The 57671-nt window shown below is 61.0% G+C and carries 48 protein-coding genes and 4 tRNA genes (2 of these 52 cut by a window edge); 17 read left to right on the top strand and 35 right to left on the bottom strand.

The features are described from left to right. Window positions 1-1527 carry the 3' portion of an alpha,alpha-phosphotrehalase gene (treC, locus tag ACZ9IL_RS20365; RefSeq protein WP_476005073.1) on the top strand. 135 nt of this gene lie to the left of the window's left edge, so the window shows 1527 of its 1662 coding nt (coding positions 136-1662); its start codon lies beyond the left edge, outside the window; its stop codon occupies window positions 1525-1527. Between the two features lie 18 nt (window positions 1528-1545). After that, complete coding sequence (locus ACZ9IL_RS20360; RefSeq protein WP_476005072.1) at window positions 1546-2181, top strand: sugar O-acetyltransferase; 636 nt, start codon at window positions 1546-1548, stop codon at window positions 2179-2181. A gap of 92 nt (window positions 2182-2273) precedes the next feature. On the opposite strand, the gene ACZ9IL_RS20355 is transcribed toward ACZ9IL_RS20360, so the two are convergent. Continuing rightward, a complete protein-coding gene (locus ACZ9IL_RS20355) occupies window positions 2274-2870 on the bottom strand; it encodes a Yip1 family protein (protein WP_476005071.1) in 597 nt (198 codons plus the stop codon). Window positions 2871-3277: 407 nt separating this feature from the next. Between ACZ9IL_RS20355 and ACZ9IL_RS20350 the strand changes: the two genes are divergently transcribed. Further along, window positions 3278-3610 carry a hypothetical protein gene (locus ACZ9IL_RS20350; protein ID WP_476005070.1) on the top strand — a complete coding sequence of 111 codons (333 nt, stop codon included), beginning with the start codon at window positions 3278-3280 and terminating at the stop codon, window positions 3608-3610. Window positions 3611-3636: 26 nt separating this feature from the next. Here the strand turns inward: ACZ9IL_RS20350 and ACZ9IL_RS20345 are convergent, their stop codons facing one another. The 8 genes from ACZ9IL_RS20345 to plsY all read right to left on the bottom strand — a co-directional run bounded on the left by ACZ9IL_RS20345 (window position 3637) and on the right by plsY (window position 8246). Then, on the bottom strand, window positions 3637-4980 hold the full coding sequence (locus ACZ9IL_RS20345) for a potassium channel family protein (protein WP_476005069.1): 1344 nt from the start codon (window positions 4978-4980) through the stop codon (window positions 3637-3639). Between the two features lie 371 nt (window positions 4981-5351). Further along, window positions 5352-6374 carry a porin OmpA gene (gene ompA / locus ACZ9IL_RS20340; protein WP_476005068.1) on the bottom strand — a complete coding sequence of 341 codons (1023 nt, stop codon included), beginning with the start codon at window positions 6372-6374 and terminating at the stop codon, window positions 5352-5354. Window positions 6375-6679: 305 nt separating this feature from the next. Next, window positions 6680-7012 (bottom strand): YegP family protein, encoded by a 333-nt coding sequence (locus ACZ9IL_RS20335; protein ID WP_476005067.1) that lies wholly within the window; start codon window positions 7010-7012, stop codon window positions 6680-6682. A gap of 120 nt (window positions 7013-7132) precedes the next feature. Continuing rightward, window positions 7133-7208 (bottom strand) — tRNA-Asn (locus ACZ9IL_RS20330). 45 nt (window positions 7209-7253) lie between these two features. After that, window positions 7254-7329: transfer RNA gene (locus ACZ9IL_RS20325), tRNA-Phe, on the bottom strand. Window positions 7330-7332: 3 nt separating this feature from the next. Next, window positions 7333-7408 (bottom strand) — tRNA-Thr (locus ACZ9IL_RS20320). A gap of 52 nt (window positions 7409-7460) precedes the next feature. Further along, window positions 7461-7536: transfer RNA gene (locus ACZ9IL_RS20315), tRNA-Phe, on the bottom strand. 47 nt (window positions 7537-7583) lie between these two features. After that, window positions 7584-8246, bottom strand: a complete 663-nt coding sequence (plsY, locus tag ACZ9IL_RS20310; protein WP_476005066.1) for a glycerol-3-phosphate 1-O-acyltransferase PlsY — start codon at window positions 8244-8246, stop codon at window positions 7584-7586. Between the two features lie 171 nt (window positions 8247-8417). On the opposite strand from plsY, the gene folB reads away from it, so the two are divergent. From folB to ACZ9IL_RS20295, 3 genes are all read left to right on the top strand, one after another. Beyond that, complete coding sequence (gene folB / locus ACZ9IL_RS20305; protein WP_476005065.1) at window positions 8418-8789, top strand: dihydroneopterin aldolase; 372 nt, start codon at window positions 8418-8420, stop codon at window positions 8787-8789. Window positions 8790-8832: 43 nt separating this feature from the next. Then, window positions 8833-9342, top strand: a complete 510-nt coding sequence (gene folK, locus ACZ9IL_RS20300; RefSeq protein ID WP_476005064.1) for a 2-amino-4-hydroxy-6-hydroxymethyldihydropteridine diphosphokinase — start codon at window positions 8833-8835, stop codon at window positions 9340-9342. Window positions 9343-9460: 118 nt separating this feature from the next. Then, entirely contained in the window at window positions 9461-9949 is a 489-nt protein-coding gene (locus ACZ9IL_RS20295) for a YbaK/EbsC family protein (RefSeq protein WP_476005063.1), read from the top strand. Window positions 9950-9989: 40 nt separating this feature from the next. Here ACZ9IL_RS20295 and mdtD read toward each other — a convergent pair whose 3' ends face one another. The 4 genes from mdtD to ACZ9IL_RS20275 form a co-directional block, all read right to left on the bottom strand. Further along, window positions 9990-11390, bottom strand: coding sequence for a multidrug transporter subunit MdtD (gene mdtD / locus ACZ9IL_RS20290; protein ID WP_476005062.1), 1401 nt, complete (start codon window positions 11388-11390; stop codon window positions 9990-9992). 75 nt (window positions 11391-11465) lie between these two features. After that, window positions 11466-12593: a CobW family GTP-binding protein gene (locus tag ACZ9IL_RS20285; RefSeq protein WP_476005061.1), complete on the bottom strand. Its 1128-nt coding sequence runs from the start codon at window positions 12591-12593 to the stop codon at window positions 11466-11468. 69 nt (window positions 12594-12662) lie between these two features. Further along, window positions 12663-14057, bottom strand: coding sequence for a D-arabinono-1,4-lactone oxidase (locus ACZ9IL_RS20280; RefSeq protein ID WP_476005060.1), 1395 nt, complete (start codon window positions 14055-14057; stop codon window positions 12663-12665). Window positions 14058-14174: 117 nt separating this feature from the next. Further along, a complete protein-coding gene (locus ACZ9IL_RS20275; protein WP_476005059.1) occupies window positions 14175-14792 on the bottom strand; it encodes a LysE family translocator in 618 nt (205 codons plus the stop codon). Window positions 14793-14869: 77 nt separating this feature from the next. Between ACZ9IL_RS20275 and ACZ9IL_RS20270 the strand changes: the two genes are divergently transcribed. Continuing rightward, window positions 14870-15781: a LysR family transcriptional regulator gene (locus ACZ9IL_RS20270; RefSeq protein ID WP_476005058.1), complete on the top strand. Its 912-nt coding sequence runs from the start codon at window positions 14870-14872 to the stop codon at window positions 15779-15781. Between the two features lie 106 nt (window positions 15782-15887). Here ACZ9IL_RS20270 and acnB read toward each other — a convergent pair whose 3' ends face one another. Together acnB and ACZ9IL_RS20260 are read right to left on the bottom strand one after the other, a co-directional pair. After that, on the bottom strand, window positions 15888-18485 hold the full coding sequence (gene acnB, locus ACZ9IL_RS20265) for a bifunctional aconitate hydratase 2/2-methylisocitrate dehydratase (RefSeq protein ID WP_476005057.1): 2598 nt from the start codon (window positions 18483-18485) through the stop codon (window positions 15888-15890). Window positions 18486-18713: 228 nt separating this feature from the next. Next, complete coding sequence (locus ACZ9IL_RS20260) at window positions 18714-21011, bottom strand: patatin-like phospholipase family protein (protein WP_476005056.1); 2298 nt, start codon at window positions 21009-21011, stop codon at window positions 18714-18716. A gap of 276 nt (window positions 21012-21287) precedes the next feature. Between ACZ9IL_RS20260 and ACZ9IL_RS20255 the strand changes: the two genes are divergently transcribed. Then, window positions 21288-23198, top strand: coding sequence for a methyl-accepting chemotaxis protein (locus tag ACZ9IL_RS20255; protein ID WP_476005055.1), 1911 nt, complete (start codon window positions 21288-21290; stop codon window positions 23196-23198). Window positions 23199-23273: 75 nt separating this feature from the next. Here the strand turns inward: ACZ9IL_RS20255 and ACZ9IL_RS20250 are convergent, their stop codons facing one another. The 6 genes from ACZ9IL_RS20250 to ampD all read right to left on the bottom strand — a co-directional run bounded on the left by ACZ9IL_RS20250 (window position 23274) and on the right by ampD (window position 32409). After that, complete coding sequence (locus ACZ9IL_RS20250; RefSeq protein WP_476005054.1) at window positions 23274-24230, bottom strand: GGDEF domain-containing protein; 957 nt, start codon at window positions 24228-24230, stop codon at window positions 23274-23276. Between the two features lie 128 nt (window positions 24231-24358). Continuing rightward, on the bottom strand, window positions 24359-25786 hold the full coding sequence (gene lpdA / locus ACZ9IL_RS20245; RefSeq protein WP_476005053.1) for a dihydrolipoyl dehydrogenase: 1428 nt from the start codon (window positions 25784-25786) through the stop codon (window positions 24359-24361). A gap of 154 nt (window positions 25787-25940) precedes the next feature. Then, window positions 25941-27830, bottom strand: a complete 1890-nt coding sequence (gene aceF, locus ACZ9IL_RS20240; protein ID WP_476005052.1) for a pyruvate dehydrogenase complex dihydrolipoyllysine-residue acetyltransferase — start codon at window positions 27828-27830, stop codon at window positions 25941-25943. 235 nt (window positions 27831-28065) lie between these two features. Then, window positions 28066-30726: a pyruvate dehydrogenase (acetyl-transferring), homodimeric type gene (aceE, locus tag ACZ9IL_RS20235; protein WP_476005051.1), complete on the bottom strand. Its 2661-nt coding sequence runs from the start codon at window positions 30724-30726 to the stop codon at window positions 28066-28068. 70 nt (window positions 30727-30796) lie between these two features. Next, entirely contained in the window at window positions 30797-31561 is a 765-nt protein-coding gene (pdhR, locus tag ACZ9IL_RS20230) for a pyruvate dehydrogenase complex transcriptional repressor PdhR (RefSeq protein WP_042641246.1), read from the bottom strand. Window positions 31562-31836: 275 nt separating this feature from the next. Continuing rightward, the gene (ampD, locus tag ACZ9IL_RS20225) at window positions 31837-32409 is read right to left on the bottom strand and encodes a 1,6-anhydro-N-acetylmuramyl-L-alanine amidase AmpD (RefSeq protein WP_476005050.1); all 573 of its coding nucleotides are present in this window, start codon (window positions 32407-32409) and stop codon (window positions 31837-31839) included. 135 nt (window positions 32410-32544) lie between these two features. Here ampD and ACZ9IL_RS20220 point away from each other — a divergent pair, with 135 nt between their 5' ends. The 9 genes from ACZ9IL_RS20220 to yacG all read left to right on the top strand — a co-directional run bounded on the left by ACZ9IL_RS20220 (window position 32545) and on the right by yacG (window position 40276). Then, complete coding sequence (locus ACZ9IL_RS20220) at window positions 32545-33015, top strand: retropepsin-like aspartic protease family protein (protein ID WP_476005049.1); 471 nt, start codon at window positions 32545-32547, stop codon at window positions 33013-33015. A 3-nt stretch (window positions 33016-33018) separates the two neighbouring features. After that, window positions 33019-33876, top strand: coding sequence for a carboxylating nicotinate-nucleotide diphosphorylase (gene nadC, locus ACZ9IL_RS20215; RefSeq protein ID WP_476005048.1), 858 nt, complete (start codon window positions 33019-33021; stop codon window positions 33874-33876). A 317-nt stretch (window positions 33877-34193) separates the two neighbouring features. Further along, entirely contained in the window at window positions 34194-34634 is a 441-nt protein-coding gene (locus ACZ9IL_RS20210; RefSeq protein ID WP_476005047.1) for a pilin, read from the top strand. A 3-nt stretch (window positions 34635-34637) separates the two neighbouring features. Beyond that, a complete protein-coding gene (gene tapB / locus ACZ9IL_RS20205) occupies window positions 34638-36344 on the top strand; it encodes a PilB family type IVa pilus assembly ATPase TapB (RefSeq protein ID WP_476005046.1) in 1707 nt (568 codons plus the stop codon). A 130-nt stretch (window positions 36345-36474) separates the two neighbouring features. Then, complete coding sequence (locus ACZ9IL_RS20200) at window positions 36475-37716, top strand: type II secretion system F family protein (protein ID WP_476005045.1); 1242 nt, start codon at window positions 36475-36477, stop codon at window positions 37714-37716. Window positions 37717-37804: 88 nt separating this feature from the next. Beyond that, complete coding sequence (locus tag ACZ9IL_RS20195) at window positions 37805-38677, top strand: prepilin peptidase (protein ID WP_476005044.1); 873 nt, start codon at window positions 37805-37807, stop codon at window positions 38675-38677. Window positions 38678-38695: 18 nt separating this feature from the next. Then, complete coding sequence (gene coaE / locus ACZ9IL_RS20190) at window positions 38696-39310, top strand: dephospho-CoA kinase (protein ID WP_476005043.1); 615 nt, start codon at window positions 38696-38698, stop codon at window positions 39308-39310. A gap of 37 nt (window positions 39311-39347) precedes the next feature. Further along, window positions 39348-40070, top strand: a complete 723-nt coding sequence (zapD, locus tag ACZ9IL_RS20185) for a cell division protein ZapD (protein WP_476005042.1) — start codon at window positions 39348-39350, stop codon at window positions 40068-40070. 11 nt (window positions 40071-40081) lie between these two features. Beyond that, window positions 40082-40276 (top strand): DNA gyrase inhibitor YacG, encoded by a 195-nt coding sequence (gene yacG / locus ACZ9IL_RS20180; RefSeq protein ID WP_476005041.1) that lies wholly within the window; start codon window positions 40082-40084, stop codon window positions 40274-40276. A gap of 110 nt (window positions 40277-40386) precedes the next feature. On the opposite strand, the gene mutT is transcribed toward yacG, so the two are convergent. The 14 genes from mutT to murE form a co-directional block, all read right to left on the bottom strand. After that, on the bottom strand, window positions 40387-40794 hold the full coding sequence (mutT, locus tag ACZ9IL_RS20175) for an 8-oxo-dGTP diphosphatase MutT (protein ID WP_476005040.1): 408 nt from the start codon (window positions 40792-40794) through the stop codon (window positions 40387-40389). 105 nt (window positions 40795-40899) lie between these two features. Continuing rightward, complete coding sequence (secA, locus tag ACZ9IL_RS20170; RefSeq protein ID WP_476005039.1) at window positions 40900-43620, bottom strand: preprotein translocase subunit SecA; 2721 nt, start codon at window positions 43618-43620, stop codon at window positions 40900-40902. Window positions 43621-43679: 59 nt separating this feature from the next. After that, window positions 43680-44585, bottom strand: a complete 906-nt coding sequence (locus ACZ9IL_RS20165; RefSeq protein ID WP_476005038.1) for a M23 family metallopeptidase — start codon at window positions 44583-44585, stop codon at window positions 43680-43682. A 140-nt stretch (window positions 44586-44725) separates the two neighbouring features. Continuing rightward, window positions 44726-45649 (bottom strand): UDP-3-O-acyl-N-acetylglucosamine deacetylase, encoded by a 924-nt coding sequence (lpxC, locus tag ACZ9IL_RS20160; RefSeq protein WP_033132332.1) that lies wholly within the window; start codon window positions 45647-45649, stop codon window positions 44726-44728. Window positions 45650-45750: 101 nt separating this feature from the next. Further along, complete coding sequence (ftsZ, locus tag ACZ9IL_RS20155) at window positions 45751-46902, bottom strand: cell division protein FtsZ (protein ID WP_033132331.1); 1152 nt, start codon at window positions 46900-46902, stop codon at window positions 45751-45753. Window positions 46903-46942: 40 nt separating this feature from the next. Beyond that, complete coding sequence (gene ftsA, locus ACZ9IL_RS20150) at window positions 46943-48202, bottom strand: cell division protein FtsA (protein ID WP_033132330.1); 1260 nt, start codon at window positions 48200-48202, stop codon at window positions 46943-46945. Beyond that, on the bottom strand, window positions 48183-48935 hold the full coding sequence (locus ACZ9IL_RS20145) for a cell division protein FtsQ/DivIB (protein WP_476005037.1): 753 nt from the start codon (window positions 48933-48935) through the stop codon (window positions 48183-48185). The genes ftsA and ACZ9IL_RS20145 overlap by 20 nt, the downstream gene beginning before the upstream one ends. A 97-nt stretch (window positions 48936-49032) precedes the next feature. Beyond that, window positions 49033-50487: a UDP-N-acetylmuramate--L-alanine ligase gene (murC, locus tag ACZ9IL_RS20140; RefSeq protein ID WP_476005036.1), complete on the bottom strand. Its 1455-nt coding sequence runs from the start codon at window positions 50485-50487 to the stop codon at window positions 49033-49035. After that, on the bottom strand, window positions 50484-51569 hold the full coding sequence (murG, locus tag ACZ9IL_RS20135) for an undecaprenyldiphospho-muramoylpentapeptide beta-N-acetylglucosaminyltransferase (RefSeq protein WP_476005035.1): 1086 nt from the start codon (window positions 51567-51569) through the stop codon (window positions 50484-50486). Before murG ends, murC begins: the two co-directional genes overlap by 4 nt. Further along, entirely contained in the window at window positions 51566-52750 is a 1185-nt protein-coding gene (gene ftsW, locus ACZ9IL_RS20130) for a cell division protein FtsW (protein ID WP_476005034.1), read from the bottom strand. The genes murG and ftsW overlap by 4 nt, the downstream gene beginning before the upstream one ends. Beyond that, on the bottom strand, window positions 52747-54030 hold the full coding sequence (gene murD / locus ACZ9IL_RS20125; protein WP_476005033.1) for a UDP-N-acetylmuramoyl-L-alanine--D-glutamate ligase: 1284 nt from the start codon (window positions 54028-54030) through the stop codon (window positions 52747-52749). Before murD ends, ftsW begins: the two co-directional genes overlap by 4 nt. Before the next feature lie 3 nt (window positions 54031-54033). Continuing rightward, window positions 54034-55116 carry a phospho-N-acetylmuramoyl-pentapeptide-transferase gene (mraY, locus tag ACZ9IL_RS20120; protein WP_476005032.1) on the bottom strand — a complete coding sequence of 361 codons (1083 nt, stop codon included), beginning with the start codon at window positions 55114-55116 and terminating at the stop codon, window positions 54034-54036. Next, entirely contained in the window at window positions 55110-56465 is a 1356-nt protein-coding gene (locus tag ACZ9IL_RS20115) for a UDP-N-acetylmuramoyl-tripeptide--D-alanyl-D-alanine ligase (protein WP_476005031.1), read from the bottom strand. Before ACZ9IL_RS20115 ends, mraY begins: the two co-directional genes overlap by 7 nt. Then, window positions 56462-57671: the 3' portion of a UDP-N-acetylmuramoyl-L-alanyl-D-glutamate--2,6-diaminopimelate ligase gene (murE, locus tag ACZ9IL_RS20110; RefSeq protein WP_476005030.1), read on the bottom strand. Its footprint extends 275 nt past the window's final position; 1210 of the gene's 1485 nt are visible here — the last part of the coding sequence; its start codon lies off the right edge, out of view; the stop codon is at window positions 56462-56464. Before murE ends, ACZ9IL_RS20115 begins: the two co-directional genes overlap by 4 nt.

Below are 57671 nucleotides of genomic sequence, written 5' to 3'. Positions count from 1 at the left end.
GTCGATGCCCTCTGGCTGACCCCCGTCTACGTCTCCCCTCAAGTGGACAACGGCTATGACATCGCCGACTACCTGAATATCGACCCCGCCTACGGCACCATGGCGGACTTCGAGGCCCTGCTGGCGGCGGCCCACGAGCGCGGTATCCGCATCGTGATGGACATCGTCGTCAACCACACCTCCACCGAGCACGCCTGGTTCAAGTCCGCCCTCGGGAATAAAAACAGCCCCTACCGCGACTACTACATCTGGAAAGATCCGGTGGATGGCGGCGTGCCAAACAACTGGATCTCCAAGTTTGGCGGCAGCGCCTGGGAACTGGATGCAGCGACCGGCCAGTACTACCTGCACCTGTTCGCCCGCGAGCAGGCGGATCTGAACTGGGAAAACCCGGCGGTGCGGGCGGAAGTGAAGAAGGTGATCCACTTCTGGGCCGACAAGGGAGTCGACGGCTTCCGCCTCGACGTCATCAATCTTATCTCCAAGGATCAGGCCTTCCCGAACGACGACAGGGGCGATGGTCGCCGCTTCTACACCGACGGGCCTCGCATCCACGAGTTCCTGCAGGACATCAGCCGCGACGTGTTCGCCCCGGTGGGCGCCATGACGGTCGGCGAGATGTCCTCCACCTCGCTGGAAAACTGCCAGCGCTATGGTGCCCTCGATGGCTCCGAGCTCTCCATGGTGTTCAACTTCCATCACCTCAAGGTCGACTACCCGAACGGTGACAAGTGGACCAAGGCACCGTTCGACTTCCTCGAACTCAAGCGCATCTTCAACCACTGGCAGAGCGGCATGCACGGCAAGGCCTGGTCGGCGCTGTTCTGGTGCAACCACGATCAGCCGCGCATCGTCTCCCGCTTCGGCGACGAGGGCGAGCACAGGGTCGTGGCCGCCAAGATGCTGGCCAGCACCCTGCACGGCCTGCAAGGCACTCCCTATATCTATCAGGGGGAGGAGATCGGCATGACCAATCCTGGCTATGCCAGCATCGACGACTACCAGGATGTGGAGAGCCGCAACATCTTCGCCATCAAGCAGCGCGATGGCATGAGCGAGGCCGAGATCCTCGCCATCCTGGCCGCCAAGTCACGGGACAACTCCCGCACCCCCATGCAGTGGAGTGCGGCCCCCAACGCCGGTTTCACCACCGGCACCCCCTGGCTCCAGCCTGCCGCCAACTTCCCGGCCATCAACGCCGAGGCGGCGCTGGCAGAGCCGACCTCGGTGTTCTGGCACTACCACGCACTGATCGCGCTGCGCAAGGCGCATCCCGTCTTCATCCAGGGAGATTATCGGGAGCTGCAGCCGGGTCATCGGAGCCTCTGGGTCTATGCCCGTCACTGGCAGGGCCAGACCCTGCTGGTGGTCAGCAACTTCTACGGCGATACGGTGGACTTCGCCTTGCCTGCCGGCATCCAGCAAGGCAAGGGGCGTCTGCTGCTCGGCAACTACCCGGACAGCCCGGTGCAGCCACAGTCCTGCACGCTGCGTCCCTACGAATCCCTGCTCTGGTTGGTGGAATAGATGACTGAAGCAACGACAATGACGACGGCCCGGCCGGACTCCCCGGCACCGCAGAAAGCGCGCGGCTCCGAGTGGCAAAAAATGGTGGCGGGTCAGCCCTATGATGCCGGCGATCCCGAGCTGAAAGCGGCGCGGGAGCGCTGCCGCGCCCTCTATCACCACTTCAACACCCAGTGGCAGGAGAAGCCCGAGCGGGATGCTCTGCTGCAGGATCTGCTCGGCAGCCGTGGCCGCTCCTGCGCCATCAATCCGCCCTTCTTCTGCGACTACGGCGCCAACATCCATATCGGCGAGAACTTCTACGCCAACGTCAACTGCACCATCCTCGATGTGTGCGAGGTGCATATCGGTGACAACGTGCTGCTGGCGCCCGGGGTGCAGATCTACACCGCCGCCCACCCGGTGGCGGTGGTGCCACGGGTAGCCGGGGTCGAGTTCGGCAAGCCGGTACGCATCGGCAACAACGTCTGGCTTGGCGGCAGCACCGTCATCTGCCCGGGCGTCACCATAGGGGACAATAGCGTGATCGGCGCAGGCTCGGTGGTGACCAGGGACATTCCGGCCAACGTGGTCGCCGTCGGCAATCCCTGCAAGGTATTGCGACCGATGACGGCCGAGGAACTGGCGGGCGCACAGCAGATGAATAAACCATAAATCCGCAAAATAAAAGTATAAGAAAGAGGCGCCACGTAGGCGCCTTTATTGTTTCCGCTGACGAGTCCGAATGGACCAGAAGTCTCTGTGGTCTAGGTAAATACCGGGCCAAAGCCGGAGCCCCACAGGATGGCCGTGGTCGCCAGCACGCAGACCAGCAACACTAGGCCGACCGTGACCACAGAGCTCGCATAGATGAAGCCCTGCTCCTTGGGGATATGCATCAGGATAGGCACCCCGATGTAGAGCAGATAGACCGAGTAGCTGAGCCCGATGAGGCCGACGATCATGACGAACCAGAGGTGCGGGAAGAAGGCGGAGAAGCCGACCATGAACAGCGGGGTCGAGGTATAGGCCGCGAGCTCCAACGCCGTCGTGTAGCTGGGGTCCGAGCCGAAGGTATGACCCATCCAGTGCACCAGATAAGAGAGGGCGAATACGCCGACGACGAGGGCGAGATACATGGCCACCGACAACACGAAGGCGCTGTTGGCGGTCAGGGTGATGGGCTCTCCGACGCCTATGCTCCAGCCGATATGCACGGCGGAGTAGTAGGCGCAGACGGATGGGATAAGGGCCACGATCAGGATATGAGTCAGACTGTTTCTAAAACTGTCGTGTCTCTCGTCTATGGTATGCCATTCGGTGTGAGGATGGGCATACAATCCCCATAAGTGATTTAATATCATAGCGTTATTCCTTCTCAGCTTGAATTGTGGATCTTCCTGTACCGCTCTCGCTCCTCTACAGTGTTATCGCCTGTGTCCCTCATTCGGCCATGATGAACCGCCACGGCCACGCGCTTTAAATAAAGTCGCTCCAGACCCCAGGCGTCAAGCCAATCAGCTGGAACCCCAAAAATGACAAAACCCGGAGCTATGGCCGGGCTTGTGAACTCGCGGGAGGCGTCTCTGTCATTCAGGGGCAAACCATTCAACATTCTTTTGCTACATCAAGGCAATACCAGTCGAGCTCTAGTGGATCCAGCATCGGTCTTCTCCACACTTGATAATTGCTGCCATCGGCGCCACGCGTTAGACTCGCAGCCTCACCGGCTCACCTCCAGACGCCAGCCCCATCCCAAACAAGGACGGCGATGAATCAGCTCACTACCTATCTCAAGGCTATCCATCAGCGATCGGGACCAGCCACCATCACACGCCAAAAGAGCGAGCGTCATAGCGAGCAGGACGAAGATGGCACCCTGATCCACCACCAGCAAACCCACTACTGGTTCGCCAATGGGGTCGTCATCTGCCATCAGCAGGAACAAGACGATGTCCCCTGCCAGCAGCTCTGCGCCGAATGCTGGATAAGCTACAGGGTGATCGCCAGCCCTACTCCCATCTATCCCTCACAAAAACTGTTTCACAACCCCTGTCAGGAAGCATTCTGGTTGAAGATGCAGGGCATCACACCGGTGAAGTGATCATGCCGGAAAGCCCGGCACAACCATCAATACTGCTTGGTCTTTGAGGCAAACCCCGCCAGGAAGAGACCGGTCAGGAACATGCCGCTAAACGCCTCTATGGCAGACAACAGCTGCAGCGGCGAGGAGGTCTGGGAGATATCCCCATAACCGAGGGTCACGAAGGTCACGATGCTGAAGTAGAGGGAGCGGCCGAGATGACCATGGGTGACCGACTCCGGCGCCAGAAAATAGGTCAGGGTCGCCAGCAGGATCACCAGCATCGACAACAGCAGGCTTCTGATCGGTCGCTCGCCAAAACCCCAGGTGATGAAGCTGATGAACTTGGCGCCACATCGGAGGTAACACAGCAGGGAGAGCACGGCTTTTCGCAGGATGCCGCCCCGCAGCCAACGCTCCTTGAACAGCTCCCGTGGGCTCGCCAGCGACTTCATCTCGTGCACTTTCTCCTGGTAATAGCACTCGCCGGCATCGACGGTATCCCCCACGCTGGAGAAGAGTCGCTTGGCATTGCGGTACAGCTTGCTGGCCTCGCTGTGATCGATGCGGCCATTCTCGTTATAGACGACCTGCACCTTGTCCAGATTGGTGTGCTCCATGGTGGCATCGAAGCTTTTGGCACTCACGCTGAAGTTCTGCAGCACGGCCCGGGAGGAGTGAAACCGTATCTCCTCGCACTCGATGGTGAAGTCCTGGAACACCCCGTCCTCCAGCGCCAGCTCCCGCTTCTTGGCCCAGGCCCGGTGATCCCACAGCAGGGAATCAAACAGATCGAGGCCAATGACCCCGCCGTTTATCCGCACCCCCTTGGCCGAGCAGTGCCACAGATAGACCTTGGAGTTGTTGATGGCGCCGTCCAGGGAGAGCTCGTCGAGGCAGGTGAAATCCAGCAGGCGACCGGAGATGATGGGGCTCTTCAACTCGACGCCACCGATGTTGAGCAGGCGGTGCTTGCCCAGCACCTGTGCCTCCCCCTTGTTGTTCTCGGAGACGGACAGCAGGCTCTGCACCCGCTTGGTCTCGGCGTTGCCGTGCTTGTTGGCCAACCACATGAGGTAGGGCTCGAAGCGTGACTCGGAACGGATGAGGCCGCTCTTGCGCAGGGACTCCAGCGCACTTGAGGCGGTCTCATAGAGCCTGATCTTGTCGTCGCTCATGTAGACGCAGAGGCTGAGTACGCAGCGCGAGCTGATGAATCTGGCGATCCCAATCTGGAAGATCACCTGTTTGTCGACCTGCTGCTCGGCCATCCAGTCGTCGAAATGGGGCAACGATGCCACCAGCAGATCCCAAATCAGCGGATAGTCATTCTCCCGGCGCCACGCATTGAACTGCTCGGGGGAAAGCTGCCAAAGCTCCATCGCATTCATACATTACCTCGATAGCAAAGATGTCCTGCCAGGCATCGTCAGGAAGAGTCATGGTTCTGAAGGCCTTGGCCTGCTGCAGGGGAAACGGCATTGTGGACGTGCGTCACGCCGCCATACCAGGCGAGCAGCATAAGCCAAGTCACTGATAGGGAACATAGAAAAGGAAAAATGGCGACAGCCTGGTGCGAAACGAGCAGAAAAAATGAACCGCTGAGGCAATGTCGGGAGGCCACGAGCGCAACCGCTCGTTTGGGCAAACCCGTCCGGGCAAGCGCCATTGCGGCTCCTGCATCCGTTCCCGGATCTGGCAGACGAAAAAGCAAGAGGGGATGCCGTGGCATCCCCTCTTCGCATCCTCTGACCGGGTCAGATTACTGCTGCACTTCCTGTACGCCGGAGACGCGGACTTCGACGCGACGATCCGGTGCCAGACAGGTGATCAACTCGTTCTTGCCCTTGACGCCGTCACACTGGGTGCCGGTGACCGGGTCGGCTTCGCCGCGACCTTCGATGGCAATCTTGCTGGTGGCCAGACCCTTGCTGACCAGGAAGTCGGCAACGGTGCGGGCACGGGCTTCGGACAGCTTCTGGTTGTAAGCCTCGGAACCGATGCGGTCGCTGTAACCCACCACGACGGCGCTGCCATCTTTGGGCTGGAATTCAACGATTTGCTTGTACAGACCATCCAGAGCCTCGACACCTTCTGCCTTCAGATCGGCTTTGCCAAAGGCAAACAGCACGTCGGAATTCAGGGTGAAGTTCTTCTCCACGATCACGGGAGCCGGGGCTTCTTCAACAACCGGAGCGGCAACCGGGGCCACGTAGGAAGTGCGGAACGGGTGGTATACCGCTTCCAGGGTCGCAACGCTCTGATTGCTTTCGTACTGCATACCGGTGTCGCTGGTCAGATCAGCCACGTCCCACATGTAGCGATAGCGTGCCTGCAGATCCCAGGCATCATTCAGCTTGTAGGTCAGACCCACACCGGCCATTGGAGATACTTTGCTGTCGCTCACACCCAGACCGTGGGTATGACCCCAGTAGGCACCGGCTTCACCAAACAGGGAGAAATCTTCGCCCAGCGGCAGACGGGCGATACCGGACAGGGTGCCACCCTGGCTTTCGTAGGCGTTGTCGTTGATGCCGCTACTGGTGTTGCCACGACCGGCATACTGGTAGCCCAGCTCGGCCGCGAAGATCTCGTTGAAGTTGTAACCAACGAAGGCATTACCGGCAAACGCGTCTTCGGTACCGCTCTCTACGCCTTCGATCTTGTTCAGGCCGTTGAAGTGGGCAGCACCGATACCGGCACCAAAGTAGACATCATCGCTGGCTTGCGCCGTCGTGGCCGCCAATGCCAATGCAATCCATACAGGTTTCAGTTTTACGTTCATCGTATAGCCTCGTAAATGCTAGTTGTGGGCAAGCGTTGCCCTTGTTATGTATGAGGCCATTGTACGGATGAAAACATGTACAGGAGCTTAAGCGAGGGGGCGATTTACTGACTGTTTTTAATATACTTTCTACCCGATCCGGCACCTTCCTGACGGCCTCCCCATTGTTGCGCCATCCTCCTGGTGTCTGGCCACGGACCTAGCTTCGCCGGGCAGACCGGGGCTGATGATGAGTTGGCGGGTGGGATACTCAAATGAAAAAGAGCGCCAACGCGCCCTTGATGTTTCTCTGACAGGCAAGTCGATCAGCCGGTCAGATCCTTGATGGTCTGGGTCGGACCGTTGGCCTGCACCGACTGGATGCCGCTCTGGGCCGACGCCTTGCTGGCGTACATCTGGCTGGAACCGATGATCTGATGGTTCCTGGCTCTCAGCGTGAAGTGATACTGGCCGTTGGTCCCCTCTTTCAGATCGTATTGCCCCGCCTCGGGAGAATTCGTCTGCACCGACTGGATACCGTTCTGGGCCGCCGCCTTGCTGGTATACATCTCACTATTGAGGATCACCTGATCGTTGCCGGCCTTGAGGACAAAATAGAACTGGTCGTTCCTGGCCAGTTTCAGTTCATAACTTCCCATCGCTCTCTCCTTGTCGTCAGTGGTTACGCCTATCAGGCTAGCCCGCTTTTCATGGGCGGCGACGACGGGGAATGAGAAACATAAAAAAAGACCCTTGTCTTGCGACAAGGGTCTCTTGAATGGCTCCTCCTACTGGACTTGAACCAGTGACATACGGATTAACAGTCCGCCGTTCTACCGACTGAACTAAGGAGGAATTGTACTTTGGAGACCAGATATCGCTATCTCATCATCCTTTATTTGGTGCCCAGAGACGGAATCGAACCGCCGACACGGGGATTTTCAATCCCCTGCTCTACCGACTGAGCTATCTGGGCAAATGGTGCCGGCTACCGGAATCGAACTGGTGACCTACTGATTACAAGTCAGTTGCTCTACCTACTGAGCTAAGCCGGCACACTTTAACCTACTGTGCATGAACACATTTTTATTTCATGGCACCAAAACTTGGTGCCCAGAGACGGAATCGAACCGCCGACACGGGGATTTTCAATCCCCTGCTCTACCGACTGAGCTATCTGGGCGTGGGCGCTATTAAACGGATTTTAAGGCAGGTGGTCAACGGGAAATTTTACTTTTCGTCTCGTTCGTCTCTTTTTTGCGCAGCATCACTCATTTTGGGCACTTCTGCCGCCGAAGCCGCACCCCGTCGGCCCCAGACACGGGACTCCTCCCCCTTCAGCAGGCGGGTAATGTTCTCGTGATGACGGATCAGGATGAGGCAGGAGAGCAGCGACACCGGCAGGGTGTATTCCGGCTTGAGCAGATAGGTAAAGAGTGGCGTCAGCAGCACGGTAACAATGGAGGCCAGCGACGAATAGCCGCTCACCAGCAGCACCAGCAGCCAGGTGACGACTGCGGCGCCCCCCATGGCGAAGCCGATGGGCAGCATGGTGCCCAGCGCCGTGGCGACACCTTTGCCGCCCCGGAAGTGGAAGAAGAGGGGATACATGTGACCGAGGCAGGCAGCCACCCCGATGAAACCGAGATAGACGGGTTTGATCTGCAAAAACCAGGCGAGATAGACGGGAGCCATGCCCTTGAGCATATCGAGCAGCAGCACGATCAGCGCCGCCAGCCGGCCACCGAGGCGCAGCACATTGGTCGCCCCCGGGTTGTGGGAGCCGTGGTCACGGGGATCCGGCAGACCCGTGATGCGGGAAACCAGCACGGCACTGGACAGCGAGCCGCCCAGATAGGCCAGAATAATCATCAAAATCGTCAGGGCCGTCATCTTGGTCGTTTTTACCACGATATGAATGGGGTATGATGCGGGCCACATTCTCCGGCTTGGGATTGCCCGAAAGCGTGTCACCCAACCCGGTTGCCAGCGGCAATCTGCTTGCCAGACCTGCATCCCTGCGCTGTGTAAACAGCCCATCAAGAGTAAAGAAGAAGTACTGTCATGGACAAGGTGTTTATTCGCGGACTCGAGGTTTTGACCACCATAGGGGTATATGAGTGGGAGAAAGGCATACGCCAGAAGCTCTGTTTCGATCTCGAGATGGGTTTTGACAACCACCCAGCCGCCGCAACCGACGATATCAATCTGGCACTGGATTACGCCACCCTCTCACGCAAGATCTGTGATCACGCAGCCGGTACCATAGTCGAACTGGTCGAGACCATGGCCGAGCAGGTCGCCGCTCTGGTGCTGGTCGACGAGCGGGTGCAATGGGTCAAGGTGGTGCTGACCAAGCCGGGTGCCGTGCCCAACGCCGCCGGCGTCGGCGTCGAGATCCTGCGTCATCGCACCCCGGCCTCGAGTGCCCAGTGATGCTCATCTACATCGAGGGTGGCAGGATCCGGGAGGTGATGGCATGACCCGCATCTACATCAGTCTGGGCTCCAATATCGAGCGTAATCGCCACATCCGGGCCGGGCTCGACGCCCTGCAGGCCGAATTTGGCGAGCTTGCCGTGTCGCGGGTATTCGAGAGCGCGGCGGTGGGCTTTGCCGGCCGCCCCTTCTACAACCTGGTGGTGGGGGCAGACACGGTGTTGCCGCTGGCAACCCTGTGCCAACGGCTGCGAGCCATGGAGTTCGCCCACGGCCGCGAGCCGAACGCCAAGAAGTTCGCCCCGCGTACCCTGGACCTGGACCTGCTGCTCTACGGGGATCTCGTCTGCGAGAGCCCGGTCGCGCTGCCCCGTGGCGAGATCCTCACCAACGCCTTCGTGCTCTGGCCGCTGGCCGAGCTGGCGCCGGCGCTGCGCCATCCCACCGATGGCCGCACTCTGGGCGAGCTGTGGCAGGGCTACGACAAGGCCTCCCAGCAGCTGTGCCCCATTCCCTTCCTGTGGGAAGCGTGCGAGTTGCAGCATCATTGATCGACGAGGGCCCCAGGGGCCCTCGTTGTTTATCTGCCGTCCGCTTATCCGTCATCAGCAATGGTGATTGGGCCCAAGCCGGGATGGCTGGCAGTATGGCCTGACACAGGAGATCACCATGCCACTCGATACGATCCACGACTTCAACTGCCGGCTGCTGGCCGAGCTGCCCCACCAGCGTTATCAGCACGAACCCATCCTGGATTACGCCACCGACGAGCGGGTCAAGGCTCGCCTCGGCTGGCAGGCCGAATTCAGCAAGACCCTGTTTCTCAAGTTCAAGGATGGCCGCTTCGCCCTGCTGCTGACCCACAGGGACGGGCGGCTGGACAACAAGGCGGTCAAGGCGAGTCTCGGCGCCAAACCCTCCATCTGCACCCCCGAGGAGATGCAGGCCGAGATTGGCTGCCTGCCGGGGGCCGTCTGCCCCTTCCTTCCCCGCGCCGACATCCCCCTGCTGGTGGACTCCGCCCTGCTGGACCACGCCGCCTTCACCTGGACGCCGGGCCACCCGGAGCAGACCTTCCTGCTGAGCACCGAGCACCTGGCCAGCGTGCTGGCACAACTGCCTTGCCCGGTCAGCTACCTGCCAAACGCGCAGGCCTGATAGCCTCTTCCCGCATCCCGCCAGACCCGCACCGAGGAGCCTAGGCGCTCCTCTTGTCCTGCTTGGCCAGCTGGGCGAAGATCAGCGCCGCCAGCATGGACATCAGCCCGATGCACAGATAGGTGAGCTGGAAGCCCGCGAGCCAGCGTTCGCTGCCCCCGCCCGGCTGGCCGACGGAGAAGAGTCCGAGCAGGCTGGCGGCGATGGCCACCCCCAGGCTCATGGAGAGCTGCATCACCACCGACAGCAGACCGTTGCCGCTGCTGGCATGCTCCGAGCTCAGATCCTGTAGCGTGAGGGTGTTCATGGCGGAGAACTGCAAGGAGTTGATGGCGCCAAACACCGCCAGCCACACCAGCAGCACCCCATGGGGCACCTGATTGTCGATGAAATAGAAGCTGGCGATCATGACCCCCAGCGCCAGGGTGTTGCCGATCAGGATGCGGCGATAACCGATGCGGGGAATGAGCTTGTTCACCAGCGTCTTGGTCAGCATGGCGCCGATCACGGTCGGGATCATGGTCATCCCCGCCTTGCTCGGCGAGAAGCCCAGCCCCAGTTGCAGGAACAGTGGGGTCAGGAAGGGCATGGCGCCACTGCCGAGGCGAGCAAACAGGTTGCCCCAGATGCCGATGGCAAAGGTCGAAGTCTTGAACAGGGCCAGACTGAACAAGGGTTGCTCGGCATTGGCGGCATAGAGCCAGTAGCTCGCCATGGCGGCGAGGCCGAACAAGACCGCAAACAGCGCCCAACCGGTAGAGATATTATGCTCTCCAAGCCCCTGCAAACCGACGGATACCAATACCATACCGACGCTGAATAGCACGAAACCCTGCCAGTCAAACTTGGCCGTGTGCTGGCGCAGATCGGGCATGAAGCTCCAGCTGGCGATGAAACCTATCAGCCCCACCGGCAGGTTGATGAGAAACACCCAGTGCCAGCTTGCCACTTCCACCAGCCAGCCCCCCAGCGCAGGGCCGATGAGCGGCCCCAGCAGACCCGGGATGGTGACAAACGACATCACCCGCAGCAGATCATGCTTGCTGTAGACCCGCAACACGGCGAGCCGTCCGACCGGCATCAGCAGCGCCCCGCCCACCCCTTGCAGCACCCGGGCCGCCACCAGCATGGGCAGGGTGTTGGCGGCGGCGCAAGCCAGGGAGCCCAGGGTGAACAGCAAGATGGCGGCCAGGTAGACCCGGCGGGTACCGAATCTGTCCGCCAGCCAGCCGGAGGCGGGAATGAGCAGCGCCACCGTCAGCATGTAGGCGATGACCACCGACTGCATCTGCAGTGGGCTCTCCCCCAGCGCCGCCGCCATGCTGGGCAGCGCGGTGTTGAGTATGGTGCCATCGAGGGTCTGCATGAAGAAGCCGACCGCGGTCAGCAGGGGCAGCCACTTGCGCTGGGCCGGGGTAACCATCGGTGAACTGTCGGACATAAGCAACCACCTCCTCTTGACCTAAAAAGAGACCCGCGCTCGCTGTTGAAAACGGGGGCGGGTCACATCAGGATATCAGGCATCCGGCTGGCCAAGCATGGCTCTGAGCCGTTCTTCCAGACTGGGCTCGGGGGCCTTGAGAGTCTCGAGGAACAGGGTCTCGATCCCGCTTCGGTCCCGGCTCTTGACGATAAACACCAGCCTGGACTGGGCGCGCCCTTCCGGCCAATCCCCCAGGGTCTGCAGCGGATAGAGCTGACCGTGAACGCCGTGGATCACCACCGGCTGACTCTCCCCCTCCAGGGACAAGATCCCCTTGAGCCGCAGCAGAGCATCCCCGTACTGCGCCTGCACCGCATCGATGGCGGCCAGCAGCCGGGACGGCTTGAGCGGCTCACCGATGCGCAGGGAGAAACTCTCGATGTTGCCGTGCTCGAAGTGGGTCGGCGCCGCGGTGCCCACCTTGGCAGTCAGCGGCGTCAGCCTCGGTTGCAGCGGTGAGGCCAGCCCCTGTTTGGGGGACTCGGTACGCAACCAGGCCAGCAGCTGGCGCACGTCACGCCCCGCCGCCTCGTTGTAGGCGCCGAGCTTTTCCAGCACCGTCGGCGACAGCTCGCCATTGCATGCCCGCTGGATCGGCGCCGCCGGATTCAGGCTGGCAAGCTGGGACTCGACCCGTGCCAGGGTCTCCTCATCCACCAGATCGCCCTTGCTCAGCACCAGCAAGTCCGCCAGCGCCACCTGCTTGACCGCCTCGTACTGGGCCGCCAACTGCTGCTCGATATGGCCGGCATCCACCACGGTCACTGTGCCATCGAACCGATAACGCTGGGCGATGAAGCCCTCTTCCTTCAAGGTAAACAACACGGGAGCGGGATCCGCGAGGCCGGTGGTCTCGATGATGAGCCGCTTGAACGGTTTGATTTTGCGCTGGATGGCCTTCATGAAGAGCCCCTGCAGTGCCTCCACCAGGGAGCCCTGTACCGAGCAGCAGATGCAGCCGGAATCGAGCAGTATCACCTGCTCGTCCACCTGCTGCACCAGATGATGATCCAGCCCCACAGAGCCGAATTCATTGATCAGCACGGCGCACTCACCGAGTTCCGGCTGCTTGACCCAGTGGTTGAGCAAGGTTGTCTTGCCGCTGCCGAGGAAGCCGGTCAGCAGGGTCACGGGAATGCGGGTGTCTTGCATATCGGTCATATCGGGTATTCACCTTGAGTCGGCAGGCTGATGCGCGCGGATGCCTTGCATGTCAGTCATGGAAAAATCTTAGCGGTTGGCAAATAGATCGCCGAGCCAGCGGTTCTCGAAGCGGCCATGGGGGTCCAGCTCGGCCTTGAGGGCCAGGAAGTCGTGCCAACGCGGCAGCAGGGCCGGGAAGTCGTAGAGATCCATCGCCAGGTGCTTGCCGAAGTGGGGAATGCCGCCGAGCGGTACCAGCAACTGCTGCAACTCGCGCATCTGCTCCATGGAGCCCCCCACAAAGGTGCCGTCCGCCGCCAGATAGACCAGAAAGCCAATCCAGCACACCGGCTTGCCATAGGCGGCGCTGAGCCAGGCCTCTGACGCGCCTGTACACCGCAGGATAAAGGGGTAGTGCAACACGCCGGGGTTGGCCTCCTGCCAGGCTTGCAGTATGGCCAACGCCTCGCCCATGCGCGCCAGGGGCACCGCCACCTCGCAGTTGATCTGGGGCGCCGGTATCCCCTTGCAGAGGATCTGGTAGACGTTGCCCACCAGATCCGAGGCATCCTTGAAGCGGCGCACCGTCTCGAAGTGCTCCCCTGCCCGCGCCTCATCCTTGGTGTCTTTTGCCATCTTCTGCAGGGTGGCGTCTATGGTGGCATTCATGGATGCGTCGCCATTGCCCTCCAGCAGCAGCGGCTCGCTGCCGGCGGCGCGATAACGGGCCACCTCCTCGTCGGAGGCGGGATCCACCAGCCAGATATGGCTCTCACCGGTCCAGGCAAACCACCAGCTCTTCACGAAACTGTGCTCGCGGTTGAGCCGCTCGTTGTGCTCGAGCAGGAAGCCATAGTCGGTACTGAATTTGGTGCAACGCATGATGCGGTTTGGCACGGTTCGCAGGGTGACGTCCAGCAGGATGCCCAGCATGCCCATGCCCATCACGAAGGCCCCGAAGCGCGGATCCGTGCGATCGACCCGCAGGATATCGCCATTGGCCAGCATGATGGTCAAGGCCTCCACCGCATCGCACAGGGAGGACTGGTGCAGCCCCTGGCCGTGGGTGCCGGTGCTGAGGGCCCCGCCCAGCGTCTGGATGCCGATGACGCCGGGGGACGCGGGCAGCATCCGCTCCATGGCGATGAGATCGGCATAGATGGTATCGAGTGGCGTGCCCGCCTGATAAGTGACGCTGTGGTCATCCCTGGCAAGCGGCCCGCGCAGGTGATGCAGATCCACCAGCAGCGCCTGATGGCCTTCGGCATAGACGCTGTGGATGGGCTCAAAGGAGAGGCCCGAGCCTATCAGCCGCAACTTGCGGGCCGGGTGCTCGCGCAGCAGCGCTTGCAGCTCGTCGCGATTCTTGGGGCGCCACACCTGATCCAGCGCACCGAGCGGGTTGGTTCTGGACCAGTTGAACAGCACCTCCCGATTGTTGATCGCCTTGATGCTGTGGAATGCCTGGAACCTGACCGTCATGCTGCGCCTCATCGAACCTCAATGTGAGCGCCAATTCTACCGAAAAGTCGCCCGCAAGGCATGGAAAACAAGCCCCTACCGTCGGGGTTGGATAAGGGGGATGACTCCCCCACTCCCTCAGCGCGATTGCTGGGTCAGTGCCAGCAGCATGCCGAATCCCACCAGCAGGCCGCCAAACACCCGGTCGATCCAATGGCGCACCGCCAGCAGACGGGCCCGTACCGACGCGGTGGAGAAGAAGAGTGCCACAGCACTGAACCAGGCCCCGTGGGCCAGCACTATGAAGGCGCCATAGCCGAGCTGGACCGCCAGCGGCGTCTGCGGCTGCACCACCTGCATGAACAGGCTGACGATGAAGATGGTGGTCTTGGGATTGAGCACATTGGTCAGAAACCCGGTGCGCAGTGCCCCCAGGCTGGAGAGGGTTGGCTGGCTGACCACCTCCTCATGGGTCACAGGCCTGGCGCGCAGCATCTTGATGCCGAGGAAGATGAGGTAGGCGGCCCCTGCCAGCTTGATGAGGTTGAATAGCCAGAGCGACTGCTGGATCAGCAGGCCGACCCCCAGCAGGGTATAGGTGACGTGCACGCAGACCCCGGCCGCTATGCCGAGCGCCGTCAGCACGCCGGTGCGACGGGAGAGCAGCAGGCTGTTGCGCGACACCATGGCAAAATCGGGCCCCGGGCTGATGACGGCAAAGAAGGTAATGGCCACTACGGCTAACAGTTCGGTCATGAAAAAGAGTCCTGACGTAGAGAGATATCGGCTATTTTATTTGGCATCAACACCAATAACGAACGATAACTTCTGACATGAATGGTGATAATAACTCACAGAAAGACCTCTCCCTCCCCTCCCTGACGGCACTGCGCTGTTTCGAGGTGGCGGCCCGCACCGAAAACTTCAGCCGCGCCGCCGATGAGCTGCACCTCACCCATGGCGCCATCAGCCGGGCGGTGCGCCTGCTGGAGGAGGATCTGGGGATCCGGCTGTTCGAACGCCGCCAGCGCCGGGTCTTTCTGACCGAGGCGGGTGAGCGGCTCTATCAGGCGGTCAAGGAAGGGCTGGGCAGGATCCGGCAGACGGCGCAGGCGCTGCGCCAGCAGAGCCAGCCCCAGTCGCTGGTCATCTCCTGCGAGCCCACCCTGCTGATGCGCTGGCTGATCCCGCGCTGGCCCGCCTTTCAAGCCCTGCACCCCGAGCTGGACGTACACCTGATGGCGGGCGGCGGCGCCCTCAGCTTTGGCAACGGCATAGATCTCGCCATTCGGCGCAACGACTTTCACTGGCCTGATGACCTTTACAGCCAGCAACTGTTCGAGGAGCGGACCGGGCCCGTCTGTCAGCCGGGCAAGGTGACGCAGTTTTTCGAGCCAGGAGGGGAGCTGCCGGCTCTGCGCGCCTCGGCCCCCCGCCTGCACACCAAGACCCGTCCCGCCGCCTGGCAAAGCTGGCAGGCGCAGGCCGGACAGAGTGCGAGCGACGAAGCGCCGACCCAGACCTTCGAGCACTTCTACTTCAGCCTGCAGGCCGCCGTGGCGGGCCTTGGCGTCGCCATAGGCCCCTATCGGCTGGTGTGTGACGATGTCGCCGCCGGCCTGCTGGTCGCCCCGCTCGGATTCATCCCGGATGGCACCGGCTATCACCTGCTCGCCCCCGCGCCACCGATTCCCGGCAGCCCCCATGAGAAGCTGGCGAACTGGCTGCAATCCCTGAGTACCTGAGCCCTGGCAGGCAAGACAGCACCAGAGGTGGCTGTCGGCCAAACAAAAGCCCCGGCATGAGCCGGGGCTTTTTAGTGGACTGTCTGCGCCATACCGGCGCCAATCCTTATACCGCTTGCTGCAGGATCACCGCATCAGCCTTCTGGGTGTAGGAGGCGATCTCGTTGAAGTTCAGATAGCGATAGGTATCGGCTGCGGTCGCATCCAGCGTCTTGGCGTACTGCAGGTACTCCGCCACGGTCGGGATCTTGCCGATGATGGCCGCCACTGCCGCCAGCTCGGCCGAGGCCAGGTAGACGTTGGCACCCTTGCCCAGACGGTTCGGGAAGTTGCGGGTGGAGGTGGAGACCACGGAGGCGCCTTCCGCGACCCGCGCCTGGTTGCCCATGCACAGGGAGCAGCCCGGGATCTCGATGCGGGCACCGACCCGGCCGAAGATGCCGTAGTAGCCCTCTTCGGTCAGCTGATCCTTGTCCATCTTGGTCGGCGGGGCAATCCACATGCGGGTCGGCAGCTCGCCCTGGTACTTCTCGAGCAGTTTGCCGGCGGCGCGGAAGTGACCGATGTTGGTCATGCAGGAACCGATGAACACCTCGTCGATCTTGCTGCCAGCCACTTCGGAGAGCAGACGGGCATCGTCCGGATCGTTCGGCGCACACAGAATGGGCTCCTTGATGTCGGCCAGATCGATCTCGATGATTTCGCTGTACTCGGCATCCTTGTCCGCTTCCATCAGCACCGGCTTCGCCAGCCACTCTTCCATGGCCTTGATGCGGCGGGTGATGGTGCGCACGTCGCCGTAGCCTTCGGACAGCATCCACTTCAGCATGACGATGTTGGACTTCAGGTACTCGGTGATCGGCGCCTGATCCAGCTTGATGGTGCAACCGGCGGCACTGCGCTCGGCGCTGGCATCGGCCAGCTCGAATGCCTGCTCTACCTTCAGGGTCGGCAGACCTTCGATCTCGAGGATACGGCCGGAGAAGATGTTCTTCTTGCCTGCCTTCTCGACGGTCAGCAGCCCTTTCTGGATGGCGGCATGGGGGATGGCATGGACCAGGTCACGCAGGGTGATACCCGGTTGCAGCTCGCCCTTGAAGCGCACCAGCACGGATTCCGGCATGTCCAGCGGCATCACGCCGGTGGCGGCGGCGAAGGCCACCAGACCGGAGCCCGCCGGGAAGGAGATCCCGATGGGGAAACGGGTGTGGGAGTCACCACCGGTACCCACGGTATCCGGCAGCAGCATACGGTTCAGCCAGGAGTGGATGACGCCGTCACCCGGACGCAGGGAGACGCCGCCGCGGTTCATGATGAAGTCCGGCAGGGTATGGTGGGTCTGCACGTCGATGGGCTTCGGATAGGCGGCGGTGTGGCAGAAGGACTGCATGGTCAGATCGGCGGAGAAGCCGAGGCAGGCCAGGTCTTTCAGCTCGTCGCGAGTCATCGGGCCCGTGGTGTCCTGGGAGCCAACCGTGGTCATGCGGGGCTCGCAGTAGGTGCCTGGGCGAATGCCCTGCACGCCGCACGCCTTGCCCACCATCTTCTGGGCCAGGGTGTAACCCTTGCCGGTATCGGCCACTGGCTGCGGGCGACGGAACACGGTGGAGAACGGCAGACCCAGCGCCTCGCGCGCCTTGTCAGTCAGGCCGCGGCCGATGATCAGCGGAATACGGCCACCGGCACGCACCTCGTCGATCAGCACCTCGGTCTTGAGTGCAAATTCGGCCAGTACTTCGCCCGTGCCGTGACGGGTGATCTTGCCCTCATAGGGGAAGATGTCGATCACATCGCCCATCTCCAGCCGGGAGACATCCACCTCGATGGGCAGGGCGCCGGCATCTTCCATGGTGTTGAAGAAGATCGGGGCAATCTTGCCACCCAGACAGACACCACCGGCGCGCTTGTTCGGCACGAACGGGATGTCGTCACCCATGAACCAGAGCACCGAGTTGGTGGCGGATTTGCGGGAAGAACCGGTACCGACCACGTCACCGACGTAGGCCAGCGGGAAGCCGGTCTGCTTGAGCTCTTCGATGGCCTTGATGGGGCCGATCACGCCATCCTGATCCGGGGTGATGCCGGGGCGAGCGTTTTTCAGCATGGCCAGGGCGTGCAGCGGGATGTCGGGGCGGGACCAGGCATCCGGCGCGGGTGACAGGTCATCGGTGTTGGTCTCACCGGTCACCTTGAACACGGTGACGGTGATCTTCTCGGCAAGGGCCGGGCGGTTCAGGAACCACTCGGCATCGGCCCAGGATTGCATTACCTGCTTGGCGTGGGCATTGCCCGCCTTGGCCTTCTCTTCCACGTCGTGGAAGGAGTCGAACATCAGCAGAGTGTGGGAGAGGCCCTTGGCAGCAAGAGGGGCCAGGGTCGCGTGATCCAGCAAGTCGATCAGCGGTTGGATGTTGTAGCCACCCTGCATGGTGCCGAGCAGCTCGACGGCTTCGGCCGCACTCAGGATGGGCGAGTGAGCCTCACCCTTGGCGATGGCGGTGAGGAAGCCGGCCTTCACGTAGGCCGCTTCATCCACTCCGGGAGGCACACGGGAAGAGAGCAGTTCTTTCAGGAAATCTTGTTCACCGGCGGGCGGGTTCTTGATCAGTTCAACCAGGGCGGCGACTTGCTCTGCATCCAGAGGTTTGGCAACTACGCCCTCGGCAGCACGTTCTGCGACGTGTTTACGGTAGGTTTCAAGCACGACTAATTCCTCTTTGGTCTTTTTTTTGGGTTCGCCCAAGCTCGCGGCGATCGTCCTTGCGGGACACCCGTAGGGTGCCCCCCACTATATAAGTTTTAACGACTAATTAAAATCCAAAGCCTGTACGCTTATCCGCCAAACCATGGTAAGCGATTAAGATCATTGATTTTTTTGCAATGAACAAAAAACACACCATTGATGAGTTAACAAAAAATCAGCATTTTAGCCTTATTCGAAGGTGGTGCCCAATTGCAGATAGAACATGTCGTGCCCCCCCTCCGCCATGCCGTAACCGAGGAAGATGGGGCCGAGGAAGCTCTCCACCCCCACGTAGACGGAGCCCGCGGTGTAGGAGGTCTCCAGGCTGATGTCCTCTCCCTTGTCCCAGACCCCGCCTTGCTCGAGGGAACCGCCGAGGAACAGCGGCGCCTTGAAGGCCCCGAAGTCATTGTCCGCCACCCGGTAGATGTAGCGCAGGCCGCTGAACAGGCTGTAGCGTCCGCTCAGCTGATAATGCTGGAAGCCGGACAAGCGGAACAGGCCGCCGAGATCCTGCACGAACAGCGGCACGTCCTCCTGAGAGGTGGAGCCGCCCCCCTCCAGCATCAGGTTGACGCTGTGGCGTCCCCATGACCAGGGCTTGACCATCGCCAGGTGATAGTTCAGCCCCTCGGTGTTCTCAGCCGGCTCACCCGCCGGCTCGAGCCTGATGTGGGAGTAGCCGCCCTTGATGTCCCAGTAGATCCCCTGATAGGGGAAGTAGCTGCTGTCGAGGGTGTCGTGCTCGAAGCGAACATAGGGACCCCAGGCGGTCGCATCCGCATCCGCATCGGACAGGTTCTGGATGTCGACGCTGCCCACCTTGCCTTCCAGGCCAAGGGAGAGTCGGCTCCAGGGCTGGCGGTTCCAGCCGATGGCGAGATCCACGCTGGTGAAGCTGTACTCCGAATCCAGATAGCGCACGTTCGTGGAGAGCACATCCTCTTCCGGGAAGAAGACCCGGCGCTGGGTCTTGTCATAGGCCAGGCTCGCCTCGCCGAAGTAGGTCTGGGAAGGCTCCAGCGGCGTGTAGAAGTCGGTCTTGAGGTGCTTGGCGGTGCCAAGTGATGCCTCGGTCAGCCACTCCCCGCCCCAGTCATTGACGTTGGTGAGCGTATAGGACATGCCGACGTTGTAGTTGGAGCTGTTCTCGAAGTCATCGGAGAAGCCGAGCTGGAAATTGAGGTAGCCCGGCCCCCAGTTCTTCTCGCTGGCATCGACCACCAGCACGTTCTCGCCGTCACGCTCCACCACCTCGTAGGTGATGCGATCGAAGGACTCCAGCGCGTAGAGGCGGCGGATACCCGCCTCCAGGCTCTCGTAGGTCTGCACCTTGTCGGGCCGCACCTTGAGCATGGCGCGCACTGTGTCATCGGAGAGGCGGGACTTGTTGATGATCTCCACCTTGTCGATGTAATAGGCCGGCTGGCCGCCGCGCTCGGCACGACGGCTCAGCTTCTGGTTGCGGTAGTCGGCATAGGCGGCAGGAGAGAGAGACAGCGCATCCAGCTGGCTGGAGGCCCGCATGGCCACCTGCTCCCCTATCTTGATCCCCTCCGGCATCAGCGTGAAGTCGGCTATCCCCATGCTGCCAAACTCCGGGCTGAGCAGCACGTCCTTGGGCTCCATCAGGGCCTTCTGCTTCTCGGTGCCGACCTGGGTCATGTAAGTGGTGAGCTGGTCTATCATCGCCAGCCCCGACTTGAGGGATTCCCGGGTACGCAGCTTGGCGCCGATGTCCACCGCGATGACGATGTCGGCGCCCATCGCCTTGGCCACGTCCACCGGCATGTTGTTGACCGTGCCGCCGTCGGCCAGAATGTGTCCCTCCCAATCCACCGGCTTGAGGGCGCCGGGGATGGACATGGAGGCCTGCATCGCCTTGGCGAGGCTGCCGTGATCCAGCACGAAGGGAGTCACCGTCTCCATGTCGGTGGCCATGGCGCGGTAAGGAATGGGCAGATTGTCGAAGCTCTTTTGCACCGGCAGGTTGGAGGTGGCATGACGCAGCAGGCTGGCCATGGACTGGCCCTGGAAGAAGCCATCCGGCAACTGGGTCGAATCGCCGTTGATGCCGATGTCGGTGCGCAGCTGGTACTTCTCGCTCTGCTGCTTCTTGCGCAGGGAGAGCTCGTCACGGCCGACCTTGTCCTGATAGCCCTTGTTCCAGTCGATGGAGAGCGTCATGCGTTCCACCTCCTCGGCGCTGAGCCCCATGGCATACATGCCCGCCACGTAGGAGCCCATGCTGGTGCCGACCACGATGTCGACCGGGATCCGCTTCTCCTCCAGCACCTTGAGCACCCCGATGTGGGCTGCGCCCTTGGCGCCGCCGCCGCTCAGCACCAGCGCAATCTTGGGCCTGTCTCCTCTGACGTCCCCTCCCTTCCCCTTGGCAGCGTCGGGACTCTGGGCCGCCGCCATCAATGGCAAGGCTGCCAGCAGGAGCATTAGCAGGTGGGTCCATCCCCGATGAAAGATGCGCATATGAGTGTCCATTGATCCGGTGCGAGCCGGGTGAGCGATGCCGCCGGCCAAGTGTTACCTACTATAAGTTGAGGAACTGTAACCGCAACTCCTTGTGCTGGCGAGATTTCATCGCCATTCGGCTGGCCACCGGCCCGAGCCGACACGGCGCCAATCCAGTCCCTGCCTGATGTGAGCGCAAACGTTAATCGACAATAAACGCCATCCTCACCTCAAGAGAGCCATCCGGCAGCCGCTAATATGAGCTCAACTTTAGGCCCACACCCGAGTCACCCTATGTTCGCAAGCCTGACACTCAAACAGAAAATTCTGGCCACCGTCATCCTGGCCGTGGCGCTATCCTGTCTGCTGGTGGGCTACTTCAGCCAGCGCTCGGCCCAGCAGTTGATCGAGACCCGCATGTTCGAGCAGGAGCTGCCGAACCTGACCCAGCGCATCGGCAAGGAGATCGAGAAGGATCTCACCTCGGTCGCCGGCGCCGCCAAACAGCTGGCCAATGATCGCTTCGTGCTGGACTGGGTCGCCCGTGGCATGCCCAAGGAGCAGGAGTCCATCCTCATCGATCAGCTCAAGGACATGACGGCCCAGTACGGCCTGGTCACCGCCTCCTTTGCCGATCGGCAGAGCGCCGCCTACTACAACCAGGATGGTTTCCTGCGCGTCCTGAATCATGACCAGGACAACTGGTTCTACGACTACACCAAGAGCCAGCAGGATCTGATGCTCAGCATCTTCCGCGAAACCAACGGCGAGGTGAAGCTGTTCGTCAACTTCCAGCAGCTCAACGGTCGCGGCCTGGCCGGGCTCGCCAAGTCCCTCGACAGTATGGTCAGCATGCTCGCCAACTTCCGCATCGGTGACAGCGGCTTCGTGTTCATGACTGACGGCAGCGGCAAGGTGAAGCTGCACCCGGACGCCGCCCGCATCGACAGAGACAGCCTGTCCCAGCTTGCAGGCTCGGGTGCCAGCAGCCTGCTGACCAAGCAGCCGTTCGCCGCGACCCACGCCGAAATCGACGGCCAGCCGGTGGTGCTGGCCACCAGCTACATCCCGCTACTCGACTGGTATCTGGTGGCCCAGGTGCCGGAGGCAGAGATCTATGCCGAGCTGGATCGGGCCCGTCTGCACATCCTGCTGGTGAGCCTCGCCATCGCCGTCGGCATGGGGCTGCTCGGGGTGCTGCTGGCCGGCTCGGTCAGCCGCCCGCTCAACGATCTGGCCCGCCTGTTCCGGGAGCTCGGCAGCGGTGACGGGGATCTGACCCAGCGCCTCAAGGTGGAAGGACGTGACGAGCTGAGCCAGGTCGCGACCGGCTTCAACAACTTCGTCGCCAAGATCCACGGCTCCATCGAGCAGGTGGCCAGCAACTCCCGCCAGCTCGCCGCCACCGCCAACGAGGTCGCCAGCAAGGCCCAGCTGACCCAGCATAACTGTACCGCCCAACGGGATCGCACCGTACAGGTCGCCACCGCCATCCACGAGATGGGTGCCACCGTCGGCGAGATCGCCGGCAATGCCTCGCTGGCCGCCGACGTGGCCAAGCAGGCCAACGAGCAGGCCGATGCCGGCGCCCTGGTGGTGGCCAAGGCTCGTCACGGCATCGTCGGGCTGTCGGATGAGATCGAGCAGGTCGCCGGCGTCATCGAGTCGCTGGCCAACCAGACCGACTCCATCGGCAGCATCCTCGACACCATTCGCAGCATCTCGGAGCAGACCAACCTGCTGGCGCTGAACGCCGCCATCGAGGCCGCCCGCGCGGGTGAACAGGGTCGTGGCTTCGCGGTGGTGGCCGACGAGGTGCGCAACCTCGCCAGCCGCTCCGCCGCCTCCACCGCCGAGATCCAGGGCATGATCAACCGGTTGCAGGAGCAGAGTGCCCGCGCCGTCAGCGCCATGACCCAGGGCCGCACCCAGAGTCTGGCGGTAGTGGCCCAGGCCGACGAGGCGGATGCCGCCCTCGGCCAGATCACCGGCCACATCACCCAGATCAGCGACATGAACATCCAGGTCGCCACCGCCACCGAGGAGCAGTCCAGCGTGGTGGGCGAGATCAACCGCAACGTAGAGGACATCAACCAGCTGACCATGGAGACCGCCGACATCGCCCACCAGCTGACCGAGTCCAGCCGCAGCCTGCAACAGCTCTCCGGCGAGCTCGACAAGCTGGTCGGCAACTTCCGGTTGTAACCCGTTCGAATGCAACAAGGGGACGCCATGCGTCCCCTTGTCATTTGTGGGCCAAAGCGGATGCCAGCCTGAGCCCTAGCCACCCTTCTTGCGGTGATACATCTGCTTGTCCGCCTGTTGCAGCAACAATTCCAGCTCGGGTGGCAACGCCGGATCATAGTGGGCTACCCCGGTGGAGCAGGTCAGCCGGTAGGGCTTGCCCGACTCCCGGTTGAAGGCCGCCAGCGCCTCGTCGAAGCGGGCCAGCACCCGTGACACCAGCTCGGGCCCGATGCCGGGCAGCAACACCACGAACTCGTCGCCCCCGAGGCGGGCAAAGATGTCGGCGTTGCGAAACACCCTGGATAGCAGCCCCGCCATCTGGCGCAGGGCGTCATCCCCCGCCTCGTGCCCCAGGGTGTCGTTGATCTCCTTGAAGCGGTTGAGATCGAGGAACAGCAGGCTCGCCTCTCTCCCCTGCCGATGGGAGAGCTGCAGGCATTTCTGCCCCAGCATGACGAAGCCGCGGCGGTTGGTGATGCCGGTCAGCTCGTCCAGAATGGCCAGCTGAATGGCCGCCAGCTCGTGCTCCACCATGCCCGCCAGATCCGCCAGCAGCGCGCGTTGACGCTCATCCAGCCGCCGCGGCATGCGGTCGATGAGGCACAGGGTGCCCACCTTGTGGCCGCCTGCGAGTTGCAAGGGGCTGCCGGCATAGAAGCGAATATGGGGATCCCCCAGCACCAGGGGATTGTCGGCGAAGCGCAGATCCAGGGCCGTATCCTCCACCACGAAGATCTCCTCGCCGAGAATGGCGTGGCCGCAGAAGGAGATGTCACGGGGCGTCTCCTGTGCATCCAGGCCGCAGCGGGACTTGAACCACTGCCGCTCCTCATCCACCAGAGAGATCAGCGAGATGGGCACCTCGAACATGTTGCGCGCCATCCGGGTGATGCGGTCGAACCGCTCCTCGGCAGAGCTGTCCAGAATGGCGAGACGCCGCAAGGCATCGAGGCGCTGTCGTTCGTAATCGGGTATGGCGGGTGCTTGCATGGGGCGATCGTCGTGTGATGTGGCAGGCCTCAGCATAGCAAGAGGCCTCGAACAAATCTCTTTTGTCATGAAAAAACAAAAAAGCCGCTCGAGAGAGCGGCTTTTTTATCAGGGCAGGAAGAGGAGGCTTATTTCTTCTTCTTGGCCTTGGCGTTCGGCAGATCGGTGATGGATCCTTCGTACACTTCGGCAGCCAGACCCACGGACTCGTGCAGAGTCGGGTGAGCGTGGATGGTCAGCGCCAGATCTTCGGCGTCGGCACCCATCTCGATGGCCAGACCAATTTCACCCAGCAGCTCACCGCCGTTGGTACCGACGATGGCACCCCCGATGACGCGATGGGTCTCCTTGTCGAAGATCAGCTTGGTCATGCCGTCGGAGCAATCGGACGCGATGGCGCGACCGGAAGCAGCCCAGGGGAAGGTGGCGACTTCGAAGTTCAGGCCCTGTTGCTTGGCTTCCTTCTCGGTCAGACCGACCCAGGCCATCTCTGGCTCGGTGTAGGCGATGGACGGGATCACTTTCGGGTCGAAGTAGTGCTTCTTGCCGGCGATGACTTCGGCCGCCACGTGGCCTTCGTGCACACCCTTGTGGGCCAGCATCGGCTGACCGACGATGTCACCGATGGCGTGGATGTGAGCGACGTTGGTACGCAGCTGCTTGTCCACTTCGATGAAACCGCGCTCGTTGACGGCAACACCGGCTTTCTCGGCATCCATCAGCTTGCCATTCGGCACACGACCGACCGCGACCAGCACGTTGTCGTAGCGCACCGGCTCGGCCGGAGCGTGCTTGCCTTCGTAGGAGACGTACAGACCGTCGGCGCGCGCCTCAACTGCGGTGACCTTGGTCTCCAGCATGATGTTGAATTTCTTGGCGACACGCTTGGTGTAGATCTTGACGATGTCCTTGTCCGCAGCGGGAACCAGCTGATCGGCAAATTCCACCACGTCGATCTCGGAACCCAGGGAGGAGTAAACGGTACCCATCTCCAGGCCGATGATGCCGCCACCGATGACCAGCAGCTTGCCCGGTACGGTAGTCAGTTCCAGCGCATCGGTCGAATCCCATACGCGCGGATCATCATGGGGGATGAACGGCAGCTTCACCGGACGGGAACCCGCGGCGATGATGGCGTTGTCGAAGGTGACGGCGGTCTTGCCGTCGTCCCCGGTCACTTCCAGCGTATTCGGGCCGGTGAATTTGCCGAAGCCGTTCACAACCTGGACTTTACGCATCTTGGCCATGCCGGCCAGACCGCCGGTCAGCTGGTTGATGACCTTCTCTTTCCACAGACGCACCTTGGTGATGTCGGTCTGGGGGGCACCGAAGACGATGCCGTGATCGGCCAGCGCCTTGGCTTCTTCGATGACCTTGGCGACGTGCAGCAGCGCCTTGGACGGGATGCAGCCCACGTTCAGGCAGACGCCACCCAGGGTGGAGTAACGCTCGACGATAACGGTATCCAGACCCAGATCGGCGGCACGGAAGGCAGCGGAATAACCGGCAGGGCCAGCACCCAGTACCACGACCTGAGTTTTGATTTCTTTACTCATCATGACCTCTTTGTCGTTCTATATCCCCGGACAGCACAGTCTTATGCCAAAAGAAGGCGGCTGCAGCCGTGAAAAAAACGGGGCAAGTTTATAATTTTGTTAATGAAATGAGAAGTGAAAAGGGCGAGCTCTGTGCTCGCCCTCTCATTTACATTTACAGAACCAGTCGACGAATGTCGGACAGCACACCACTCAGGGTGGTGATGAAGCGAGCACCGTCTGCACCGTCGATGACGCGGTGGTCATAGCTCAGGGCCAGCGGCAGCATCAGGCGAGCCTCGAACTCCTTGCCGTTCCACTTCGGTTTGAAGTCGGACTTGGAGACACCGAGGATGGCCACTTCCGGCGCGTTGACGATCGGGGTAAAGCTGGTACCGCCGATGCCACCTAAGCTGGAGATGGTGAAGCAACCGCCCTGCATGTCGGCAGCGGTCAGCTTGCCGGCGCGCGCCTTCTTGGAGATCTCGGCCAGGTCACGGGACAGCTCATGGATGCCCTTCTTGTTGACGTCGCGAACGACCGGAACCACCAGGCCCCCCGGAGTATCTACCGCCACACCGATGTGGATGTACTTCTTCATGATCAGCTTGGTGCCGTCTTCGGACAGGGCGCTACAGAAGCGTGGATGCGCTTCCAGAGCCTTGGCGGCGGCTTTCAGGATGAACACCAGCGGGGTGATCTTCACGTCCAGCTTCTGCTTCTCAGCCAGCATGTTCTGCTCTTTGCGGAACGCTTCCAGCTCGGTGGTATCGGCCTCGTCGAACTGGGTAACGTGCGGGATCATGGCCCAGTTGCGGTGCAGGGCAGGACCGGAGATCTTCTGGATCCGGGTCAGCTCCAGCTCTTCGACCGGGCCGAACTTGCTGAAATCTACCTTCGGCCATGGCAACACGCTCATGCCGTTGCCAGTGCCGGTACCGGCAGCAGGGGCAGACTCGGCGCGCTTGACCGCATCCTTCACATAAGCCTGCACGTCTTCTTTGACGATGCGACCCTTGCGACCGGACGCTTTCACCTTGGCCAGGTTGACGCCGAACTCACGAGCCAGACGACGCACGGCCGGAGAGGCGTGGACGTAAGCATCGTTGGCAACGAAATCGGAGGACGCGGCAGCCGGGGCAACAGCCTGAGCAACCGGGGCGGCAGCAGCAGCGGCAACAGGAGCCGCAGCTTGCGCAACCGGGGCGGCGGCAGGAGCGGCGCCAGCCACTTCGAACACCATGATCAGCGAACCGGTAGAGACCTTGTCACCGGCCTTGACCTTGATTTCCTTGACGATACCGGCGAACGGCGCAGGCACTTCCATGGAGGCCTTGTCACCTTCGACCGCGATCAGGGACTGGTCGGCTTCGACCTTGTCACCCACGGCGACCATGATCTCGGTCACTTCCACTTCGTCACCGCCGATGTCCGGCACGTTGACTTCTTTCGCGGCGGCGGCAGCGATAGGCGCAGCAGCCACAGGGGCGGCGGCCTGAGCCGGCGCGGCCACGGCAGCCGGAGCGGCACCAGCCACTTCGAATACCATCACCAGGGAACCGGTGGACACCTTGGCGCCAGCGGCAACCTTGATCTCGACCACGCGGCCCGCGAACGGCGCCGGCACTTCCATGGAGGCCTTGTCACCTTCCACGGCTAGGATGGACTGGTCGGCTTCGACCATGTCGCCCACGGCAACCATCAGCTCGGTCACTTCGACTTCGTCGTCACCGATGTCCGGTACGTGCACGTCTTTGCGAGCGGCAGCAACGGGAGCGGCCGGCGCAGCGGCGGCAACCGGGGCAACAGCCTGAGCCGGTGCGGCGGTAGCGCCTTCGGCTTCGAAGATCATGATCTGGGAACCGGTAGCAACCTTGTCGCCTACCTTGATCAGGATCTCTTTGACGATACCGGCGGCAGGGGCCGGTACTTCCATGGAGGCTTTGTCACCTTCCACGGCGATCAGGGACTGGTCCAGTTCGACCTTGTCACCCACGGCGACCATGATCTCGGTCACTTCAACTTCATCGGCACCGATATCCGGCACCATAATCTGTTTGGACATTGTGATTTATCCTCTTACGCGTACGTTTATCGCGTTAACCTTGGCAGCCCCATATCCAGCACTTTCTACCTGGATACAGCACTTTATCCTCTTACGCGTCTGTCGCGTTAACCTTGGCAAGGGCCCGTTTTGGCATATAAATCACTGCAAAAACGGATAATTGCACTTGCTTCTACTGTCACTGAACTGGGCAAGGAGCCGCCCGACGGTGACGCCGGACAACTCCTTCGTTCTCTTATGCGTACAGCGGGTTAACCTTGTCGGCATCGATGCCGTATTTGGCGATGGCGTCGGCCACAACCTGCTTGTCGATCTCACCGCGCTTGGCCAGTTCGGTCAGGGCAGCAACGACGACGTAGAACTCGTTCACTTCGAAGTGACGACGCAGGTTGGCACGGCTGTCGGAACGGCCATAACCATCGGTACCCAGTACACGGTAGTTCTCGGTCGGCACGAAGGCACGCACCTGCTCGGCGAAGGACTTCATGTAGTCGGTCGCGGCGATGGTGGCTTCGGAACCCAGCACTGAGGTGATGTAGGGTACGCGGGCGGCGGCGGTCGGGTGCAGCATGTTCCAGCGATCAACGTCCTGACCATCACGAGCCAGCTCGTTGAAGGAGGTCACGCTGAACACGTCGGAACCCACGCCGTACTCGCTCGCCAGGATCTGGGCGGCGGTGCGCACGTGACCCAGGATGGAGCCACAACCCAGCAGCTGTACCTTGGCCTTGTTACCGGCCACGGATTCCAGCTTGTAGATACCCTTGCGAATACCTTCCTCGGCGCCTTCCGGCATGGCCGGCATGGCGTAGTTCTCGTTCAGAGTAGTGATGTAGTAGAAGACGTTCTCAGGCTTCTCACCGTACATGCGACGCAGGCCGTCTTGTACGATCACCGCTACTTCATAGGCGTAGGACGGATCGTAGGAGATGCAGTTCGGGATGGTGCCGGCCAGGATGTGGCTGTGACCATCTTCGTGCTGCAAGCCTTCGCCGTTCAAGGTGGTACGACCGGAGGTCGCGCCCAGCAGGAAGCCACGGGCTTGCTGGTCACCGGCTGCCCACGCCATGTCGCCGATCCGCTGGAAACCGAACATGGAGTAGTAGATGTAGAACGGGATCATCGGGCAATCGTTGGTGCTGTAAGAGGTCGCAGCAGCCAGCCAGGAGGACATGGCGCCCAGCTCGTTGATACCGTCTTGCAGAACCTGACCCTGCTTGTCTTCCTTGTAGTAGGAGACGATGTCACGGTCTTGCGGGGTGTATTGCTGACCGTGCGGGCTGTAGATGCCGATCTGACGGAACAGACCTTCCATACCGAAGGTACGAGCTTCGTCAGCCAGGATCGGAACGATACGCTTGCCGATGGACTTGTCTTTCAGCAGCACGTTCAGGGAACGCACGAACGCCATGGTGGTGGAGATCTCGCGCGCCTGTTCACCCAGCAGCGGGCCGAAGGCATCCAGGGCCGGGATTTCCAGCTTGGTGGTGCTCTCGCGCAGACGGGTCGGTACATAGCCCTTCAGGGCGGCACGGCGGGCGTGCAGGTACTTGTGCTCTTCGGTACCTTCTTCGATCTTCAGGTACGGCAACTCTTCCAGCTGCTCGTCGGTGACCGGCAGGCTGAAACGATCGCGCAGGTGACGCACTGAGCCCAGATCCATCTTCTTGACCTGGTGAGCGATGTTCTTGCCTTCGGCCGCTTCGCCCATGCCATAACCTTTGATGGTCTTGGCCAGGATGACGGTCGGCTTGCCCTTGGTCGCAGCAGCCTTGGAGAAGGCGGCGAACAGTTTACGGGGGTCGTGACCACCGCGGTTCAGGGCGAAGATCTCCTCGTCGGTCATGTCTTTGACCAGCGCGGCGGTTTCCGGGTAACGGTTGAAGAAGTGCTCACGCACATAACCGCCGTCACGGGACTTCATGGTCTGGTAATCACCATCCACGGTTTCGTTCATCAGCTGGATCAGCTTGCCGGAAGTGTCTTTCTTCAGCAGCTCATCCCACTTGCGACCCCAGATAACCTTGGTGACATCCCAGCCGGCGCCGGAGAACAGGCCTTCCAGCTCGTTGATGACCTTGCCGTTACCGACAACAGGACCGTCCAGACGCTGCAGGTTGCAGTTGACCACGAAGACCAGGTTGTCGAGCTTTTCACGCACGGCAACGGTCAGGGCACCCTTGGCTTCCGGCTCGTCCATCTCGCCGTCACCCAGGAAGGCGTAAACGGTCTGCTCGGAGCAATCTTTGATGCCACGGTCGGTCAGGTACTTCAGGAAGCGAGCCTGATAGATGGCGGCGATAGGACCCAGACCCATGGAAACGGTCGGGAACTGCCAGAAGTCCGGCATCAGTTTCGGGTGCGGATAGGAAGGGATACCCTTGCCGTCCACTTCCTGACGGAAGTTGTCCAGCTGCTCTTCGGTCAGGCGACCTTCGGCAAATGCACGGGCGTAGATGCCCGGGGAGATGTGACCCTGGAAGTAAACCAGATCGCCACCGTCTTTCTCGCTGCGAGCGCGGAAGAAGTGGTTGTAGCAGACTTCATAGATGGTCGCGGAAGAGGCGAAGGAAGACATGTGACCGCCAAGGTCCAGATCTTTCTTGGAGGCACGCAGCACGATCATCATGGCATTCCAGCGGATGATGGCGCGGATGCGACGTTCCATTTCCAGGTCGCCCGGGTAAGCCGGTTCGTCGCTGGCAGGAATGGTGTTGATGTAGTCGCGATTTGCCTTTTCAGCCACGTCGACACCACTGATGCGGGCCTTCTCAGCAAGCTGTTCAAGGATGAACTGAGCGCGTTGCGGACCCTCTTCACGCAGCAGGGATTCCAGAGAGGCAAGCCACTCCAGCGTTTCTATCGGGTCCACATCGTTCTTCAGGATATCAGACATGGCTGGTTCCTATTGTTATTTGCACGGCGGTTAAGATGCGCAAGAATTCGACAATAAAGCCTTGTTAGGATTAGTTTTCCTGCTGACGGATCCGACGCATGGATCGCTGGATCCGGCTGTCTTCCCTCTGCATATCCAACAAGGTGTCCTCGATAAAGGCCAGGTGCTCATGACAAGCTGCCCTGGCCCGCTCCGGAGCCCCCGACAGGATAGCCTCGATCAGGCTCGCACGATGGCGACGGATCTTGGCTACCACTCCCGGACGGCGATTCAAAATCTCATTATTTCGTAAAATATTCTGTTCGAGCATGGGGCCCATGGCCCGCAGCAGGTGCAACAGCACCACATTGTGGGAGGCCTCGGCGACCGCCAGATAGAACTGGGTGACGGCGGCGGATTCAGTCACCAGCGATCCCAGCTGGCCCGCCTCTTCGATAGCGGATTGCGCCAGGCGGATCCGCTCGAAATCGGCTTCAGTTCCCCGCAACGCCGCATAGTAGGCACAGATGCCTTCCAGCGCGTGACGAAACTCCAGCAGGTCGTACTGGGCTTCCGGGTGGGTGCTGAGCAGCTCGAACAGGGGATCTGCGATCCCCTTGCTCAGGGCATTCTGCACATAGGTGCCGCCGCCCTGACGACGATACAAGAGTCCTCTGGCTTCCAAACGCTGGATAGCTTCACGCAGAGAAGGGCGCGACACCTGAAACTGGATGGCAAGTTCACGCTCGGGAGGCAGTTTCTGCCCCGGCTGCAAGCTGCCTTCCAGAATCATGCTTTCCAGCTCGGCGACAATGGCGTCGGCCAGCTTGGGCTGAGTAATCTTGATATAGGGCATGGGGCTACTTTGTTAAATTGGTATTACCAATTCTACGATTGGGGCGAAAATTAACAGAGGGGCCGGAAAAAGTCCACCCAAAATATGATCTGAATCAAGATCAAAGCTTGCCACTTAAGGGGTAAAAAGCAGGAACTATGATGTAGCTCATAGAAAATGGTCTGACCAATATTTATGAGCTTTCTCACAGATAACATTTGGCCAACAGCGGGGAAAATGACTTGCCAGCAAGGCAAGTCATTGATTTTAAAAATACAAACTAAAGTTTGGCTTTTTCATTCGGCGTCGAGAAGCTGACGGTAACGAAGCCATTCGAAACTGTCACCCGGATCCGTCTTGCGGCCCGGCGCTATGTCGCAATGACCGACGATTTGCTCTGCCGTGATGGCAGGATACTGGCGAGAGATGGCCCGGGTGAGACTCGCCAGCACCTCGTATTGCAGATCGTCGTATGGTTGCTCGTCCGTGCCTTCCAGCTCGATACCAATGGAATAGTCGTTGCAGGCTTCCCTCCCCTCCCAGCTCGATACTCCCGCGTGCCAGGCACGGGCAATGAATGGCACGTATTGCACCAGCTCGCCATCGCGCCGGATCAGGCAGTGAGCCGAAACCCGCAGTTGGTGGATGTCGGCGAAATAGGGATGGACGGCGGGATCCAGCTTGCCGAGGAAAAGGTCATCTATCCAGGGGCCGCCAAACTGTCCCGGCGGCAGGCTGATGCCGTGCACCACCAGCAGGGAGATGTCGTCCGGGCTGCTCCGCTCATTGTGGTGGGGCGATGGCACACGGCGGGCCTGCTCGCACCAGCCAGCATCATCGATGGAAAAAAAAGCTGTCGGTTGGGTCATCGTCTACTCGACTCGCAATGGAAATATGCCCCGTGACGGAGCGACGACGCCCCCGATACATCGGGAACAAGCGTCTGAATCCATGGGTAAAACTGTGTTAGGCTGAACCATCATTCGCAAGCCACTGGACCCCACATGCACCCGATGGCCCGCCGTCTCTGGCTGCTCGCCTGGCTCTCTTTGCTGGGGCTGCTGACACTTTACTTCTACTCCAGTGCCAGGCCCACGGTGACCGCCGCTGGCGATCTGCTGCTCAAGGCCGATGCCAGCGGACATTATCGTCTGGAGGGTGCCATCAACGGCCAAGCGGTGCAACTGCTGCTGGACACGGGGGCTACCCGGGTGACGGTACCGAGTCAGGTGGCTTCTCGCCTCGGCCTCGTCGCGACCGGTCGCAGCCGGGTCAATACGGCGGCGGGTGAGATCCAGGTGCAGACCGGCCAGATCGAAAGCCTGGCGATGGGTCCACTGACCCTGTACGATTTGTCCGTCTTTATCAATCCGGTGGCCAACGGGGAGGAGATCCTGGTGGGCATGAATGCCCTAGGCCGACTGGAATTGCGCCAGAAAGACAGGCAGTTGCTTCTCAGACCCTTGCAGGAATAAGGCATGTTACAACAGGACATCAGCCGCGCCGTACGCGCCGCACTACTCGAAGATTTGGGCGACGCCCTCACCGCACTGGATCAACCGGATGCCAGCGCCGACATCACGGCCCAGCTGATCCCGGCCGATCGCGTCTCGACCGCCCGGGTCATCACCCGTGAGGCGGGGGTATTTTGTGGCCAGCCCTGGGTCGACGAGGTGTTTGCCCAGCTCGGCGGCGAAGTCAGGGTGGAGTGGCTGGTGCAGGATGGCGAGCGACTCTCCCCCAATCAGGAGCTGTTCCGTCTGCACGGCCCGGCCCGCGTTCTGCTGACTGGCGAGCGCAACGCGCTGAACTTCGTGCAGACGCTCTCCGGTGTCGCAACCCTCACCGCCCGCTACGTGGCCGAGCTGGAAGGCACCGACTGCCGACTGCTCGATACCCGCAAGACCCTGCCCGGCCTTCGCAGCGCCCAGAAATATGCCGTCACCTGCGGCGGTGGCAAGAATCACCGCATCGGCTTGTTCGACGCCTATCTCATCAAGGAGAACCACATCCTCGCCTGTGGTGGCATCAAGGAGGCCATCAGCGAGGCCCGCCGCCTAAACCCCGGCAAGCCGGTGGAGGTGGAGGTGGAGTCGCTGGCTGAACTGGAGCAGGCCCTCAACGCTGCCGCCGACATAGTGATGCTGGACAACTTCGATGTATCCATGATGTGCGAGGCCGTCGCCCTGAATCAGGGGCGCGCCAAGCTGGAGGTGTCCGGCAACGTGACGCTCGACACCCTGGCCGAGTACGCCGCTACCGGCGTCGACTTTATCTCGGTAGGTGCACTGACCAAGCATGTGCGAGCGCTGGATCTGTCGATGCGCTTTGTCTGAAGCGGCTTGAGGCAGAGCCATTCCCTTGACCCTGCCAGATATTACAGGACTCGAAACTTGCAAAAGGCGCCATCGGCGCCTTTTCTTTAGGCAGGATCCCGCGACATAAGGAGTGTGAAGATGGGCCCTCCCTGCCAACAGAAGAGCCACTAGAGACTTTTTAATCTTTGATTATTCTATATTTTTACCAAAACACAGAAAGTTGGTTAACAAAAAATCAACCTCTATTGCTAACCCGAAGCGCTCGGATAAGATACTGCGTGTGGATAGCATTCCACCGGTACTTATCAGGAACCATGGAAAAAAGGAAATTTGACATGAAAAGACAGTCAGGGTTTACGCTAATCGAATTAATGATTGTGGTCGCGATCGTTGCCATCTTGGCCGCTATCGCCTTGCCGGCCTACCAGACCTACACCAAAAAAGCGAAATTTTCAGAAGTTGTCACTGCGACTGGTGCATTTAAAACCGCAGTAGAAGTATGCGCGCAGAAAGACGGTAGTCTAGCAAATTGCGTATCACCCGCAACTAATGGCATTCCAGCGGATGTGAGTGGTGCCTCATCAGCCGATAGTTTTGTTGCGTCAGTTAGCATAGGGGGTACTAGCGCTGCTGTAACAATAACGGCCTTAGGAAAAACACCTCCCTTCACTAGTGGTGAGGAGACATATATTCTCGGGGGTACCTATACTGGCGGCCAAGTCATATGGACAAACGCGGCTAGTGGTAGTACCTGCTTGGCTGCTGGCATCTGCTAACGCATGACCTCTAGCCCCAATAGCGGCCTGGCTACCAGCCTGGCCGCCTCCTCCCTCCTCAGTGAGCCAGACTCACAGCGTTATCTGAGCCAGGCCAAGGCACAGCGTAAGCCTTTTGTGACCTTTCTGATCGAGAACGATATTCTCGACAGCAAGGCATTGGCCGATTTCTGCGAACTGGAATATGGGGTACCTCTGCTGGATCTTGCCGCCTTCGATTTGGCCGAGATCCCGCAGAAATACCTCAATCAGAAGCTGATTGAAAAACACCATGTGCTGCCCATCTACACCCAGGGCCACACCCTCTATATCGCCATGTCGGACCCAACCAATGTGTCGGCACTGGAGGATTTTGGTTTCAGCTTCGGCTTGCATACGGAAGCTTTACTCGTTGAGGAGAGCAAGCTGACCGCTTCTATCACCAAGTTGATGGAGACGGAACAGGATGTACTCGGCGTGGATCATATCGATGAATCCGAGATCTCGGAACTCGAAGTCTCCGATGAGGGTTCACGCCTCAACGAGGGGGTCAATACCACGGACGACGATGCTCCCATCGTCAAGTACATCCACAAGATCATGATGGATGCGATCAAGCGCGGAGCCTCCGATCTGCATTTCGAACCCTACGAGACCAAGTACCGGATCCGCTTTAGAGTCGACGGCATACTGCACGAGATAGCCACACCGCCGGTCAATCTGGCCAGTCGCTTCGCGGCCCGTCTCAAGGTGATGGCGCGGCTCGATATCGCCGAGCGACGCCTGCCGCAGGATGGCCGTATCAAGCTGAAGATATCGCGCAGCAGGTCCATGGACATGCGGGTCAATACCCTGCCCACCATGTGGGGAGAGAAGATCGTCATTCGTCTGCTGGACTCGTCGGCTACGCGGCTCAACCTCGATCAGCTGGGTTTTGACGAACGGCAGAAGGTGCAATACCTGCGCGCCCTCTCCAAGCCTCAGGGCATGATCCTGGTCACCGGCCCCACCGGCTCGGGCAAGACGGTCTCACTCTATACCGGCCTCAACATCCTCAATACCAACGAGGTCAACATCTCCACCGCCGAAGATCCGGTCGAGATCAACTTGCCCGGTATCAACCAGGTACAGGTCAATCCCAAGGCGGGACTCACTTTCGCCAGCGCCCTGCGCTCCTTCTTGCGTCAGGATCCGGACATCGTCATGGTGGGTGAGATCCGGGATCTCGAAACTGCGGAGATCGCCATCAAGGCCTCCCAGACCGGCCACCTGGTACTGTCGACCCTGCACACCAACTCGGCAGCTGAGACGCTGACCCGGATGATGAATATGGGGGTTCCCGCCTTCAACATCGCCTCCTCGGTGACCCTCATCATGGCTCAGCGTCTCGCCCGCAAGCTGTGCGATCACTGCAAGACTCCTGAGGAGGTACCGGACGCCGAGCTGCTCGAGCTGGGCTTTACCTCACAGCAACTGACCGCCGGATTGCGACTGTTCAAGCCGGTCGGCTGCAAGGAGTGCTCGGGAGGATACAGAGGGCGAGTCGGTATCTATGAAATCATGATCATGTCCGAAAACATCGCGAAATTGATCATGCAGGGCGCCAACTCATTGCAAATAGCGGCCATTGCCCAGAAGGAGGGGATGCGCAATCTACGTACTTCCGGCCTGGAGAAGGCGCGGTTGGGCGTCACCAGCCTGGCCGAAATCAATCGAATCACCACCAACTGAGCACGTAGTTCCCAACCCATTCACCCGGGTGATGCCGACGCAGCATCCCTGAGAATACTCTTCAAGCCAAGGCGGCCCGGACAGGAAGCAATATCATCCGGCCACCGTCGCCCAATTGCAGGATGCAGTGATGGCCACATTAGCGCAAAAACAGAACGCTCCAAAAAAAGTTTTCTCCTTCCGCTGGCATGGTGTCAATCGCAAGGGGCAGAAGATCTCCGGCGAGTTGCAGGCCGACAGCATCAACACCGTCAAAGTTGAGCTGCGCAAGCAAGGTGTCAACGTCACCAAAGTCGGCAAGCAGAGTCAGGGCATGTTTTCCAAAGGCGGCGCCAAGATCAAGCCCATGGACATCGCCGTCATCACTCGCCAGATCACCACCATGCTCTCCGCCGGCGTGCCGCTGGTACAGAGCCTGCAGATCATCGCCCGCGGCCACGAGAAGGCGGCAGTACGTGAGCTGATCGGCCAGATCGCCGCCGATGTGGAAACCGGCACTCCCATGTCAGACGCGCTGCGCCGCCACCCTCGCCACTTCGATGCGCTCTATTGCGATCTGGTGGAGGCGGGTGAGCAATCCGGTGCGCTGGAAACCATCTACGATAGGATCGCCATTTACCGCGAGAAGAGCGAGGCGCTCAAGTCCAAGATCAAGAAGGCGCTGTTTTACCCGACCATGGTCATCCTGGTCGCCATCGTGGTGACCTCCATCCTGCTGTTGTTTGTCATCCCGCAGTTCGAGGATATCTTCAAGAGCTTCGGTGCCGAGCTCCCCGCATTCACCCGCTTTGTCATCGGCATCTCCCGCTTCATGCAGGACTGGTGGTATGCGATCTTTGGCGGTATCGCCCTTGCCATTTTTCTCTACGTACGTGCCTGGCGCAGCTCCCAGAAGGTGCGCGACAACACGGACAAATTCGTCCTCACCATACCGATAGTGGGATCCATACTGCACAAGGCAGCCATGGCTCGTTTCGCCCGCACCCTCTCCACCACCTTCTCGGCCGGTATCCCACTGGTGGATGCCCTGGTCTCGTCTGCCGGCGCCTCCGGCAATTACGTCTATCGCACCGCCATCATGGCCATCCGTAACGAGGTGGTGGCGGGCATGCAGATCAACGTCGCCATGCGCACCGTAGATCTCTTCCCCGACATGGTGATCCAGATGGTGATGATCGGCGAGGAATCCGGCGCCATCGATGACATGCTCTCCAAGGTCGCCACCATCTTCGAACAAGAAGTCGATGACATGGTCGATGGCCTCACCAGCCTGCTCGAACCCCTCATCATGGTGGTACTTGGGATACTGGTCGGCGGCATGGTGGTCGCCATGTACCTCCCCATCTTCAAGCTGGGCTCTGTGATACACTGAGCCCCTCGGTCAAGGACCCGCCCAACCGGCATTTATCCGGCCTGGGCATGGTCCTTGACTCCCCCTTTCCCAACACAAGCGGTTGAATATGGTGCTTCTGATCGAGCTGGCCCAGGCACTGCCCTGGCTCTACCTTTCCCTGATATTTATCTTCTCTCTGATGATCGGCAGTTTCCTCAACGTGGTCATCCATCGCCTTCCCATCATGCTGGAGCGGGAATGGCATGCCGAATACCGCGACTACTTCGACAGCAAGACAGAAACGCCCCCCGTCGCGCCCTATAACCTGATGGTGCCGCGCTCCTGCTGCCCCCAATGTGATCATCCCATAGGAGCGCTGGAGAATATCCCCCTGTTGAGCTGGCTCTGGCTCAAAGGACGCTGCCGGGCATGCAAAGCCCCCATCTCGGCCCGCTACCCGCTGGTGGAATTGTTGACGGCTCTGCTATCGGTGGCCGTCGCAACCACCCTCACCCCAGGTTGGGGCGCGCTGGCAGCCCTAGTGCTGACCTGGACGCTAGTGGCGCTCACCTTTATTGATCTGGACAAGATGCTGCTGCCGGATCAGCTCACCCTGCCGCTGCTGTGGGGTGGCCTGCTGTTCAACCTGCTGGGGGGCTTCGTCTCTCTGGAAGATGCGGTGATTGGCGCCATGGCCGGTTATCTGGTGTTATGGAGCCTCTACTGGGCCTTCAAGCTGCTCACCGGCAAGGAGGGGATGGGCTATGGCGACTTCAAGCTGCTGGCCGCGCTGGGTGCCTGGCTCGGCTGGCAGGCCCTGCCCATAGTGCTGCTGCTCTCCTCCCTGGTTGGCGCCATCATTGGCATCGGCCTCATACTGCTGCGCAACCACCATCAAGGTAAACCCATCCCCTTTGGCCCCTATCTCGCCATCGCGGGCTGGATCGCACTGCTGTGGGGCGATAGCATCACCCGCTGGTACCTGAACACCGTCCTCTGACAACGGGATCTCTGAAAAATGTATGTGGTAGCTATTACCGGCGGCATAGGTAGCGGCAAGACGACCGTCGCCAACCAATTTGCGGCCCTTGGCATCGAGGTCATCGACGCCGACCTGATTGCCCGTGAGGTGGTGGAACCCGGCACTCCCGCGCTGGCCGCCATCGCCAGCCATTTCGGTGCCGATATCCTCAATGGTCAGGGAGAGCTGGACAGGCGCGTCCTGCGCGAGCGCATCTTCAGCGATCCGGCGGCTAAAACCTGGCTCAATGCCCTGCTCCACCCACTGATCCGCAACGAGATGCTGCGCCAGTGTGCGGCAGCCACGTCGCCCTACTGCCTGCTGGTGGTACCACTGCTGGTCGAGAACAAGCTCACCGGTCTGGCCGATCGGGTGCTGGTCATCGACGTGGATGAGGCGACCCAGATCGAGCGCACCTGTCGCCGAGATGGGGTGAGCCGAGAGCAGGCACAGGCCATTCTGGCGTCCCAGGCGAGTCGCGCAGAGCGCCTCGCGGCGGCGGATGACGTGCTGGACAACCAGAGTGGTACAAGCGAGACCATTCAGGCGCGAATTTTGGCGCTGCACGAGACATATCTGGTATTTGCCTCTCAACAAGCCCGCCAACTGTGAGTACACTAGGCCGGTTTATGGCTGGCCAGGATTAGGCATGATTTACGATTTCCCCCTCAACGAAAAAAGCCGGACCTATCTTCGTCTGGAGTCCCTGTTTTCCCAGATCCGCGGCAATCTGGAGAGTGACCAGCCCTGGGCACATATCGCCTTCTTCAAGGGGTTGTTCGATCTGCAGGAACTGCTGGAACGCGGTGACCTGCGCGCTGATCTGATCAAGGATCTGGAGCGGCTCAGCCAGCGCCTGAGCCACTGGGCCAGCCTGCCGGAGGTCGATCTCGAGCAGATCCAGCGGATGCAGCAGGAGAGCACCCAGCTTTCCCGCAGCCTGCTGAGCTCCCCTCGCCCCGGCGCCCGCCTGAAAGAGGATCGCCTGCTCGGCTCCATCCGTCAGCGCTTCTCCATCCCCGGCGGACTCTGCGCCTTCGATGTCCCCCAGTTGCATCACTGGCTGGTCACCCCGGCGGTGGCTCGCCATCAGCAGATGCAACTGTGGCTCAGCGACATCAACCTGCTGATGAATGCCATCACTCTATTGCTGCGTCTGTGGCGTGAGTCAGGCAACTTCAGCGAGCAGATCGCCACCAATGGCTTCTTCCAGGATACCGCCGAGGGCGCAGAGCTCATCCGCATCCGCCTGCCTGGTACACCGTCCTGCTACCCAACCCTGAGTGGCCACAAGAACCGCTTTGCCCTGCGCTTCCAGCCAACCACAGAGCAGCAGATCGGCGACGTGCCCTTCCAGCTCGCCTGCTGCTAAGGAGATACCAGATGGTGACCAAGGTGAAGTGCCCGACCTGTCAGACCGAGCTGGAATGGACTCCTGAGAGCCTGTTTCGCCCCTTCTGCAGCAAGCGCTGCCAGCTGATTGACCTCGGTGAATGGGCCGACGAAGAAAAGCGGATCCCCGGCGAGATCAACCCGGAGCTGTTGCCCTATCCCGAGGAAGGGGAGCCGTGGCAATAAGCCAGGTAGCAAAAAGGGCCAACAAGGCCCTTTTTTAATGCGCGGCTCCCACAGATGGCTCGGTTGGCATCGTCTGCAACAAGCCACACCGAATGCCACGGTATCTGATCTTACTGCGCAAGCGGCTCCTGCAAACGGGCGACGATCGGGCCATTGGCATCCGGGAATTGGTATTCGTGCAGCGATGCGAGCGGCACCCAGCGGCACTCCTGTCCCTCCTTGCCAAAGGGCTCGCCACTGAAGTGGGTCACCTTCCAGATATCCAACAGCACCTGCTTGTCGGGGTAATCGTGGTGCAGCTCCATGAAGGGGGAGCAATCCAGCACCCGGATCCCGATCTCCTCCCACAGCTCCCTGTCCAGCGCGGTGAGCAGGTCTTCCCCTGACTCCACCTTGCCCCCGGGGAACTCCCAGCGATCGCCCTGATGGCTATCTGAGGAGCGTTTGGCGAGGAAGATCTCGCCCTTTTCATTCTCGATGACGCCCACCGCCACCCAGATGCGTTTCTTCGATTCCATCTTTGTCCTCACTCTCGCTACCGCACTTCATGCGCCACCCAACCGGCTGGGTGACCCTGAAATAGATGCACCGCCCGGAGGCGGTGCATGGAGACTGACAACGGATCAGGTCAACTGACCGTGGCAGTGCTTGTATTTCTTGCCGGATCCGCAGGGGCAGGGATCGTTGCGGCCGATCTTCTGCTCATCCCGCACGAAGGTCACCGGCGGCGCTTCGGCCTGGGCCTCTTCGTCCGCCAGCTGATTCTCGGCTGCGGCGTGGGTGTAAGTGCGAGGAGCCGCTTCCGCCTGCTGACGCTGTTGCTCTTCCATCGCCTCTACGTCGCGCTCCTGCACCTGAACCCGGCTCAGGATGCTGACCACGTCGCGCTTGAGGGTTTCCAGCATCTGGGTGAACAGATCGAAGGACTCGCGCTTGTACTCCTGCTTGGGGTTCTTCTGGGCGTAGCCGCGCAGATGGATGCCCTGACGCAGGTGGTCCATGGCCGCCAGATGCTCCTTCCAGAGGCCATCCAGGGTCTGCAGCATCACCGCCTTCTCGAAGTTGCGCAGTACCGAGGTGCCGACCAGCTCTTCCTTGTAGGCGTACAGCTTGGTCGCCTCTTCCAGGATGCGCTCGCGCAGCTTCTCTTCGTACAGCTTGTCATCTTCCGCCAGCCATTGCTGCAGCGGCAGATCCAGGGAGAAATCGGCCTTCAGGCGCGCTTCCAGACCCGGCACGTCCCACATCTCTTCCAGAGACTGGGGCGGAATGTATTCGTCGATGATGGCGCCATAGACGTCGTCACGGATGACGTGAATCGTCTCGGAGATGTCATTGGTATCCAGCAGTTCATTACGCTGCTCATAGACCACTTTACGCTGATCATTCGCTACGTCATCGAACTCGAGCAGGTTTTTACGGATGTCGAAGTTGCGACCCTCCACCTTGCGCTGGGCGTTCTCGATGGCCTTGGTCACCCAGGGATGTTCGATGGCCTCGCCCTCTTCCATCCCCAGCTTCTTCATCATGCCGGTGACGCGATCGGAGGCGAAGATCCGCATCAGGGTATCTTCCATGGAGAGGTAGAAACGGGAGGAGCCCGGGTCACCCTGACGACCGGAACGGCCGCGCAGCTGGTTGTCGATCCGGCGGGATTCGTGACGCTCGGTACCGATGATGTGCAGACCGCCAGCGGCCAGCACCTCATCGTGACGGATCTGCCAAGCCGCCTTGATGGCTTTAATCTGCTCGTCGGTCGGGTTCTCCAGCGCGGCGATCTCCGCCTGCCAGTTGCCGCCGAGCACGATGTCGGTACCGCGACCGGCCATGTTGGTGGCGATGGTGACGGCGCCGGTCTGGCCCGCCTGGGCGACGATCTCCGCCTCCATGGCGTGGAACTTGGCGTTCAGCACCTTGTGCGGGATGTTTTCCTTGGTCAGGATGCCGGACAGCAGCTCGGAGTTCTCGATGGAGACGGTCCCCACCAGCACCGGTTGGCCGCGCTCGACGCAGCCGCGGATGTCTTCGATGATGGCAGCATACTTCTCCTGGGCGGTCAGGTAGACCAGATCACCCATGTCCTTGCGCACCATCGGCTTGTTGGTCGGGATGACCACAGTGTCCAGACCATAGATCTGCTGGAATTCGAACGCTTCGGTGTCGGCGGTGCCGGTCATGCCCGCCAGCTTGTCATACAGGCGGAAGTAGTTCTGGAAGGTGATGGAGGCCAGAGTCTGGTTCTCGTTCTGGATCTTGACCCCTTCCTTCGCCTCGACGGCCTGATGCAGACCATCGGACCAGCGACGACCCGGCATGGTACGGCCGGTGTGCTCGTCGACGATGACAATCTCGTCCTTCTGGACGATGTAGTCCACGTTGCGCTCAAACAGGGTGTGAGCACGCAGGCCGGCATTGACGTGGTGCAGCAGGCTGATGTTGGTGGCGGAGAACAGGGAGTCCTCCTCCGCCAGCAGCCCCTCTTTCTTGAGCAGCTCCTCCACGAAGATCTGGCCGTTCTCGGTCAGCAGCGCCTGACGGTTCTTCTCGTCCACCGTGTAGTGGCCGTCACCGGTGTATTCCTCGGAATCTTCCTTGTCCTGTTTGACCAGCAGCGGGATCAACTTGTTGATCTGGGTATACATGGCGGAGCTGTCTTCGGCCGGGCCGGAGATGATGAGCGGAGTACGGGCTTCATCGATCAACACGGAATCCACTTCATCCACCAGCGCGTAGTTGAGCGGACGCTGCACGCGCTGTTCCGGCGAGAACGCCATGTTGTCGCGCAGGTAGTCGAAACCGAATTCGTTGTTGGTACCGTAGGTAATGTCGGCGGCGTAGGCGTCGCGCTTCTGGGACGCATCCATGCCGGGCACGTTGCAGTCGACCGTCATGCCGAGGAAGGTGAACAGCGGGCGGTTCGCCTCGGCATCGCGCTTGGCCAGATAGTCGTTCACCGTCACCACGTGCACACCGCGGCCGCTCAAGGCATTGAGGTAGGCCGGCAGCGTTGCGGTCAGCGTCTTACCTTCACCTGTCTTCATCTCGGCGATGCGGTTGGAGTTCAGTACCATGCCACCGATCAGCTGCACGTCGAAGTGGCGCATGCCGAACACCCGGCGGGATGCTTCACGCACGGTGGCGAAGGCTTCCGGCAACAGCTGCTCCAGCGTCTCACCCTGCTCCAGACGCTGCCGATACTCAGCGGTCTTGGCCTGCAGCTCCTGATCGGACAGTGCCTCGAACTGAGGCTCCATCGCATTGATCTGTTTTACAATTTTGCGCAAAGCCTTGAGCGTTCTGTCGTTCCGGCTGCCGATAATCTTGGTGAGCAGTGTGCTAATCATGGGTACCAACTGTTTTGGTTATATTTGAGCGTTCCGTCACTGGAACCTGAAGAAAAAACCTAACCCCGTCTGGCGTTCAGAAAGCGTGCGGGGTTGACCTGACGACCATCTTTCAATACTTCGTAATGCAAATGAACCCCGGTCGCACGACCGGTACGCCCCATCAGGGCAATTTTCTGGCCTTCATCGACCAGGGTGCCCACATCCACCAACAACTTGGAGTTATGGGCATAGCGGGTCACCAGACCATTGCCATGGTCGATCTCCACCATGTTGCCAAATTCCGGGTGGCGACCTGACCAGCTGACGATCCCCTTGCCGGTGGCCAGGATGGGCGTACCGGGCTTGCCACGGAAATCCACCCCCTTGTGCATCTTGGCGCGGCCGTTGAACGGATCGACCCGACCGCCGAAACCGGAGGAGATCCAGACTCGCTCCTGCTTGACCGGCGAGCCGGAAATAAAACCGGCATCGGTGATATGGTGATTAATGATGAAAGATTCAAGTACCGACAGCTGCTCTTCACGGCTGCTGAGCTGTCGACTGAGGTGTCTCATGGAGTCTTGCAGCTCGTTGAGGCTGACTTCGAGATCGGCATCGTAGGAAGGACCGCCCATGGGAGGCAGTTCCTTGAAGTTGAATTCTTCGGGATCGAGGTCTGCCTTTTCGGTCAGTCGCTCGCCGAGCGCATTGAGACGACCCAGCTGTCCCTGCATAGTGCCCACCTGGGCGGCCAGCATGGCAAGCTGTTCGCGGGCTTCATCGGCCCCTTGCGTGGATTTTTGCTGTTCGGCCATGGCCAGCGCGACTTCCAGCGCTTCCATTTTCTGGTGCCAGCTCTGCCAGAGCCAGCCCCCACTCAGGGCCAATACAGTGAAGAGGATACCGCCGACCCAGGCCAGACGTTGTTTGGGTAAGTGCAACTTGCGGCGCTGCTTACCGTTGAGGATCAGGGTAATGCTCATAGAAATATGTCTTCTCGGTCAGGTGTGGCCAGGAGCCAGCACGGGCAATAAAACCGGGAGATAATCGGTATTAAAGGATGGAATAAACAAATGACAGGACGTCGGTGCGGAGAGATGACCGACGTCCTGTTGCACAGCTATCAGGCCAGAACCAGACCGTTATCGTAGTAAGCGATAGGCGCTTTCTCGCCCTCACCCTCGAAGGTCACCAGTTCCCAGGCCTCCTGCTTGGCCAGCAAGGCACGCAGCAGTTTGTTGTTCAAGGCATGGCCCGTCTTGTAGGCGCGGAATTCACCGATGATGCTGCGATTGCACATATACAGATCACCGATCGCATCCAGCATCTTGTGCTTGACGAACTCGTCTTCGTAACGCAGACCATCTTCATTCAGCACCCGATAGTCATCCAGTACTACGGCATTTTCCAGGCTTCCGCCCAGCGCCAGGTTCTGGGAACGCAGGTACTCGATGTCACGCATGAAGCCGAAGGTACGGGCACGACTGATCTCTTTCACGAAGGAGCTGCCGGAGAAGTCCAGCACGCAACGCTGGTTGCGACCTTCGAATACCGGATGCTGGAAATCGATCTCGAGATCCATCTTGAAGCCGTTGCGATAGGGGTGGAATTCCGCCCACTTGTCGCCGTCTTCAACCCGGACGCTCTGCTTGATCCGCACAAACTGCTTGGGTGCGCTCTGTTCACGGATACCCACTTCTTGCAGCAGGTAGATGAACGGATGCGCACTGCCATCCATCACCGGGATCTCGGGCGCATCAACCTCTACATAGAGGTTGTCGATGCCCATCCCGGCCAAGGCGGCAGACAGATGTTCAATGGTTGACACACGGACGCCGGCTTCGTTTACCAGAGCGGTACAAAGCACGGTATCACGCACCTGATCGGCGTTGGCTGGCAGCGCTACAACAGGATTCAGATCGGTACGCAAGTAAACGATCCCTGTGTTAACAGGTGCCGGACGGAACGTCATTGTGACTTTCCGGCCCGAATGCAGGCCCACACCGGTGGCCTGAACACTCGTTTTCAAGGTTCTTTGTCTAATCATGGGTGTATCCGCTCAACAGCTCAAATTCCTGACCAGATGGTCGTTGCCGGGCCATCTTAGCACAATCCTTAAGCAACAAACAAACCAGAGCCATCAGAGACTTAGTCAGCTTGCTTGCGCAGGAACGCAGGAATATCGAGATAATCCGGTTCGCGACGAGCTTGCGGCTCGGCGTTCACCACCTTGGCCGGGGCCTCTTCCATCACGCGAGACTGCAGGGCTTCGCTGATCAGGGGCTGACGGGCCGGACGCTCTTGTACCATGTTGTTCTTCACCAGCGTGATGTCAGGCTTGCGCTCGGCACCGATACCGGTAGCGACCACGGTAACACGCAGTTCGTCGTGCATTTCCGGGTCGATGACGGTACCCACCACTACGGTGGCGTTCTCGGAGGCGAAGGCCTTGACCGCGTTACCCACGGTTTCGAACTCTTCGATGGTCATGTCCATGCCGGCGGTGATGTTGACCAGGATGCCACGGGCACCGGCCAGATCCACGTCTTCCAGCAGCGGGCTGGAGATGGCTTTCTCGGCGGCTTCTTCGGCACGGTCATCACCGGAGGCAGAACCTGTCCCCATCATGGCGGTGCCCATTTCGCGCATAACGGTACGCACGTCCGCGAAGTCGACGTTGATCAAACCCGGACGGGTGATCAGCTCGGCAATGCCCTGTACCGCGCCCAGCAGGACGTCGTTGGCTGCCTTGAAGGCGTCCAGCAGGGAGATGCCGCGACCCAGCACCTTCAGCAACTTGTCGTTGGGGATGGTGATCAGGGAGTCGACGTTCTTGGACAGCTCCTCGATACCGTGGGCGGCGAAGCCCATCCGCTTCTTCCCTTCGAAGGAGAACGGCTTGGTCACGACGGCCACGGTCAGGATACCCATCTCGCGGGCCACTTCGGCCACGATTGGTGCGGCACCGGTACCGGTACCGCCACCCATGCCGGCGGCGATGAACACCATGTCGGAACCGGTCAGCAGCTCGCGCAGTGCTTCCCTGTCTTCCAGCGCGGCGTCACGACCCACGTCCGGGCTGGCCCCGGCACCCAGTCCCTTGGTGATACCACTGCCGATCTGCAGGGTGGTATTGGCACTGGAATTGCGCAGTGCCTGGGCGTCGGTGTTGATGGTAATGAACTCAACACCCTCGATGTTTTGACGAACCATGTGCTCGACTGCGTTGCCGCCGCCGCCACCCACACCTATCACCTTGATGACGGCTTCGTCAGTGTGGCTATCCATAAATTCAAACATGTTGTCTCTCCGCTTTATTTGCCTGACTCAGCAAAATCTTTTAGAACTCGCCACGCAGCCAGTTGCTGACCCGTTTGACCAGGCCACCCACGCTTGCCTTGGCGGCATATTCCTTGCTACTGCCGGTGGATTGATGGGTACGGCCATATTGCAACAGCCCGACCGCAGTCGAGTACACCGGTGCCTGCACGTAATCACTCAATCCACGTATGTTCATGGGCTCGCCCACCCGGACCTGGCTCTGGAAGATCTGCTCTGCGCACTCCACAATGCCTTCGATCTGGGCCGCGCCACCGGTCAATACCACACCGGCCGCCAGCTGATGCTTGACCCCTTGCGCCTTCAACTCGCTCTGCACCCGCACCAGCTCATCATTCACCATGGAGAGCAACTCGGTGTAACGGGGTTCAATCACTTCAGCCAGTGTCTGCCGCTGCAGGCTGCGCGCCGGACGACCGCCGACACTGGGGACTTCAATATTGTCTTCCTTGCTGACCAGTCGGCCGAGGGCGCACCCGTAACGCACCTTGATCGCTTCTGCGTCCAGCGGCGGTGTGCCGAAGGCGTAGGCGATGTCGCTGGTCACGGTGCTGCCGGCGTAGGGGATCACCTTGGTGTGACGCAGGGCGCCGCCGGTAAACAGCGACATGTCCATGGTGCCACCACCGATGTCCACCACGCAGACACCCAGCTCCTTCTCGTCTTCGGTCAGCACCGCATAGCTGGAAGCCAGTGCGGAGAAGATCAGCTGATCCACTCGCAGACCGACTTTCTCAACGCATTTCTCGATGTTGCGAGCCATGTCGTTGTGGCAGGTGATCAGGTGGACCTTGGCCGCCATCCGTACCCCGGACAGCCCGACCGGATTCTTGATCCCTTCCTGATAGTCGATGGCAAACTCCTGGGGCAGCACGTGCAGCACCCGCAGTTCATCGGACAGTCGCACCGACTTGGCGGTATGGATGACGTTGTCCACGTCCTCCTGGGTCACCTCCTCATCGGAGATGGGCACCATACCGGTCTCGTTGCGACAATCGATGTGCTTGCCGGACAAGCCCAGATAGACGGAGCTTATCTGGCAGTCGGCCATCATTTCTGCCTCTTCCACCGCGCGGCGCAAGGACTTGACGACGGAATCGAGATCATTGACCCCCCCCTTCTCCATCCCGCGCGAGGCGTGGCTGCCCATGCCGATGACATTGAGCTCGCCATCCGGCAGCACTTCTCCAACCAGTACCGCCACCTTGGTCGTGCCGATATCCAGTCCGACAATCAAATTTCTATCTGCGGTGTTGGTCATTCACTTTCTCTTCGTTCTTCTTCCAGCCAACTGCCATTCCGGTGTCGTATCGAAGGTCCACGTAAGCAACCCGCTCACGGGGTTCGATGACCGGAAAGGCATCGATAAACCGCTGCAGGCGAAGCGCAATGTCCGAGCGCCCCACAAACAGCTGAATGTTGCCATCCAGGGTCAGTTCCCAGGCATGGCGGGGGGTCAGATTCACCCCCAGCAACTTGTAACCCTTGGCAGCCAGCTGCGCCTCGTACTGGTGGCTCGCCTCCAGCACCTTGGCAGCCTGATCATCGGGCCCGGACAACTGCATCAGGGGTTTCTTCACCCTGTCCGGGGCACTGAATACCTCACCCTTGGTGTTGACGAAGCGGTTGCCGTTCCAGCGTGCCGCCACCGCCTGTTCGGTGAGGTAGACCTTGATCTTGTTCGGCCACTTCTTGCGGACCGACACCTGGGCTACCCAGGGCAGGGCGTTCAACCGCCCCTGCAATTCGTTCACATCCAGCTCGAAGAAGTTACGCAGCTCGGCGCCATCCAGCACGGCGGTGCGCAACTCATCGGCTTTCAAATATTCGTGTTGCCCCTGCAGCAACAGCTCGCTCATGGGCAACCGACTGGCATCCGTCAGCCAATCTTTAACATCCAGCGCAGTCTGGTAGAGCCCCCACATGACCAGGATGAAAAATGCCACCCCGCCGATGAAGCCCCCCTTGGTGCGCCCCTGTGCCCTTGCCTCCACCCGATCTATCCCCGTTTAACGCGCCATCCCGGCCACTTGCAGACCGGTTCGCCATTATATAGGCCCCGGCTTGGCGGTCAAAATACTCATTGGGCCCTCAGGCACCGGATTTCATGCTATCCACGCTCAATTTCATCTCACCGAGGCGGCGCGCCAGTGCGCCGACGTTCCCCGCCCCCTGGGTCAGCACCAGATCCCCTTCACCGATCAGCTCCGCCAGCACCGCAGGCACATCGTCCGGCGTTGCGACAAAGATGGGTTCCAGGCTGCCGCGAGAGCGGATGGTGCGGCACAGGGCGCGACCATCGGCGCCCGGGATCGGCTCTTCACCGGCGGCATAGACCTCCAGCATCACCAGCACGTCCACCTTGGAGAGCACGTCGGCGAAATCTTCGTAGAGATCGCGGGTGCGACTGTAACGGTGTGGCTGGAACACCATCACCAGCCGCTTCTCGGGCCAACCGGCGCGCGCGGCGTTGATGGTCACCTTGACCTCGCTCGGGTGATGACCGTAGTCATCCACCAGCATGGCCTTGCCACGGCCGGTCTCGAATTCGCCATATTGCTGGAAGCGACGCCCCACCCCTTCGAACTTGGCGAGCGCCTGGGTGATGGCTTCATCACCCACGCCATCCTCGGTTGCGACCGCAATCGCGGCGGCGGCGTTGAGGGCGTTGTGTACCCCCGGCAGATTCAGGGTGACCAGCAGTTCCCCGGCATCCTTGCGGCGCACCCGGAAGCGGCTGCGATGGCTGGTCTGCACGAAGTCCAGCACCTGTACGTCGGCGTCATCGGACAGGCCGTAGGTGATGGTCGGACGGCCGATTTCGGGCAACAGGCCACGGATCACCGGATCGTCCACACAGACCACGGCCAGTCCGTAGAACGGCAGGTTGTGCAGGAAGTCGATGAAGGTGGCTTTGAGCTTGGAGAAGTCGCCGCCATAGGTGTCCATGTGATCCGCTTCGATGTTGGTCACGATGGACACCATGGGTTGCAGATGCAAGAAGGAGGCATCGCTCTCATCCGCCTCGGCAATCAGGTATCGGCTGCTGCCCAGGCGGGCATTGGTGCCGGCACTGTTGAGCAGGCCACCGATGACGAAGGTAGGGTCCCTGTCTGCCTCGGCATAGATGCTCGCCACCAGACTGGTGGTGGTAGTCTTGCCGTGGGTACCGGCGATGGCGATGCCGTGACGGAAGCGCATCAGCTCCGCCAGCATCTCGGCACGGCGCACCACGGGAATGCGCAGCTCGCGGGCGGCCAGCAGCTCGGGGTTGTCCTGCCTGATGGCGGTCGACACCACCACCACGCTCGCCTCGTGCACGTGCTCGGCACTGTGCCCCACGAAGATGTGGGCGCCGAGGGAGGCCAGTCGCTCGGTCACCGCATTGCGCGACAGATCGGAGCCGGAAATCTGATAGCCCTCGTTGGCAAGTACCTCGGCGATCCCGCCCATACCGGCACCACCTATGCCGATAAAGTGAATGCGGCGCACCCGGCGCATTTCAGGGATCACGGTACGCAGTTTTGCCAGTTCAACCTTGGTCATAGTGTTCTCTCAGTCTGCCCAGTTGCGAGGCGTTTGCACTCATCGGCAACCCGTTCGGCGGCGTCGGTAATGGCGACGCGACGAGCGGCCTGGGCCATGTTCAATAGGGTTTCCCTGCGCCCGGCGAGCCAGGAGAGACGCGCGGCCAGGGAAGCCGTCGTCAGTTCGGATTGGGGCAGGAATTCGGCCGCACCGCCGTCGACCAGGGTCAGGGCGTTGCGTGTCTGGTGATCGTCCACCGCATGGGGCAACGGCACAAAGATGGCGGCGAGCCCGGCGGCGGCGACTTCGGAGACCGTCAGGGCTCCCGCGCGGCACACCACCAGATCGGCCCAGGCATAGGCATCGGCCATGTCCTTGATGAATTCGCTCACCTCGGCATCGACCCCCTGTTGGGCATAAGCCGCTGCCACAGTGTCCTTGTTGCCCTTGCCGGTCTGATGACGTACCTCAATGGGCACACCAGCGGCGGCAACGGCGGAAGGAACCACGTCGTTCAGCACCTTGGCACCCAGGCTGCCGCCGACGATCAACAGGCGCAATGGCTCGGCTTCGCTACGCAGCTGGGGGTCCGGCAGGGCCACCACTTCGGGGCGTACCGGGTTGCCCACCACGGCGGTGCGGGCGCTCGGCGCAAAGGCGCCGGGGAAGGCCATCAGCACCCGCTTGGCAATACGCGCCAGCAGCTTGTTGGTCATGCCGGCCGCGGCATTCTGCTCGTGCAGCAGCAAGGGGATGCCGGACAGCCAGGCGGCAACGCCACCGGGACCGGAGGCGAAGCCCCCCATGCCGAGCACCACGTCGGGTTTGATGGTCTTGAGCACCTGACGGGCCTGCAGCACGGATTTCACGATACGGTAGGGGGCGGTCAGCAGACGCTTGATGCCGTTGCCACGCACCCCCTGAATGTCGATGAAGGAGATGGGATAACCGTGGGCAGGCACCAGCTCGGCCTCCATCCGGTCGGCGGTGCCGAGCCAGTGAACGGTCCAGCCCTGTGCCTTGAGGCGATCGGCCACGGCCAAGCCGGGGAACACATGGCCCCCGGTACCGCCTGCCATCACCAATAACGTCTTGCTCACGAAACCTCCCGCACGCGCGCCTGGGCACTGGCCTGGCGCAACTCGAAATCGATACGAATCAACATGCTCACCGCCACCATCATGATGATGAGACTGGAACCGCCATAGCTGACCAGCGGCAGGGTCAACCCCTTGGTCGGCATCATGCCGCTGGCCGCGCCGACGTTGACGAAGGTCTGGAAGCTGAACCAGATGCCGATGCCGATGGCCAGATAGCCTTCATACAGCCGCTCGGCCACCAGCGCCTGGTGCCCCAGCTTGAGTGCCTTGATCGCCAGCGCGAAGATCAGGAAGAGCGCGCCCAGCACACCGACATAGCCCAATTCTTCGCCCAGAATGGCGAACACGAAGTCGGTGTGGGCCTCCGGCAGGTATTCCATCTTCTGGATGGAGTTGCCGAGCCCCTCGCCAAACCAACTGCCACGGCCAAACGCCATCAGCGACTGGGTCAACTGGTAGCCGCTACCGAAGGGATCGGCCCAAGGATCGAGGAAGGAGGTCACCCGCCGCATCCGGTACGGCTCGGCGATGATCAGGGTCACCACGGCGCTCACCCCGACCAGGATGAGACCGATGAACTGCACCAGCCGCGCCCCTGCCAGGAACAGCATGCCAAGGGAAGTCACGAACATCACCACCACCGAGCCCAGATCCGGTTGGGCCAGCAGCAGGATAGCCACCACGAACAGCACCGCCATGGGCTTGATGAAGCCGATGAAGCGCTCGCGCACCTCGCTCTGGCGACGCACCAGATAGCCCGCCAGATAGACGAACAGCGCCAGCTTGCCGAATTCGGCCGGCTGCAGGTTGAAGGGGCCAAGCGGCAACCAACGCACCGAACCGTTGACGCTGCGTCCCACCAGCAATACCAAGACCAGCATCAGGATGGCGAGCAACAGCATGGGGCTGTTGTATTGCTGCCAGCGCGCCATGGGCACCTGCAGCACGAACCAGGAGATGCCGAGCGCCATCACCAGGAACAGGCCGTGGCGCTTGACGAACATGAAGGGATCGTTGCCAAGGGCGATGCCCTCGGGAATGGAGGCGGATGCCACTATCACCAGACCCACCGACATCAGCGCCAGCGCCAGTACCACCAGTTGCCGATCGTAGAGACCGGCAGGGCGTGCCGGTAACAACCAGCGTTGCAAGAAGCCTGCGACGACGCGAAGAGCGTTCATAGGGCTTGTACCAATTCGGTGAAACGATCGCCGCGCGCTTCGAAAGATTTGAATTGATCCAGACTGGCGCAAGCGGGGGCCAAGAGTACCCAGTCACCCGGGCGGGCATCGGCCGCCGCCTTGGCGATGGCGGCATCGAGGGAGGCCACCCGTTCGGTCTGCTCACCCAGGGCGAGCAGCACGTCCGCATCCTGACCGAAGCAATACATATGGTCGATCTGGTTGCCGAGCAGCGCCTGCACCGGACCAAAATCCTGACCCTTGCCCTGACCACCGGCCAGCAGCAGCAAGCGGCCCTTGACCGACTCGCGCACCCCGGCCACGGCGGCCAGAGTGGCGCCCACGTTGGTGGCCTTGGAGTCGTTGATCCAGCGCACCCCATTCACCTCCCGCACGAAGCGGGCACGGTGGGGCAGGCCTTCGAACCGGCGCAGCACCCGCAGCTGTGGCTCACGGGGAATACCGACCGCATCGCACAGGGCCATGGCCGCGAGGGCATTGGCCTGATTGTGGGCACCGACGATCTTCATTTCGTCCACCGCCAGCAGCGGCTCGCCATGCAGGGTCAGCCAGTGGCGGCCAGCCAGCTCACAGCGGCCGTAGCCATTGCAGTCGAGGCCGAAGCTCTGCCACACATCCCCCACATCGGGCAGGGTCTGAGGGTCATCGCGGTTGATTAGAATGTGCTTGGAGTGCTGGTGGATCTCCATCTTGGCGGCGCGGTAATCGGCCATGCCGGCGTAGCGATCCATATGATCTTCGGAGAGGTTGAGCACCACGGAGGCGGCAGCGCGCAGGCTGTGGGTGGTCTCCAGCTGGAAGCTGGAGAGCTCCAGCACGCAGAGCTCCATCGGTTGCTTGAGCAGGTCCAGCGCCGGGGTGCCGATGTTGCCACCGACCCCGACCTTGAGGCCCGCCTCGGCGATCATCTCGCCCACCAGCGTGGTCACCGTGCTCTTGCCGTTGGAACCGGTGATGGCGATGACGGGCACCTGAGTCTCGCGCACGAACAGCTCGATATCACCGATGATCCTGATACCGCGCTCGGCCGCGGCCTTGAGCTCCGGCGTGGCCAGGGCTATACCCGGGCTCGCCACTATCATATGGGCCTGTTTGAGTCGCTCCGCATCCAGCCCATGGATGAGCTCCACCTCGGCGGGCAGTTGCTCCTTGCCGGGAGGATTGGCGCGAGTGTCCATCACCAACGGCGTCACGCCGCGGCCGAGGAAATAATCGACGCAGGAGAGTCCGGTTTTACCGAGTCCGATGATGATGACCATGGCTTATCTCACCTTCAACGTAGCGAGACCGAGCAACACCAGCATCAGAGTGATGATCCAGAAGCGCACGATGACGCGCGGCTCCGGCCAACCCTTCTTCTCATAGTGGTGATGGATCGGGGCCATGCGGAAGATGCGCACACCGCGCAGCTTGTAGGATCCCACCTGCAGGATCACCGAGACGGTCTCCATCACGAAGACGCCGCCCATGATCACCAGCAGGAACTCCTGACGCACCAGCACGGCTATGGTACCGAGCGCGCCGCCCAGAGCCAGGGAACCGACGTCCCCCATGAAGACCTGAGCCGGATAGGTGTTGAACCAGAGGAAACCAAGGCCCGCGCCGACGATGGCGGTACAGACGATCACCAGCTCGGAGGTGTAGGGCACATAGGGAATGTGCAGGTAGTTGGCGAAGTTGACGTTACCGGTGGCCCATGCGATCAGCGCAAAGCCCCCCGCCACCATCACGGTCGGCATGATGGCCAGGCCATCCAGGCCGTCGGTCAGGTTGACCGCGTTGGAGGTACCGACGATGACGAAATAGGTCAGCACGATGAACATCAGCCCGAGTTGCGGCATCACATCCTTGAGGAAGGGCACCACCAGCTGGGTCTGACCATCGTGAGTGGCCGTGCTGTAGAGGAACACCGCCACGGCCAGCGCGACCGCCGACTGCCAGAAGTACTTCCAGCGGGCGATCAAGCCGTCGGTGTTCTTGCGCACCACCTTGAGGTAGTCGTCGGCGAAGCCGATGGCGCCGTAGGCACCCAGCACGAACAGCACCAGCCAGACATAGGGGTTGTCGAGGCGACTCCAGAGCAACACTGAGATGAAGATGGCCGCGATGATCATCAGGCCGCCCATGGTCGGGGTGCCTTTCTTGCTCAGGTGGGATTCGGGACCGTCGTTGCGGATCACCTGGCCGAACTTCATGATCTGCAGGCGACGAATGAGGCGCGGCCCCATCCAGAGCGCCACCGTCAGACCGGTGATGATCGACAGGATGGCGCGAAACGTCAGGTAGGAGAAGACGTTGAAGAAGGTGAAGTGCGGGGTGAGCAGTTCTGCCAGCCAGACTAGCATGAGGCTGACTCCTGACGGCCTTTGACCATCTCCACGATATCTTCCATGCGGGAGCCACGGGCGCCCTTGACCAGAATCGAAATTTCTTGATGTGTATTTATCATTTGCGCAAGCACTTCAAACAACGATGCCTTGTTATCGAAATGTCGGCCAGCCGCGGCATCTGCGGTGTGACGACTCTGTTCCCCTACGGTCAGCACGGCGTCAAGGCCCTGCTCGCTGGCGTGGCGTCCGACCCGGGCGTGTTGCTCGGCGGACTCCTCACCCAACTCCTTCATGTCACCGAATACCAGCACCTTGTAGCCGCCCATGGCGGTCAGGGCATCGATACCGGCCAGCACGGACTCCACGCTGGCGTTGTAGGTGTCATCCACCAGGGTGAGACCACCCCAGCGCTGCACGCAGAAACGGCCCTTGACCGGTGCCATCTGCTCCAGCCCCGCCTTGACCGAGGCGAGCGAGGCACCGAGCGCGAGGCAACCGGCGGTGGCGGCCAGGGCGTTGGCCACATTGTGACGGCCGGGAATGGCCAGGGTCAGGCTCACTTCTCCCTGCGGCGTCACCAGCACGCACTCGGCGCAGCCTTCTGCGTTGAAACGAATGTCACGGGCATGGAACGGCTGGTTCCGATCCTCGATGGAGAAGGCACAGTGAATGCCCTTCTGCTGCCACTTGGGCCAGAACTCGTTGTCGGCGTTGACGATGGCCGAGCCCTGCTCGCGCAAACCTTCGAATATCTCGCTCTTGGCGTGGAACACCCCTTCCAAGGAGCCGAAGCCTTCCAGATGGGCCGCTGCCACGTTGTTGATGATGGCGGCATCGGGCTGGGCCAGGGAGGTGGTCCAGGAAATTTCACCCGGGTGATTCGCACCCAGCTCCAGCACCGCGAAGCGGTGTTGCGGCTCTAGACGCAGCAGGGTGAGCGGCACCCCCACCTCGTTGTTGAAGTTGCCGGCGGTGGCCAGCACCTCCCCTTCGTGGCGCAGGATGGCGGTCGCCATCTCCTTGACCGTGGTCTTGCCACAGCTACCGGTGATCGCCAGCACCTTGGGGTTGATGCACTCACGCACCAGTTTGCCGAGACGGCCCAGCCCCTTGAGGCTGTCAGCCACGATCAGCTGGGGTACGGCCAGCGGCAGTTCACGTTCCACCAGCAGGGCGGAGGCCCCGGCGGCTACGGCCTGCTCGCAGAAATCGTGGGCGTCGAAGCGCTCGCCGCGCAGCGCAACAAACAGTGCGCCGGCACCCAGAGTACGGGTGTCGGTGCTGACCGCCGTGATCTCGACATCGCCGCCGATCAGACGGGCATCGAGCGCCTGCGCCAGTTCGGCAAGCCTGAGGGTCATCATTTGAATGACTCCAATAGTGTGTGCAAGGCGGCCGCGACGGTTTCCCGGTCGCTGTAGTGCCGCTTGTCGGTACCAATGATCTGATAATCCTCGTGACCCTTACCGGCCACCAGGATGATGTCCTGTTTGCTCGCCTGACCGAGTGCCAGCGCGATCGCCCGGGTTCTGTCGTGTTCGATCTGCACCGCGCCGGGATCGGCAAGACCCGCCACCATGTCCGCCATGATCTGGGCCGGCTCCTCGGTACGGGGGTTGTCGTCGGTCAGGATCACGCGATCCGCATACTGCTCCGCCATGGCGGCCATCATGGGACGCTTGCCGCGATCCCGATCGCCACCGCACCCCACCAGGCACCAGAGCCGGCCTTCGCAGTGCACCCGCAGGGCCTGCAGGGCTTTTTCCAGCGCATCCGGGGTGTGGGCATAATCGACCACGGCAAGGGGCGCATCGCCACCGCCGAAACACTCCATGCGGCCGGTCACCGCTTGCAAGCTCGGGGCCGTCGCCAGCAGGGCGTCGAACTCATAGCCGAGCACCAACATGGCGCCCATCGCCGCCAGCACATTGCTGACATTGAAGCGGCCGAGCAAGGGGGCGGATAATACACCATTCCCCCAGCTGGAGTTAATGCGTGTGTGAAAACCTTGCTGGTGGAACCGGGGATCCTGCGCCGTCAATTGTCGCCCTGGATGGTTTTCAATCGGACCATTGACCCCGAAGGCCACGGCGGCGGGATAACGGGCAAGCCAGCGTTGACCCAGCTCGTCGTCGGCGTTGATGACGGCATGCCGCTCGTCCACCAGCTTGAGCAGCTCCTCCTTGGCGGCGCCATAGGCCTCCATGGTGCCGTGATAGTCCAGATGATCCCGGCTCAGGTTGGTGAACACGGTGGCAGCAAACGGCAGGGCCGCGACCCGGTGCTGGACCAACCCGTGGCTGGAGACTTCCATCGCGACCAAGTCCGCACCCTGCCCTTGCAGAGTTGCCAAGTTGGCTTGCACCTCCACCGCACTGCCCGTGGTGTTGGGTGCTTCCACCAGTTCACCAAACAGGCCGTTGCCGATGGTGCCCATCACTCCGGCCTTGCCCCCCAGCAGGGTGCGCCAGTTCGCCACCAGCAGGGCCGTGGTGCTCTTGCCGTTGGTACCTGTGATGCCGACCAGTTGCAGCTTGCGGGCGGGTTGATCGTAAAAATAACCGGCCAGC

The sequence above is a fragment of the Aeromonas sp. TECH754 genome (assembly GCF_056279295.1).
This window is presented reverse-complemented; position numbering and strand designations above follow the sequence as displayed.

What these genes read in the sequence shown, in the direction of transcription:
- ACZ9IL_RS20335 (WP_476005067.1), bottom strand. Translation starts at nt 7,012, where the DNA reads ATGGGAAGTTATGAACTGAAACTGGCCAGGAACGACCAGTTCTATTTT.
- ACZ9IL_RS20195 (WP_476005044.1), top strand. Translation starts at nt 37,805, where the DNA reads ATGGTGCTTCTGATCGAGCTGGCCCAGGCACTGCCCTGGCTCTACCTT.
- murC (WP_476005036.1), bottom strand. Translation starts at nt 50,487, where the DNA reads ATGACCAAGGTTGAACTGGCAAAACTGCGTACCGTGATCCCTGAAATG.
- aceE (WP_476005051.1), bottom strand. Translation starts at nt 30,726, where the DNA reads ATGTCTGATATCCTGAAGAACGATGTGGACCCGATAGAAACGCTGGAG.
- lpdA (WP_476005053.1), bottom strand. Translation starts at nt 25,786, where the DNA reads ATGAGTAAAGAAATCAAAACTCAGGTCGTGGTACTGGGTGCTGGCCCT.
- ACZ9IL_RS20115 (WP_476005031.1), bottom strand. Translation starts at nt 56,465, where the DNA reads ATGATGACCCTCAGGCTTGCCGAACTGGCGCAGGCGCTCGATGCCCGT.
- ACZ9IL_RS20355 (WP_476005071.1), bottom strand. Translation starts at nt 2,870, where the DNA reads ATGATATTAAATCACTTATGGGGATTGTATGCCCATCCTCACACCGAA.
- mutT (WP_476005040.1), bottom strand. Translation starts at nt 40,794, where the DNA reads ATGGAATCGAAGAAACGCATCTGGGTGGCGGTGGGCGTCATCGAGAAT.
- pdhR (WP_042641246.1), bottom strand. Translation starts at nt 31,561, where the DNA reads ATGCCCTATATCAAGATTACTCAGCCCAAGCTGGCCGACGCCATTGTC.
- ftsA (WP_033132330.1), bottom strand. Translation starts at nt 48,202, where the DNA reads ATGACCAACACCGCAGATAGAAATTTGATTGTCGGACTGGATATCGGC.
- ACZ9IL_RS20200 (WP_476005045.1), top strand. Translation starts at nt 36,475, where the DNA reads ATGGCCACATTAGCGCAAAAACAGAACGCTCCAAAAAAAGTTTTCTCC.
- ACZ9IL_RS20250 (WP_476005054.1), bottom strand. Translation starts at nt 24,230, where the DNA reads ATGCAAGCACCCGCCATACCCGATTACGAACGACAGCGCCTCGATGCC.
- ACZ9IL_RS20285 (WP_476005061.1), bottom strand. Translation starts at nt 12,593, where the DNA reads ATGACCGATATGCAAGACACCCGCATTCCCGTGACCCTGCTGACCGGC.
- ACZ9IL_RS20350 (WP_476005070.1), top strand. Translation starts at nt 3,278, where the DNA reads ATGAATCAGCTCACTACCTATCTCAAGGCTATCCATCAGCGATCGGGA.
- secA (WP_476005039.1), bottom strand. Translation starts at nt 43,620, where the DNA reads ATGATTAGCACACTGCTCACCAAGATTATCGGCAGCCGGAACGACAGA.
- ompA (WP_476005068.1), bottom strand. Translation starts at nt 6,374, where the DNA reads ATGAACGTAAAACTGAAACCTGTATGGATTGCATTGGCATTGGCGGCC.
- ACZ9IL_RS20165 (WP_476005038.1), bottom strand. Translation starts at nt 44,585, where the DNA reads ATGAGCATTACCCTGATCCTCAACGGTAAGCAGCGCCGCAAGTTGCAC.
- ACZ9IL_RS20255 (WP_476005055.1), top strand. Translation starts at nt 21,288, where the DNA reads ATGTTCGCAAGCCTGACACTCAAACAGAAAATTCTGGCCACCGTCATC.
- mraY (WP_476005032.1), bottom strand. Translation starts at nt 55,116, where the DNA reads ATGCTAGTCTGGCTGGCAGAACTGCTCACCCCGCACTTCACCTTCTTC.
- ACZ9IL_RS20280 (WP_476005060.1), bottom strand. Translation starts at nt 14,057, where the DNA reads ATGACGGTCAGGTTCCAGGCATTCCACAGCATCAAGGCGATCAACAAT.
- nadC (WP_476005048.1), top strand. Translation starts at nt 33,019, where the DNA reads ATGTTACAACAGGACATCAGCCGCGCCGTACGCGCCGCACTACTCGAA.
- ACZ9IL_RS20295 (WP_476005063.1), top strand. Translation starts at nt 9,461, where the DNA reads ATGCCACTCGATACGATCCACGACTTCAACTGCCGGCTGCTGGCCGAG.
- mdtD (WP_476005062.1), bottom strand. Translation starts at nt 11,390, where the DNA reads ATGTCCGACAGTTCACCGATGGTTACCCCGGCCCAGCGCAAGTGGCTG.
- ACZ9IL_RS20345 (WP_476005069.1), bottom strand. Translation starts at nt 4,980, where the DNA reads ATGAATGCGATGGAGCTTTGGCAGCTTTCCCCCGAGCAGTTCAATGCG.
- ftsW (WP_476005034.1), bottom strand. Translation starts at nt 52,750, where the DNA reads ATGAACGCTCTTCGCGTCGTCGCAGGCTTCTTGCAACGCTGGTTGTTA.
- murD (WP_476005033.1), bottom strand. Translation starts at nt 54,030, where the DNA reads ATGGTCATCATCATCGGACTCGGTAAAACCGGACTCTCCTGCGTCGAT.
- folK (WP_476005064.1), top strand. Translation starts at nt 8,833, where the DNA reads ATGACCCGCATCTACATCAGTCTGGGCTCCAATATCGAGCGTAATCGC.
- plsY (WP_476005066.1), bottom strand. Translation starts at nt 8,246, where the DNA reads ATGACGGCCCTGACGATTTTGATGATTATTCTGGCCTATCTGGGCGGC.
- aceF (WP_476005052.1), bottom strand. Translation starts at nt 27,830, where the DNA reads ATGTCCAAACAGATTATGGTGCCGGATATCGGTGCCGATGAAGTTGAA.
- zapD (WP_476005042.1), top strand. Translation starts at nt 39,348, where the DNA reads ATGATTTACGATTTCCCCCTCAACGAAAAAAGCCGGACCTATCTTCGT.
- folB (WP_476005065.1), top strand. Translation starts at nt 8,418, where the DNA reads ATGGACAAGGTGTTTATTCGCGGACTCGAGGTTTTGACCACCATAGGG.
- ACZ9IL_RS20270 (WP_476005058.1), top strand. Translation starts at nt 14,870, where the DNA reads ATGAATGGTGATAATAACTCACAGAAAGACCTCTCCCTCCCCTCCCTG.
- coaE (WP_476005043.1), top strand. Translation starts at nt 38,696, where the DNA reads ATGTATGTGGTAGCTATTACCGGCGGCATAGGTAGCGGCAAGACGACC.
- ACZ9IL_RS20260 (WP_476005056.1), bottom strand. Translation starts at nt 21,011, where the DNA reads ATGCGCATCTTTCATCGGGGATGGACCCACCTGCTAATGCTCCTGCTG.
- ftsZ (WP_033132331.1), bottom strand. Translation starts at nt 46,902, where the DNA reads ATGTTTGAATTTATGGATAGCCACACTGACGAAGCCGTCATCAAGGTG.
- tapB (WP_476005046.1), top strand. Translation starts at nt 34,638, where the DNA reads ATGACCTCTAGCCCCAATAGCGGCCTGGCTACCAGCCTGGCCGCCTCC.
- ACZ9IL_RS20220 (WP_476005049.1), top strand. Translation starts at nt 32,545, where the DNA reads ATGCACCCGATGGCCCGCCGTCTCTGGCTGCTCGCCTGGCTCTCTTTG.
- ACZ9IL_RS20275 (WP_476005059.1), bottom strand. Translation starts at nt 14,792, where the DNA reads ATGACCGAACTGTTAGCCGTAGTGGCCATTACCTTCTTTGCCGTCATC.
- lpxC (WP_033132332.1), bottom strand. Translation starts at nt 45,649, where the DNA reads ATGATTAGACAAAGAACCTTGAAAACGAGTGTTCAGGCCACCGGTGTG.
- ampD (WP_476005050.1), bottom strand. Translation starts at nt 32,409, where the DNA reads ATGACCCAACCGACAGCTTTTTTTTCCATCGATGATGCTGGCTGGTGC.
- ACZ9IL_RS20360 (WP_476005072.1), top strand. Translation starts at nt 1,546, where the DNA reads ATGACGACGGCCCGGCCGGACTCCCCGGCACCGCAGAAAGCGCGCGGC.
- ACZ9IL_RS20210 (WP_476005047.1), top strand. Translation starts at nt 34,194, where the DNA reads ATGAAAAGACAGTCAGGGTTTACGCTAATCGAATTAATGATTGTGGTC.
- yacG (WP_476005041.1), top strand. Translation starts at nt 40,082, where the DNA reads ATGGTGACCAAGGTGAAGTGCCCGACCTGTCAGACCGAGCTGGAATGG.